At 66.4% G+C, this 56,091-nt stretch carries 52 protein-coding genes, 5 tRNA genes and 1 pseudogene (1 of these 58 cut by a window edge); 14 read left to right on the forward strand and 44 right to left on the reverse strand.

Going from position 1 to position 56,091, the window contains the following annotated elements:
* Positions 1-28: 28 nt before the first annotated feature.
* Positions 29-1,519 (reverse strand): M81 family metallopeptidase, encoded by a 1,491-nt coding sequence (locus tag ACZYRS_RS29695; protein WP_463422084.1) that lies wholly within the window; start codon positions 1,517-1,519, stop codon positions 29-31.
* Positions 1,520-1,521: 2 nt separating this feature from the next.
* A pseudogene (locus ACZYRS_RS29700) lies at positions 1,522-2,556 on the reverse strand (tripartite tricarboxylate transporter substrate binding protein).
* 147 nt (positions 2,557-2,703) lie between these two features.
* Here ACZYRS_RS29700 and ACZYRS_RS29705 point away from each other — a divergent pair.
* From ACZYRS_RS29705 to ACZYRS_RS29715, 3 genes are all read left to right on the forward strand, one after another.
* Positions 2,704-3,651, forward strand: coding sequence for a LysR substrate-binding domain-containing protein (locus tag ACZYRS_RS29705; protein WP_463422085.1), 948 nt, complete (start codon positions 2,704-2,706; stop codon positions 3,649-3,651).
* 147 nt (positions 3,652-3,798) lie between these two features.
* Positions 3,799-5,130, forward strand: a complete 1,332-nt coding sequence (locus ACZYRS_RS29710) for an epoxide hydrolase family protein (RefSeq protein WP_463422086.1) — start codon at positions 3,799-3,801, stop codon at positions 5,128-5,130.
* Between the two features lie 139 nt (positions 5,131-5,269).
* Positions 5,270-6,013, forward strand: coding sequence for a response regulator (locus ACZYRS_RS29715; protein ID WP_013539189.1), 744 nt, complete (start codon positions 5,270-5,272; stop codon positions 6,011-6,013).
* A gap of 19 nt (positions 6,014-6,032) precedes the next feature.
* On the opposite strand, the gene ACZYRS_RS29720 is transcribed toward ACZYRS_RS29715, so the two are convergent.
* Positions 6,033-7,052 (reverse strand): alpha/beta fold hydrolase, encoded by a 1,020-nt coding sequence (locus ACZYRS_RS29720; RefSeq protein ID WP_463422087.1) that lies wholly within the window; start codon positions 7,050-7,052, stop codon positions 6,033-6,035.
* Between the two features lie 150 nt (positions 7,053-7,202).
* A complete protein-coding gene (locus ACZYRS_RS29725; protein ID WP_463422088.1) occupies positions 7,203-7,787 on the reverse strand; it encodes a thioredoxin family protein in 585 nt (194 codons plus the stop codon).
* Between the two features lie 221 nt (positions 7,788-8,008).
* On the opposite strand from ACZYRS_RS29725, the gene ACZYRS_RS29730 reads away from it, so the two are divergent.
* Together ACZYRS_RS29730 and ACZYRS_RS29735 are read left to right on the forward strand one after the other, a co-directional pair.
* A complete protein-coding gene (locus ACZYRS_RS29730) occupies positions 8,009-8,212 on the forward strand; it encodes a hypothetical protein (protein WP_198786422.1) in 204 nt (67 codons plus the stop codon).
* A 199-nt stretch (positions 8,213-8,411) separates the two neighbouring features.
* Positions 8,412-8,843: a hypothetical protein gene (locus tag ACZYRS_RS29735; RefSeq protein WP_463422089.1), complete on the forward strand. Its 432-nt coding sequence runs from the start codon at positions 8,412-8,414 to the stop codon at positions 8,841-8,843.
* On the opposite strand, the gene ACZYRS_RS29740 is transcribed toward ACZYRS_RS29735, so the two are convergent.
* A complete protein-coding gene (locus tag ACZYRS_RS29740) occupies positions 8,824-9,753 on the reverse strand; it encodes a helix-turn-helix transcriptional regulator (protein ID WP_463422090.1) in 930 nt (309 codons plus the stop codon). The genes ACZYRS_RS29735 and ACZYRS_RS29740 overlap by 20 nt on opposite strands.
* 152 nt (positions 9,754-9,905) lie before the next feature.
* Here ACZYRS_RS29740 and ACZYRS_RS29745 point away from each other — a divergent pair, with 152 nt between their 5' ends.
* Positions 9,906-10,703 carry a fumarylacetoacetate hydrolase family protein gene (locus ACZYRS_RS29745; RefSeq protein ID WP_463422091.1) on the forward strand — a complete coding sequence of 266 codons (798 nt, stop codon included), beginning with the start codon at positions 9,906-9,908 and terminating at the stop codon, positions 10,701-10,703.
* Between the two features lie 12 nt (positions 10,704-10,715).
* Here the strand turns inward: ACZYRS_RS29745 and ACZYRS_RS29750 are convergent, their stop codons facing one another.
* Positions 10,716-11,732, reverse strand: a complete 1,017-nt coding sequence (locus ACZYRS_RS29750; protein ID WP_463422092.1) for a TRAP transporter substrate-binding protein — start codon at positions 11,730-11,732, stop codon at positions 10,716-10,718.
* 29 nt (positions 11,733-11,761) lie between these two features.
* Entirely contained in the window at positions 11,762-12,544 is a 783-nt protein-coding gene (locus ACZYRS_RS29755; RefSeq protein WP_198786426.1) for an IclR family transcriptional regulator, read from the reverse strand.
* Between the two features lie 155 nt (positions 12,545-12,699).
* Here ACZYRS_RS29755 and ACZYRS_RS29760 point away from each other — a divergent pair, with 155 nt between their 5' ends.
* The 5 genes from ACZYRS_RS29760 to ACZYRS_RS29780 are packed head-to-tail and all read left to right on the forward strand — an operon-like array spanning position 12,700 to position 17,457.
* Positions 12,700-13,698, forward strand: coding sequence for a TRAP transporter substrate-binding protein (locus tag ACZYRS_RS29760; protein ID WP_463422093.1), 999 nt, complete (start codon positions 12,700-12,702; stop codon positions 13,696-13,698).
* Positions 13,699-13,726: 28 nt separating this feature from the next.
* Positions 13,727-14,182, forward strand: a complete 456-nt coding sequence (locus ACZYRS_RS29765; RefSeq protein ID WP_307602025.1) for a type II 3-dehydroquinate dehydratase — start codon at positions 13,727-13,729, stop codon at positions 14,180-14,182.
* Complete coding sequence (locus ACZYRS_RS29770) at positions 14,179-14,745, forward strand: TRAP transporter small permease (protein WP_463422094.1); 567 nt, start codon at positions 14,179-14,181, stop codon at positions 14,743-14,745. Before ACZYRS_RS29765 ends, ACZYRS_RS29770 begins: the two co-directional genes overlap by 4 nt.
* The gene (locus tag ACZYRS_RS29775; protein WP_198789777.1) at positions 14,742-16,022 is read left to right on the forward strand and encodes a TRAP transporter large permease; all 1,281 of its coding nucleotides are present in this window, start codon (positions 14,742-14,744) and stop codon (positions 16,020-16,022) included. The genes ACZYRS_RS29770 and ACZYRS_RS29775 overlap by 4 nt, the downstream gene beginning before the upstream one ends.
* 1 nt (position 16,023) lies before the next feature.
* Positions 16,024-17,457, forward strand: a complete 1,434-nt coding sequence (locus ACZYRS_RS29780) for an ELWxxDGT repeat protein (RefSeq protein ID WP_463422095.1) — start codon at positions 16,024-16,026, stop codon at positions 17,455-17,457.
* On the opposite strand, the gene ACZYRS_RS29785 is transcribed toward ACZYRS_RS29780, so the two are convergent.
* The 9 genes from ACZYRS_RS29785 to ACZYRS_RS29825 form a co-directional block, all read right to left on the reverse strand.
* Positions 17,438-18,370 carry an alpha/beta fold hydrolase gene (locus ACZYRS_RS29785; RefSeq protein WP_463422096.1) on the reverse strand — a complete coding sequence of 311 codons (933 nt, stop codon included), beginning with the start codon at positions 18,368-18,370 and terminating at the stop codon, positions 17,438-17,440. The genes ACZYRS_RS29780 and ACZYRS_RS29785 overlap by 20 nt on opposite strands.
* A 12-nt stretch (positions 18,371-18,382) precedes the next feature.
* Complete coding sequence (gene pqqE, locus ACZYRS_RS29790) at positions 18,383-19,555, reverse strand: pyrroloquinoline quinone biosynthesis protein PqqE (protein WP_463422097.1); 1,173 nt, start codon at positions 19,553-19,555, stop codon at positions 18,383-18,385.
* A complete protein-coding gene (pqqD, locus tag ACZYRS_RS29795) occupies positions 19,533-19,802 on the reverse strand; it encodes a pyrroloquinoline quinone biosynthesis peptide chaperone PqqD (RefSeq protein ID WP_463422098.1) in 270 nt (89 codons plus the stop codon). The genes pqqE and pqqD overlap by 23 nt, the downstream gene beginning before the upstream one ends.
* The gene (gene pqqC, locus ACZYRS_RS29800) at positions 19,799-20,539 is read right to left on the reverse strand and encodes a pyrroloquinoline-quinone synthase PqqC (RefSeq protein ID WP_463422099.1); all 741 of its coding nucleotides are present in this window, start codon (positions 20,537-20,539) and stop codon (positions 19,799-19,801) included. Before pqqC ends, pqqD begins: the two co-directional genes overlap by 4 nt.
* Before the next feature lie 4 nt (positions 20,540-20,543).
* The gene (pqqB, locus tag ACZYRS_RS29805; RefSeq protein WP_463422100.1) at positions 20,544-21,464 is read right to left on the reverse strand and encodes a pyrroloquinoline quinone biosynthesis protein PqqB; all 921 of its coding nucleotides are present in this window, start codon (positions 21,462-21,464) and stop codon (positions 20,544-20,546) included.
* A 53-nt stretch (positions 21,465-21,517) separates the two neighbouring features.
* Positions 21,518-21,592, reverse strand: a complete 75-nt coding sequence (gene pqqA, locus ACZYRS_RS29810; RefSeq protein ID WP_080898329.1) for a pyrroloquinoline quinone precursor peptide PqqA — start codon at positions 21,590-21,592, stop codon at positions 21,518-21,520.
* 40 nt (positions 21,593-21,632) lie between these two features.
* Positions 21,633-23,855 (reverse strand): outer membrane protein assembly factor BamB family protein, encoded by a 2,223-nt coding sequence (locus ACZYRS_RS29815; RefSeq protein ID WP_463422101.1) that lies wholly within the window; start codon positions 23,853-23,855, stop codon positions 21,633-21,635.
* 55 nt (positions 23,856-23,910) lie between these two features.
* On the reverse strand, positions 23,911-24,972 hold the full coding sequence (locus ACZYRS_RS29820; protein WP_463422102.1) for a ThuA domain-containing protein: 1,062 nt from the start codon (positions 24,970-24,972) through the stop codon (positions 23,911-23,913).
* 171 nt (positions 24,973-25,143) lie between these two features.
* On the reverse strand, positions 25,144-26,154 hold the full coding sequence (locus tag ACZYRS_RS29825; protein ID WP_463422103.1) for a TRAP transporter substrate-binding protein: 1,011 nt from the start codon (positions 26,152-26,154) through the stop codon (positions 25,144-25,146).
* Positions 26,155-26,296: 142 nt separating this feature from the next.
* Here ACZYRS_RS29825 and ACZYRS_RS29830 point away from each other — a divergent pair, with 142 nt between their 5' ends.
* Together ACZYRS_RS29830 and ACZYRS_RS29835 are read left to right on the forward strand one after the other, a co-directional pair.
* Positions 26,297-27,079, forward strand: a complete 783-nt coding sequence (locus ACZYRS_RS29830; protein ID WP_463422104.1) for an IclR family transcriptional regulator — start codon at positions 26,297-26,299, stop codon at positions 27,077-27,079.
* A 144-nt stretch (positions 27,080-27,223) separates the two neighbouring features.
* Complete coding sequence (locus tag ACZYRS_RS29835; RefSeq protein ID WP_463422105.1) at positions 27,224-28,099, forward strand: alpha/beta fold hydrolase; 876 nt, start codon at positions 27,224-27,226, stop codon at positions 28,097-28,099.
* A 122-nt stretch (positions 28,100-28,221) separates the two neighbouring features.
* Here the strand turns inward: ACZYRS_RS29835 and ACZYRS_RS29840 are convergent.
* The 27 genes from ACZYRS_RS29840 to trpE form a co-directional block, all read right to left on the reverse strand.
* Positions 28,222-28,297 (reverse strand) — tRNA-Phe (locus ACZYRS_RS29840).
* An 18-nt stretch (positions 28,298-28,315) separates the two neighbouring features.
* Positions 28,316-29,017: a response regulator gene (locus ACZYRS_RS29845; protein WP_093441973.1), complete on the reverse strand. Its 702-nt coding sequence runs from the start codon at positions 29,015-29,017 to the stop codon at positions 28,316-28,318.
* A 79-nt stretch (positions 29,018-29,096) separates the two neighbouring features.
* Positions 29,097-31,427: a sensor histidine kinase gene (locus tag ACZYRS_RS29850; RefSeq protein ID WP_463422106.1), complete on the reverse strand. Its 2,331-nt coding sequence runs from the start codon at positions 31,425-31,427 to the stop codon at positions 29,097-29,099.
* Positions 31,424-32,023, reverse strand: coding sequence for a DUF4390 domain-containing protein (locus ACZYRS_RS29855; RefSeq protein WP_463422107.1), 600 nt, complete (start codon positions 32,021-32,023; stop codon positions 31,424-31,426). The genes ACZYRS_RS29850 and ACZYRS_RS29855 overlap by 4 nt, the downstream gene beginning before the upstream one ends.
* A 28-nt stretch (positions 32,024-32,051) precedes the next feature.
* Positions 32,052-33,377: a 16S rRNA (cytosine(967)-C(5))-methyltransferase RsmB gene (gene rsmB, locus ACZYRS_RS29860; protein ID WP_463422558.1), complete on the reverse strand. Its 1,326-nt coding sequence runs from the start codon at positions 33,375-33,377 to the stop codon at positions 32,052-32,054.
* Between the two features lie 124 nt (positions 33,378-33,501).
* Entirely contained in the window at positions 33,502-34,104 is a 603-nt protein-coding gene (locus ACZYRS_RS29865) for a LemA family protein (protein ID WP_463422108.1), read from the reverse strand.
* 98 nt (positions 34,105-34,202) lie between these two features.
* Positions 34,203-38,432, reverse strand: coding sequence for a DNA-directed RNA polymerase subunit beta' (rpoC, locus tag ACZYRS_RS29870; RefSeq protein WP_198789616.1), 4,230 nt, complete (start codon positions 38,430-38,432; stop codon positions 34,203-34,205).
* A 21-nt stretch (positions 38,433-38,453) separates the two neighbouring features.
* Entirely contained in the window at positions 38,454-42,578 is a 4,125-nt protein-coding gene (gene rpoB / locus ACZYRS_RS29875; RefSeq protein ID WP_463422109.1) for a DNA-directed RNA polymerase subunit beta, read from the reverse strand.
* A gap of 256 nt (positions 42,579-42,834) precedes the next feature.
* Positions 42,835-43,206 (reverse strand): 50S ribosomal protein L7/L12, encoded by a 372-nt coding sequence (rplL, locus tag ACZYRS_RS29880; protein WP_198789614.1) that lies wholly within the window; start codon positions 43,204-43,206, stop codon positions 42,835-42,837.
* Positions 43,207-43,252: 46 nt separating this feature from the next.
* Positions 43,253-43,795: a 50S ribosomal protein L10 gene (rplJ, locus tag ACZYRS_RS29885; RefSeq protein WP_198789613.1), complete on the reverse strand. Its 543-nt coding sequence runs from the start codon at positions 43,793-43,795 to the stop codon at positions 43,253-43,255.
* Between the two features lie 251 nt (positions 43,796-44,046).
* A complete protein-coding gene (gene rplA / locus ACZYRS_RS29890) occupies positions 44,047-44,745 on the reverse strand; it encodes a 50S ribosomal protein L1 (protein ID WP_198789612.1) in 699 nt (232 codons plus the stop codon).
* Entirely contained in the window at positions 44,746-45,177 is a 432-nt protein-coding gene (gene rplK / locus ACZYRS_RS29895) for a 50S ribosomal protein L11 (RefSeq protein ID WP_013539105.1), read from the reverse strand.
* 135 nt (positions 45,178-45,312) lie between these two features.
* The gene (gene nusG / locus ACZYRS_RS29900) at positions 45,313-45,915 is read right to left on the reverse strand and encodes a transcription termination/antitermination protein NusG (protein WP_042579443.1); all 603 of its coding nucleotides are present in this window, start codon (positions 45,913-45,915) and stop codon (positions 45,313-45,315) included.
* Between the two features lie 3 nt (positions 45,916-45,918).
* Positions 45,919-46,302, reverse strand: a complete 384-nt coding sequence (gene secE / locus ACZYRS_RS29905) for a preprotein translocase subunit SecE (protein ID WP_007831049.1) — start codon at positions 46,300-46,302, stop codon at positions 45,919-45,921.
* A gap of 104 nt (positions 46,303-46,406) precedes the next feature.
* Positions 46,407-46,482 (reverse strand) — tRNA-Trp (locus ACZYRS_RS29910).
* A 21-nt stretch (positions 46,483-46,503) separates the two neighbouring features.
* Positions 46,504-47,697, reverse strand: a complete 1,194-nt coding sequence (tuf, locus tag ACZYRS_RS29915) for an elongation factor Tu (protein WP_012745744.1) — start codon at positions 47,695-47,697, stop codon at positions 46,504-46,506.
* 73 nt (positions 47,698-47,770) lie between these two features.
* Positions 47,771-47,845, reverse strand: a tRNA-Thr gene (locus tag ACZYRS_RS29920).
* Between the two features lie 42 nt (positions 47,846-47,887).
* A tRNA-Gly gene (locus ACZYRS_RS29925) sits at positions 47,888-47,961 on the reverse strand.
* Between the two features lie 65 nt (positions 47,962-48,026).
* Positions 48,027-48,112 (reverse strand) — tRNA-Tyr (locus ACZYRS_RS29930).
* Between the two features lie 107 nt (positions 48,113-48,219).
* Entirely contained in the window at positions 48,220-48,927 is a 708-nt protein-coding gene (locus ACZYRS_RS29935; RefSeq protein WP_463422110.1) for a uracil-DNA glycosylase, read from the reverse strand.
* A complete protein-coding gene (gene trpC, locus ACZYRS_RS29940) occupies positions 48,924-49,724 on the reverse strand; it encodes an indole-3-glycerol phosphate synthase TrpC (protein WP_463422111.1) in 801 nt (266 codons plus the stop codon). The genes ACZYRS_RS29935 and trpC overlap by 4 nt, the downstream gene beginning before the upstream one ends.
* A gap of 33 nt (positions 49,725-49,757) precedes the next feature.
* Entirely contained in the window at positions 49,758-50,780 is a 1,023-nt protein-coding gene (gene trpD, locus ACZYRS_RS29945; protein ID WP_463422112.1) for an anthranilate phosphoribosyltransferase, read from the reverse strand.
* Between the two features lie 28 nt (positions 50,781-50,808).
* Positions 50,809-51,471, reverse strand: a complete 663-nt coding sequence (locus ACZYRS_RS29950; protein WP_463422113.1) for a LysE family translocator — start codon at positions 51,469-51,471, stop codon at positions 50,809-50,811.
* A gap of 16 nt (positions 51,472-51,487) precedes the next feature.
* Entirely contained in the window at positions 51,488-52,546 is a 1,059-nt protein-coding gene (ltaE, locus tag ACZYRS_RS29955; RefSeq protein ID WP_463422114.1) for a low-specificity L-threonine aldolase, read from the reverse strand.
* A gap of 6 nt (positions 52,547-52,552) precedes the next feature.
* Entirely contained in the window at positions 52,553-53,137 is a 585-nt protein-coding gene (locus ACZYRS_RS29960; RefSeq protein WP_463422115.1) for an anthranilate synthase component II, read from the reverse strand.
* Entirely contained in the window at positions 53,134-53,526 is a 393-nt protein-coding gene (locus ACZYRS_RS29965; RefSeq protein ID WP_463422116.1) for a GxxExxY protein, read from the reverse strand. Before ACZYRS_RS29965 ends, ACZYRS_RS29960 begins: the two co-directional genes overlap by 4 nt.
* Complete coding sequence (trpE, locus tag ACZYRS_RS29970; RefSeq protein ID WP_463422117.1) at positions 53,523-55,025, reverse strand: anthranilate synthase component I; 1,503 nt, start codon at positions 55,023-55,025, stop codon at positions 53,523-53,525. Before trpE ends, ACZYRS_RS29965 begins: the two co-directional genes overlap by 4 nt.
* A gap of 333 nt (positions 55,026-55,358) precedes the next feature.
* On the opposite strand from trpE, the gene ACZYRS_RS29975 reads away from it, so the two are divergent.
* Positions 55,359-55,961, forward strand: a complete 603-nt coding sequence (locus tag ACZYRS_RS29975; RefSeq protein WP_093443934.1) for a chalcone isomerase family protein — start codon at positions 55,359-55,361, stop codon at positions 55,959-55,961.
* A 15-nt stretch (positions 55,962-55,976) separates the two neighbouring features.
* On the opposite strand, the gene ACZYRS_RS29980 is transcribed toward ACZYRS_RS29975, so the two are convergent.
* A protein-coding gene (locus tag ACZYRS_RS29980) for an HAD family hydrolase (protein ID WP_463422559.1) crosses the window boundary here: on the reverse strand, positions 55,977-56,091 show its end. Its footprint extends 524 nt past the window's final position; the window shows 115 of its 639 coding nt (coding positions 525-639); its start codon lies off the right edge, out of view; it ends in the stop codon at positions 55,977-55,979.

Consider the following 56,091-nt stretch of genomic DNA (forward strand, 5'->3'; position numbering starts at 1 on the left):
CACAGTACGTTTCACGGCCGGGTGGATTTCAGGCGGCGTCGCGCGGCCGCGTGCGCATTTCGCTGGCCAGGTTTTTCCACGGCAGCTGCGACGGATCGGCGATGAAGGGGCCAGGCGAGCGCACCACGAGGATCTCTTCGGCAATGGCCGCGAAGTCGGCGCGAAAGTGCACCGAGCTCTTGTTCACCAGGATTTTCATCTGCTCGGGCGCGATGCCGACGGTGCGGTACATGTTGCGATCGAGCAGCTGCGCCTTGGCCGAGCTCACCGCGATGCGCACGCCGCCGATGCGAAGGCACGCCATCGGCCCGAGGTCGGAGGCCTTGCCGTTCATCATCGGACCGCCGTAGACGAACTTGCCGTCGGAAAGCGCCTCGACCTGGAACGCCCCGCGCAGCGGCGCATCGCCCTCCACCTGCGGGCAGCCACCGAGGCCGATGTCAATCCACGCGCCCACGCCCGCTTCGTGCGCGGCCGCCGCGGCGGCAGGGTCGCAGATGAGGCCGAGCGCCGCGTCCTGCGCGCCGTGCCTGAGCAGCGCGCGCAAGAGGCCCGTGGTGTTGGAGTCGCCGCCGACGCCGGGGTTGTCCTGCGTGTCGGCGAGGATCACTGGGCGCGTGGCCGTCTCTGCGACCTGCATCGCGCGCAGCACCGCGGCATCGGGCTCCTCGAAGTGCACCGCCCATTGGTGCTCGGGATGGCAGATGCGCGAGAACAGCGCATCGACGGCGCGCTCGATGCGCGCCGCGTCGAAGCCGTAGCCCCACACCACCGGGCCGCACTCGGCGAAGTCGGAGGCCGGAAAGCCCGGCGCGAACGACAGCGAGAGCACGCCCTCCCGCTCCGGCTCCTCCAGTTCTTCGAGCAGGTCGTACATGCCGCGCGCGGGCTGCATCATGGTGGACATGCTGTTCACCGGAATGAGGAACGGCACGCGCCGTGCCACGCGGTGCGCCGGCCTGTCGCTGCCGCTGAGCGCGAGCAGCAGCTCGCCGGCGCGACGGCCCGTGTCGGCCATGTCGATGTGCGGATAGGTGCGGTAGGCCACGAGGCCATCTGCGAGCGAGAGCATCTGCGTGGTGACGTTGGCATGCGAGTCGAGCGAGACCACGATCTTCATCCGCGGCCCCACCACCGCGCGGATGCGCGCGAGCAGTTCGCCTTCGCCATCGTCCAGGTGCTGCGCGACCATCGCGCCGTGCAGGTCGAGGTAGATCGCATCGAACGACGCCGTCTTCACAGCCTCCACGATCTCGCCCGCGATGCGCTCGTAGGCATCGGTGGTCACATGCGCCGAAGCGCCCGCGCCGGCCCAGATGACGGGCGTGACGGCGTGCCCCTTCCCGCGCACGAAGTTGATGAAGCCGCTCGCGGGCAGGTTCACGTTGAGCAGGTCGAAGAACCCTTCTCCGCGCACGAGCCCCGGGAAATCTTCGCCGCGCACGAAGCTGTCGTACGACGCCACGGTGGGCGCGAAGGTGTTGGTCTCATGCTGGAAACCGGCGACGAGGATGTTCATCATCATTGGGCAGTCAGTTGAATGGAACGGGCCATCTTCTTGAACTTCTCCGTCTCCTGGACGTAGAACTTCGCCGAGTCGGCAAGGGGTTGCGGCTTCATCGGCACGGTGCCCGAGAGCGCCAGCGCCTTGACCATCTCGGGCGACTGGATGGCCTGCTGCGAGGCCTCCAGCAGCACGCGAAGCCGGTCGTCCGGAATGCCGGCTTTCGACATCACGGCCAGCCAGATGGAATGCACGAACTCGCTCTTCCTGGCGATGCCGCTCTCGGAGATGGCGGGCACGTCGGGCAGCGTGCGCATGCGCTGCGTGTCCAGCACGTCGATGGCCTAGATCTTGTGGCTCTCGAGCAGTTGGATCGACGCGCCCAGGTTCGGCAGGATCGTGATGTCGATCTGCTGGCCGACCAGGTCCTGCATCATCGGCGTGGCGCCCTTGTAGGGCACGTGCAGCAGCTTGGCGCCCGTGGTCTGCGCGAGGTACTCGGAGACGATGTGGTACATCGAGCCGTGCCCCGGGCTGCCGAAGGTCAGGCTCTGGCTGCCGGGCTTCTTCGCGGCGGCGATGAGCTGCTCCAGCGACGCATACGGCAGGTCGTTGCGCGCCATCACCACCAGCGGGTGCGTGGAGATCGGCGCGATCAGCGCGAGCTCTTCGGGCTTGTACTTCGCCGATGCGTTGGACAGCGGCGCAAGGATCGCCTCGTTGGGCGAACCCATGATGAGCGTGTAGCCGTCGGCCGGCTTGGCGAGGAGGCGCTGCACGGCGAGCGCGCCGCCCGCGCCCGGCAGGTTCTCGATGATGAGCGGCTGGCCAAGCGCCTTCGCCATCGACGGCTGCATGGCGCGCGCGAGCACGTCGGCCGGGCCGCCGGGCGGGAACGCGACGAGCATGGTCACCGGCTTGGACGGGAACGTCTCCGCGGCGAGCGCCGGGCCGGCGGCCGTCGCGTTGACGAGCAGCGCGGCGGCAACGGCGGCGAAGGCGGCGAGGCCCGCGAACGCGCGGGCGATGGGGGTCTTCGGAATGTCTCTCATGGGGTCCTCTTCTTTCCAGACGGCGTGGGGGCGATGGACGCGGGGAATCGCGTTGGACAAATTGTTCGGCGTAGCATCTGTTCGAGCAACAGCAACTTTTTGACCACTTCGTTGCCCATCGGGCAACGCTTGCGAGGAGCGAACGCCATGCGCGACATCAACCAGAAGCGGCTGAAGTACTTCCACGAAGTGCTCGTGCACGGCTCCATTCGCGGCGCGGCCGATGCGCTGAACACCGCGCCTTCGGTCATCACGCGGCAGGTGGCGTTGCTGGAAGAAGAGTTGGGCCTGCTGCTCTTCGAGCGGCAGGCGCGCGGCGTCGCGCCGACCGACGCGGCCTTTCACCTGCTCGAGTACTGGCGCGGCTGCCAGGCGCACCAGGAGCAACTGACCGAGCGGCTGCGCGCGATCGAGTCGATGGATGCGGGCACGGTGCGCATCGTTGCGAGCGAGGGTTTCGTCGACGGGTTGCTGGCGCAGGTGGTGGCGCCGTTCTGCGCGGCGCACCCGAAGCTCTCGGTGGTGCTCGATGCGCTGCCCGCGAGCGAGCTGATCGCCGAGGTGGTGAGCGACGCGGCGCACATCGGCCTGGCCTACAACCCGCAGTCCGATGCGCAACTGCAATTCGTCGCGAGCGCCGCCGCGCCTGCGAAGCTGCTGGTCCGCGCAGGGCATCCGCTCACGAAGATCGCGGGCCCGCTGCAGATACGACAGATCGCCGGCTACCCGCTGGGCCTGATGCCGCCGGGCTACGGCGTGGGGCGGCTCGTCGAATTGCTCGAATACGCGGAGCACGTGAAGCTGCACCCCAGCCTGCGCAGCAACTCGGTGGTCGGGCTCAAGCGCTTCGTGCGGTCCACCGACGGCGTGACCTTCATCGGCGCGGGCCTCGCGGCGGCGCCGGAGATCGAGGCGGGGCACCTCGTCGCGCTCGATCTCGCGCATCCGCTGTGCAAGTCGGCGCAGGTGCGGCTGATGGTGCGCCAGGGGCGGCCGTTGCCGGTGGCCGCCGAGCGGCTGCTCGCGGAGATACGGCAGGGCTTCTCGGTGTTCGCAAGCGCGCGCACGCCGAAGAGGAAAACACGCCGCCGTTGAAACGTAGTGTGTGGATTTCTCGCGTCGATACACAGGCATACAGCCTTCGGATCGCCGAGGGGAAGCGCGGCCAAAGATGCGCCCGTCCGTTCATTCGGGCGGCCCGCAAGGCCTCTTCGCTTCATCCTCACTCGACGAAAGATCACCATGTCTTCTGTGTCTCCAGCGCCCACGCGGCGCCACTTCTTCGCCACCACCGCCGTGGCGGGTGCCGCCGGTTTCGGCCTGCTTTCCACGCCGGCGTTCGCGCAGGGCTCGGGCGCCGCGGCCACCGGCGTTCCCGCCACGACGAAGCCCCGCGCGCCGACCGGCGACACGTCGATCCGCCCCTTCCGCATCCACGTGCCCGAGGCCGTGCTCGTCGACCTGCGCCGCCGCATCCAGGCCACGCGCTGGCCCGACCGCGAGACGGTCAATGACCAGACGCAGGGCGTGCGGCTGGAGAAGCTGCAGCCGCTGGTGCGCTACTGGGGCACGGGCTACGACTGGCGCAAGGTGGAGAAGCGCCTCAATGCCCTGCCCCAGTTCATCACCGAGATCGACGGCCTCGACATCCAGTTCGTGCACGTGCGCTCGCGCCATGCGAACGCGATGCCGCTGGTCATCACGCACGGCTGGCCGGGCTCGGTGATGGAGCTCCTGAAGGTCATCGGACCGCTCACCGATCCGACGGCGCACGGCGGCCGCGCGGAAGACGCGTTCCACCTCGTGCTGCCCTCGATGCCCGGCTACGGCTTCTCGGGCAAGCCGCAAAGCACGGGCTGGGGCGCGGACCGCATCGCGACCGCCTGGGACCTGCTGATGAAGCGCCTGGGCTACACGCGCTACGTGTCGCAGGGCGGCGACTGGGGTTCGGTGGTGGCCGACAAGATGGCGCGCCAGGCGCCGCAGGGGCTCCTGGGCATCCACGTGAACATGCCCGCGACCGTGCCGCCGGACGTGGCCAAGGCGCTCAACAACGGCGAGCCCGCGCCGGTCGGCCTCTCGGAGAAGGAGAAGGCCGCGTTCGCATCGCTCAAGTACCTCTACACCAAGGGCGGCGGCTACGCGGCCATGATGGTGACGCGCCCGCAGACCCTGGGCTATGCGCTGGAAGATTCGCCCGCCGGGCTGGCCGCCTTCTTCTACGACAAGTTCAACGAGTGGACCTACAGCGGCGGCGATGCCGACAAGGCCTTCACCCGCGACGAGATGCTGGACGACATCACGCTCTACTGGGTGACGAAGACCGCCACCTCGGGCGCGCAGCTCTACTGGGAGAACAACGCCAACAACTTCAACGCGGTCGATATCTCGATCCCCGCGGCGGTGACGGTGTTCCCCGGCGAGATCTACCGCGCACCCAAGAGCTGGACCGAGCGGGCGTACCGCAACCTGATCTATTTCAACGAGGTGGACAAGGGCGGGCACTTCGCGGCGTGGGAGCAGCCGGAGCTGTTCGCGGTGGAGATCCGGGCCGCGTTCCGGTCGCTGCGCTAGCGGCATGACGGGGCGGGGGCGCGCGAAACATAGTGTCGCGCCCTCCGCCTGCGGATACTTGCGCATACAAACCCCCGGCCCGTTCGCGGCAGGCGGGATACATTGCGGCTGCGGCGCACTTCACACCTCACCCACTGCCATGACCCCAAAGACCTCCGACCACATCCTCATCGTCGACGACGACCGTGAGATCCGCGAACTGCTCACGACCTACCTGGTCAAGAACGGCCTGCGCGTGGTGGCGGTGCCCACCGGGCGGCACATGCGCGCGGCACTGGAGGAGTCGGGGCCGTTCGACCTGATCATCCTGGACCTCATGCTGCCGGGCGAAGACGGGCTCACGCTGTGCCGGGACCTTCGCACCGGCAAGTACAAGGCCACGCCGATCCTGATGCTCACCGCGCGCAGCGAGGAGGCCGACCGCATCCTGGGCCTGGAGATGGGCGCCGACGACTACCTGGCCAAGCCTTTCTCGGCGCGCGAACTGCTCGCGCGCATCCGCTCGGTGATGCGGCGCACGCGCATGCTGCCGCCGAACATGGGTGCGGTCGAGCCCTCGCAGAAGCTCGCGTTCGGCGACTGGCACGTGGACACGGTGGCGCGTCACCTGCTGGACGACAGCGGCACGATGGTCGCGCTCAGCGGTGCCGAGTACCGCCTGCTGCGCGTGTTCCTGGACCATCCGCAGAAGGTGCTCAGCCGCGACCAGCTGCTCAGCCTCACGCAGGGCCGCGAGGCCGAACTCTTCGAGCGCTCGATCGACCTCCTGGTGAGCCGCCTGCGCCAGCGGTTGCGCGACGATGCGCGCGAGCCGCGCTACATCAAGACGGTGCGCAGCGAAGGCTATGTCTTCGCCTCGGCCGTCGAAGCGCGGGACGACTGAGCGCCGCCCCGCTGCCGCTTCATCCGGCGCGCCGCGCCGAGAGCAGTTCCCACGTTGCTTCGGCGAATTCCTTCGGTGCTTCTTCGGGCAGGTTGTGCCCGGCGTTCTCGACCACGCGGTGCGAGCGCGGGCCGGTGAACTTCGCCGCGGTCGATGTGCCATCGGTGGCCGGCACCACGCCATCGGCCTTGCCGTCGAGCGTGATGGTGGGCACCGAGATGGCGGGCAGCGCCGCGAGCCGGCGCTCGACCTCCGCATACACCGCATGGCCGTCCGCCGCGCCAAGACGGTGGCGGTACGAATGGATCACCACGTCGACGTAGTCCGGGTTGTCGAACGCGGCGGCGTGCCGGGCGAGCGTGGCGTCGTCGAAATGCCAGTTCGGCGAGTTGCGCAGCCAGATGGTCCGCGCGATCTCGCGGCGGTTGGCCACGAGCCCGGCGCGGCCGCGCCCGCTCAGGAAGTAGTGCTGGTACCAGATGCCCGATTCGACCGACGGCGCGACCGGCAGGCTCGCCTTCGCGATGTCCTGGACCAGGTAGCTGTTGACCGACACGAGGCCTGCCACGCGCTCGGGCCACAGCGCCGCCGCGACGCAGGCCGCGCGGCCGCCCCAGTCGTAGCCGGCGAGCACCGCGCGGTCGAGCTTGAGCGCATCCATCAGCGCGACGACATCGACCCCGATGGCCGCCTGCTGCCCGGAGCGCGGCGTCGCGCTGTCGATGAAGCGCGTGGGCCCATGGCCGCGCAGGTATGGAACGATCACGCGCGCGCCGCGTGCGGCGAGCATCGGCGCGACCTCCACGAAGCTGTCGACCGAGTAGGGAAAGCCGTGCAGCAGCAGCACCGGCGGCCCGTCGGTGGGCCCGGCTTCGAAGTAGCCGACATCGAGCACGCCGGCCTTGATCTGGCGCACCGGCCCGAGCTGGAAGGCCGCGCCCGCGTGGGCCGTGCGCATCGACGCGAACTGCGCGGCGACGACGCCCGCGGCGGCCGTGGCCAGGAAGCCGCGGCGGTTATTCTGGATCTCTTTGAACATGGAGGTGCTTTCTTCCCGCGTCATGCGCGGGCGCGTTTTCGGGGACCCGCGAACTCGCGGGCCGTGATGCATTGGCAGCTCACCGGGTTGCGGACTTCGTGCGCGAAGCCACCGGCGAAGAACAGGAGCGCGAACCAGAGCTTCTTCACATCACTCTCCGGCGGCAGCAGCCGAAGTGACCGGAGATGGCGACGGCTCGGCCAGCAGCGCCTGGATCTTTTTCTCGGTCGTGCCGTAGCTGCCTTCGCCGAAGTGCGAATAGACGATCTTTCCCTGCTTGTCGATCAGGTAGATCGCGGGCCAGTACTGGTTGTTGAAGGCCTTCCAGGTGCCGTAGCTGTTGTCCTGCGCCACGGCGTGCTGGATCTGCAGGCGCTTGATCGCGTCCTGCACGTTCTTGGTGGACTTCTCGTAGGCGAACTCCGGCGTGTGCACGCCCACGACGACCAGGCCCTTGTCCTTGTACTTCGCGTTCCAGTCCTTGACGTAGGGCAGGTGGTTCAGGCAGTTGATGCAGGTGTAGGTCCAGAAGTCCACGAGCACGACCTTGCCGCGCAGGTCCTGCAGCTTCAGCGGCTCGGAGTTGAGCCACTTGTCGATGTTCTGGAATTCGGGCGCCTGCTGCGCGGCGCTCGCGGGCACGTCGCCGCCGGGCGGCGGCGCGGCGAATGTGAGAACGGCCACGGAGGCCGCGATCGCCGCAACGGCGAGAACTGCATTGGATCGGATGCTCATGGCGATTTCCTTGAAGGAGAAGAGTCGGGTGCGAAAAGAACGAGCGGATTGTTCGGCGCGCACGCCCCTTCGGGCCCGCATCGCGTATGCCTGTGTGTATGCGGGGCCGGCCGAACACACTACGTTTCACAGCGGGACGGCGCCCTGCCTCTTTCGGGTGGGACCGGAACTCTCGAACTTGGCCTACAGACACCCGCCGGGCGAGCGCGGAAGGTCGGGCCATGACACATCCGATCGAACTCATCATCGATGAGCCGGTGCCCGGTTCGTTTGTCTGGCGGCTGCTTGAGACCGATGCGAACGGCGCGAACCCGACCGTGCTTCGCAGCGCTTTCGACCCCGCCGACAGCTACGAGGCCGCACTGGCTTCGGGGCAACGCGCCCTGCACAGCGAAATACGCAACATTGCCGCCGGCGCGCACTGAAGCGCGGCGGCTTCGCCAGCTCCGCTGTCCCTTCTGCCGGGGCGGCGCACACATGCGCATGCGCTCGGCAAGAGCGCGTCAGCATGTGCTTACGGATGGTTCCCGAGGCGTCCTACCGCCCGCGCATCGCCGTTTCCTAGGATGTTTTCCAGGCGCCGGACCCGATGTCACAACCAACACCGGCGTCAAGGAGATGACCATGCAAAAGTTCCTGTGGATCTGCGCGACCGCCTCGTGTCTCATGGCGCTTCCGGCGCATGCGCAAACGACCCCGCCGCCCGCGGCGACGATGGACCCCGCCGTGGCGGAACTCAAGGCCGGCCGCGACAAGATCGCCGCCGACTACAAGGCCGACAAGGCCGCCTGCGATGCGATGAAGGACAACGCCAAGGATGTCTGCAACGAGGAAGCCAAGGGCAAGGAAAAGATCGCCAAGGCCGAGCTCGACCAGAAGGTGCGCCCGAGCGACAGCAACGCGCGCAAGGCGGCCGAGGCCAAGGTCGAAGCGGCCTACGACATCGCCAAGGAAAAGTGCGACGACCAGAAGGGCGACGCCAAGTCCGCTTGCGTGAAGCAGGCCAAGGCCGAAGAGAGCAAGGGCAAGGCCGACATCAAGGCGATGAAGAAGTAAGCGTTGCGGCAGCGCTCGCGCCATGGCGGAATTGCCGGGGCGTGACGCCGATCTGCTGACGGAAGCGCCGGCTGAAATAGTCGGCATCGCTGAAGCCGCATTGCAGCGCGATGTCGCCGATGCGAAGGCTCGAGGTCAGCAGCAGTTCCTTCGCGCGCTCCAGCCGCCGCTCGGTGACCAGTTCGGTGAAAGTGCGGTCGGTCTGCTTCTTGAGCAGGTGCGCGAGGTAGTTAGGCGAGAGCATCGCCGCAGCCGCCGCGTCGTTGAGCGAGATCTCTTCGCCGAGGTGCTCGCGCACGTAGCGCATCACGCGCTGCAGCGCGTCGCGCCGTGAGCTGCGTCCGCTGTGACGCGCGGCCTGTTCGCGCAACGGTGCTTCGTGCCGCTGGCAGGCCAGCGAGATGAGCTGCAGCAGGATGCCGCGGATCGCGCCGACCGCTGCGAAACCGCGCTCGCGATTGAGCGCCGAGAGTTCGTCGAGCCAGCGCAGGATGCGTGCGAAATCCGCCTCGTCGAATGCAAAGTCGACGTACTCCTGGAACAGGAACGGCGCGAGTTCGGGATGCCGTGCGACAGGCACCTCCTCGAGGTCCAGCGGCTCGACGGCCAGTTCGGGCCAGAGAAAACCTTGGTCGAAATTCACGATGGCATAGCGCGCACCCACGGGATGCGGCACCACATGCACGCGGTACGGCAGCACGAAGCTCAGGTGCCCCGCGCGGAACGTGCGCACCGCGCCGCCGACGAGCTGCTGCCCGCCGCCCTCGATGCTCACCTGGATCTGGAAGTACTCGTGCCGGTGCGGGCGCGCGAGCACATCGCGCGCGCCTTCGAAGCGGATGTCGAAGTCCAGATGGTTCGCACGCTCCTGCATGCCGTAGAGGCGGGAGCTGGAAGGGGGCGCCGTCATGGCGCGATGGTACCGAGCGCGGCGGTGGCCTCGAACATGTTGCCTGTGTCCTGTTTTTGCGTAGATGCGTGCGGCGCGGCGGCCGTGTGCCACACCAGAATCTTCCAGGATCGATCGATCGCTTTCAGACTCAACCAGAAGGAGACAGACCCATGTCCAGCCCATCCTCGCGCCGCGGCCTCCTGGCCGGTTCGGCCGCCATGGCCACCGGCGCCCTCGCCGGCTGCGCGCTGCCCGCGGGCGCCGCGCGCACGGCGCCCACGCCGTTCGACGTGTCCGCATCGACGGTGCCCATCGTCGGCAGCGAACAGGTCTTTCCGGTGCGCCGCATCTATTGCATCGGCCGCAACTACGCCGCGCATGCGCGCGAGATGGGCTCGGACCCGACGCGGGAACCGCCCTTCTTCTTCCAGAAACCGGCCGACGCGATCCAGGTCGTGACGCCCGGCAAGGTGGCCGACCACCCCTACCCCACGCTCACCAAGAACTACCACTACGAGGTGGAGCTGGTCGTCGCTCTCGCCAAGGGCGGCCGGAACATTCCGGCGGCGAGCGCGCTCGACCATGTGTACGGCTATTCGCTCGGCCTGGACATGACGCGCCGCGACCTGCAGCGCGAGATGGGCGACCAGAAGAAGCCGTGGGAAATCGGCAAGAGCTTCGACCACTCGGCGCCCATCGGGCCGATCCATCCGGTGGCGAAGGTCGGCCATTTCGCGGACGGCGCGATCTGGCTCAAGGTGAACGGCGAAACCAAGCAGAACGCCACGCTCAAGTACATGATCTGGTCGGTCGCCGAGCAGATCAGCCGCCTGTCGCAGGCCTTCGAACTGATGCCCGGTGACATCATCTATTCGGGCACACCCGAGAACGTGGGGCCGGTGGTGCGCGGCGACCTGATCGAGATCCACATCGACGGGCTGCCGAACCTGTCGGTGCGGATCGTCTGAGCCCGAACGCGCCTACTTGCGCGCCTTCTCGATCTCGGCCATCAGTTCCTTGACGGTGGCTTCGCCCACCGAGGCCGAGTACTTGTCGATGACGGGCTTGACCTTCGCGCGGAGCTTGGCCATTTCTTCGGGCGGCAGTTCGGAGACGGTCATGCCCGCTTTTTTGAGCGCATCGAGCGCGCTGTCGGCCGCGCCGCGCGAAGCCTGGCGCTGGAACGCGGTCGACTCGGCGGCGGCGTCGGTGATGATCTTCTTCTCTTCTGCGCTCATGCCGTCCCACGTCTTCCTGCTGATGAGAAGTGCCTGCGGGTTGTAGATGTGGCGCGTCTGGGTGATGTACTTCTGCACCTCGGCGAACTTGGACGAGAGGATCGTGGTGTTCGGGTTCTCCTGCCCGTCGACCGCCTTCTGGTCCAGGGCCGGATAGAGCTCGGGGAACGGCAGCGGCGTGGCGTTGGCGCCCAGCGCGCTGAAGAGATCGATGTAGATCGGCGACTGGATGACGCGGATCTTCAGCCCCGCGATGTCGTCGGCCTTCACGATCGGCCGCTTGCTGTTGGTGAGGTTGCGAAAGCCCAGGTCCCAGTAGCCCAGGCCGTGCAGGCCCCTGTCCTCGAGCTTGGCCATCAGCTTCTGGCCGAAGGGGCCGTCGGTGACGGCATCGGCTTCCTTGCCGCTGTTGAAGAGAAACGGAAAGTCGTAGGCCGCGAACTCCTTGACCTGCGCGGAGAGGATGCCGGCGTTGAGCACGGTGATCTCGACCGTGCCGCCCTGCAGCGCGGACACGGTCTGCAGATCGCCGCCGAGCGAGCCGCCCGCGAACAGCTTCACCGTGATCTTGCCGCCGGATTTCGCGGCGACGATGTCCGCGAATTTCTGCGCGCCCTGCGCCTGCGGATGGCCGGTCTGGTTCTGGAACGCGAACTTGAGCGTGCGCTCCTTGACCTGCGCGAACGCGCCGCCGGTGGCGAACAGGGCCGCGGCCGCAACGGTGGCCAACAGCAGTTTCCGCATCGAACGTCTCTTCATGGCTTGTGTCTCCTTTTATGTGAGCCGACCTAGGCTCTTTTCTTGAATAGCGCCGATGCGCCGCTGGCACGCGCGACGTCTTCGGCGGTCTGAAGAAGCGCCGGTCCGAGCGCCTCCATCCGTTGCGGCGTCAGGCGGCTGAGCGGCCCCGCGATGGTGACGACGCCGATGGCCGTGCCGTCGGCGCCGAGCACCGGCGCGGCCATGGCCGTCATGCCCGGCGCGAACACTTCGTTGATCATGCTGAAGCCGCGCTCGCGCGCGGCCTTCACGTAGGCCATCACGGCCTTCAGGGATGTGGGCGCCTTGGGGCCGTAGTCCTGCGGCGTGCCCAGTCCTTTTTTCGCGACGAGCACGGTGGCGGCGTCCTCGCTCATCGTCGAGAGCCATGCGTGGCCGGCCGCGCTGCACGAGAGATTGACCGACAGGCCCATGTCCGGGTCGTAGCGCAGGCCCCGCGTGGCGCCCTGCGCCTTGGCCACGAAGGTCAGGTCGTCGCCATCGACCACGCCCAGCCGCACCAGCTCGCCCGCGGCCGAGGCGAGCTCGTCGAGCAGGGGCTGCGCGATGTCGACGATGCCCGAGCGGCTGAGGAACGCGAGGCTGATCGAGACGAGCTTGATGGTCAGCACATAGTGCCCATCGCGCGGGTCCTGCCGCACGTAGCCGCAGCGGATGAGTTCCGTGAGCAGGCGGTGCGACGCGCTCAGCGGAATCTCCAATTCGCTTGCCAATGTGGAGAGCGCACAGCCCTCCGGATGTTCGGCCAGGTGTTCCAGCACCTTGAAGCTGCGCTCCAGTATCCCGCTCATATCGCTCTCTCCGAATTCGTTTCACAGACACCGGCGATCTTGCCCGGCGCAAGCCTAACAGATGGAAGGAAGGGATTTCCATAGTGGAAACGCTTTCCAAGCAAATCTATGATCGCGCCCAGTCCGGTTTTTCCATCTTTGCTGAGGACCCCCTCGTGAAACTTCTTCGTACGCTTGCCATCGCCAGCTTCTGCGTCGGCCTCGCCGCCCCGTCGTGGGCGCAGCAGGATCGCGTGATCCGCTTCGGCCACCTCAATAACGCCGACCATCCCGTGAGCTTCGGCGTCAAGCGATTCGCAGAACTGCTCGCGGCCAAGAGCGGCGGCAAGATGAAGGTCCAGGAGTTCCCCGCCTCCCAACTGGGCAACGAGATGCAGCAGCAGTCGGCCCTGCAGGGCGGCGTGCAGCAGATGTCGGCGCCGGCCACGACATCGCTCGCGGGCATCGTCAAGGAGTTTGGTCTTGTTGACTTTCCGTTCTCGGTGAATTCGTTCGCGCAGGCTGATGCGTTGCTCGACGGGCCGCTCGGGCAAGCGCTGATCGCCAAGCTCCCCGAGAAGGGCCTCGTCGCTCTCGGTTACTGGGACCTGGGCTTTCGCAACGTCACGAACAGCAAGCGCCCGATCACCAAGCCCGAAGACCTCGAAGGCTTGAAGATCCGCGTGATTCCGAACCCGGTGTTTCTGGAGACCTTCAAGGCCTTCAAGGCCAACCCGGTGCCGATGCCTTTTGCGGAGCTCTATGGCGCGCTCGAATCGAAGGCGGTCGATGGCCAAGAAAACCCGTACGCCGTGATCCTCTCGAACAAGTTCTACGAAGTGCAGAAGTTCGTGAGCGCCACGAACCACGTCTACGCGGCCAACATCGTGCTGGTGAGCAAGAAGTTCTGGGACTCGCTCACGCCCGCCGAGCAGAAGATGATGAACGACGCGGCCAATGAGGCGCGCGGTTATCAACGCCAGGTCAGCCGCGCAGCAGCGCAGAAGGCCGTCGGCGACCTGCAGGCCAAGGGCGCGCAGTTCAACGAGCTCAGTCCCGCCGAGCAGGCCCGCATGCGCACCATCGCCCAGCCCGTCATCGACAAGTTCGCCGCGCAGTACGACCCCGCCACCGTCAAGCTCTACAACGCCGAACTCGCACGCATCCGCAAGTAAACAAGCCAGCCCCTCACCGAAGCTCCCCATGAAGATCCTCGTCCTCCACGGCCCCAACCTCAACCTGTTCGGCCGCCGCGAACCCCACATCTACGGCAAGACCACGCTCGCCGAAATCAACGCGCAGCTGCAGGCGCTCGCGGGCGAACTCGGCGTGACGCTGGAGACGATCCAGTCGAACCACGAAGGCGACCTGATCGACTTCCTGCACACGCACATCGACGATGCGCAGGGCGCGCTGGTCAACCCGGCGGGCCTCACGCAGCACGGCGTGCCGCTGCACGACGCGATCAAGGCGATGCCCTTCCCCACCATCGAGGTGCACATGTCCAACATCGCCGCGCGCGAGGCGTGGCGCGCGCACTCGATCATCTCGCCGGCGGTCAAGGGCACGGTGCAGGGGCTCGGCCCGCTGTCGTACCTGGCCGCGCTGCGCGCGCTGGTGGAGATGCAAAGAACAGCCTTGGCCGCGGCCGCGCCATGAACCGCTGGATCGATCGCTGCTGCACCGGCATCGAGGCGCTGATCGCGGCCGCGCTCGCGGTCATGGTGGTGCTCGTGTTCGGCAACGTGGTGCTGCGCTACGGCTTCAACTCGGGCATCACGATGTCCGAAGAAGTCTCGCGCTGGCTCTTCATCTGGATGACCTTCCTGGGCGCAGTGGTCGCGCTCAAGGAGCACGGCCACCTGGGCGTGGACATGGTGGTGCAGAAGCTGCCGCCCATCGGCAAGAAGATCTGCCTGGCCGTGGGCCACGTGGTGATGCTCTACATCGTGTGGCTGCTGTTCCAGGGCAGCGTCGCGCAGGCGCGCATCAACTGGGACGTGACGGCACCGGTCACCGGCGCGTCGATGGCCATCGTGTACGCCTCGGGCGTGGTGTTCTCGGTGCTGGCCGGCTTCATCCTCGCGCTGGACCTCTTGCGCCTGCTCATGGGGCGCATCGCCGAGAGCGATCTCGTGATGGTGCAGGAGTCCGAGGAAGCGGTGCAGCTGCAGCAGATCCTGGGTTCGCAGCAGGACGGGACCCCGGGAGCGCGCAAATGACCATCCTCGTCTTTGTCGGCTCCCTCCTTCTTGCCATGGCGATGGGCATCCCCATCGCGTTCGCGCTGCTCGCAAGCGGCGTGGCGCTCATGTGGCACCTGGACCTCTTCGACGCGCAGATCCTCGCGCAGAACGTGATCGGCGGGGCCGACAGTTTTCCGCTGCTGGCGGTGCCCTTCTTCATGCTGGCCGGCGAGATCATGAACGTGGGCGGCCTTTCGAAACGCATCGTCGACTTCGCGCTCGCGGTGGTCGGCCATGTGAAGGGCGGCCTGGGCTACGTGACCATCATGGCCGGCTGCCTGCTCTCGGCGCTCTCGGGTTCGGCCGTGGCCGACGCCGCGGCGCTCACCGCGCTGCTGCTGCCGATGATGGTGAAGGCCGGCCACGACAAGCCGCGCGCGGCGGGCCTCATCGCGGCCACGGGCGTGATCGGGCCGGTGATTCCGCCGAGCATCGGCCTCGTGATCTTCGGGGTGGCGGCCAACGTGTCGATCTCCAAGCTGTTCCTCGCGGCCATCGTGCCGGGCCTCTTGATCGGCGCGGCGCTGTGGTTCACCTGGGCGTGGCTCGTGCGGCGCGAGAAGATCGTGCCGCCGCCGCGCAAATCGTCGGCCGAGATCTTCGCCACGTTCCGCAAGGCGACCTGGGCGCTGATGCTGCCGGTGATCATCCTCGTGGGCCTGCGCATGGGCGTCTTCACGCCGACCGAGGCCGCGGTGGTGGCCGCGGTGTATGCGCTCTTCGTCTCGACGGTGATCTACCGCGAGATCACCTGGCGCGATCTCTACGGCATCTTCGTGAGCGCGGCCAAGACCAGCGCGATCGTGATGTTCCTGATCGCCGCGGCGATGGTGAGCGCCTGGCTCATCACGGTGGCCGACCTGCCCTCCAAGATCGTGGGCCTGCTGGAGCCCTTCATGGGCAACCAGATCCTGCTGATGGTGGCGATCATGGTGATCGTGATGGTCGTGGGCACCGCGATGGACATGACGCCCACCATCCTGATCCTCACGCCGGTGCTGATGCCGGTGGTGAAGGCCGCGGGGATCGATCCGGTGTATTTCGGCGTGCTGTTCATCATCAACAACTCGATCGGGCTGGTGACGCCGCCGGTGGGCACGGTGCTCAACGTGGTGGCCGGCGTCGGGAAGATATCGATGGACGACGTCACGCGCGGCGTGGTGCCGTTCATGATCGCGGAGTTCGCGATCCTGTTCGTGATGGTGGCGTTTCCGCAGCTGGTGATCGCGCCGGCGCGGTGGTTCGGAGGCTGAGATGCGGCGCGTCCCTCTGTGCGCCATGCGGCCCGCGTGGCTGGCCGCCCTCGCGCTGCTGGTGGGGGTGCAGTTGCCCGCCGTCGCGCAAGACCCAGAGCGCGAAGTGCTGCCCGAGCAGCGCCAGGCGCTGGCCTTCGTCTCGCCCACCGGCCTCGTGCCGCTCAACGGGAAGATGCTCTTCAGCGCCTTCCACATCGCCTCGGGCCAGGAGCTGTGGATCACGGATGGCAGCAGCGCCGGCACGCGCATGCTGAAGGACATCCGCCCCGGCTTCCGCGGTTCTTTCCCTGCAGGGCAGACGCTGTTCAAGGGCCACGTCTACACGACGGCCACCGACGGCGCGAGCGGCCTCGAACTCTGGCGCACCGACGGCACGGCCGCGGGCACCACGCGGGTGATCGACCTGCGGCCCGGCGAGGAAGGCGCGATGCCGAGCGAACTCACGGTGTTCCGCGACGCGCTGTACTTCGTCGCGGACGACGGCAAGACCGGGTTCCAGTTGTGGAAGACCTCGGGCACGGCGGAAACGACCACGCGCGTTTCGTCGATCGACGCGGGGCCGCGCGCGGTGGCGCGGCAGCTCACGGTTGCGGGCAAGCGCCTCTTCTTCACCGCGACCACACGCGAGCACGGCCACGAGCTTTGGGTCACCGAAGGAACGCCGGAGACCACGCGTGTGGTGAAGGACGTTCGTGCGGGCCCCGAGGACGCGGGCATCCAGTCGCTGACCGCAGTGGGCGACGACCTCTACTTCACCGCGCACGATGGCGAGCACGGCATCGAGCTGTGGAAGAGCGACGGCACCGAACGCGGCACGCGCATGGTGAAGGACATCCGGCAAGGCGCATCCCCTTCGCGCCCTTCGCACCTGGTCGCGGTCGGCCGCACCCTGTACTTCGCGGCGGACGACGGCGTGCATGGCACCGAGCTCTGGAAGAGCGACGGCACCGAAGGCGGCACGACGCTGGTGAAGGACATCCGCGCGGGCTCGGGCGGTTCCATCTCGAGCCCGTTCGCAACGATGGGCGGCCGCGTCTACTTCGCTGCGACCGATGGTGCGTCCGGCGCGGAACTGTGGCGCAGCGACGGCACCGCCAAGGGCACCGTGCGGGTGAAAGACATCGCACCGGGGCCAGAGAGCGGATCGCCCGCGCGCTTCGCGGCGATCGGCTCGGCACTGTGGTTCTCCGCGAGCGGCGGCGGCGCGACGGGCGTCGAGCCGTGGACCAGCGACGGCACCACGGCCGGCACGCGCGCGGTCGCCGACGTGGCGGCCGGTGCGCGCAACGCGCTGCCGCTGGGCTTTCGCGCGCTCGGCGATGCGGTGCTCTTCGCCGCCGACGACGGCCACGGCAACGAGCGGCTGTGGACGCGCCGCAAGGACGGCCGCGTGGCGCTGATCGGCGATCCGCTCAAGGAGCGCTTGCGCTGAAGGCCTGCGTGTTCGCGTAGTCGCGTAACGCCTGCTGCATCGCGGCGGCGAGCGCGGGATGCGTGGGGTCGTGCCCCGCGCCCTGTGCCCATTGCAGGGTGGCCCGGCCGTGCAGGATGTCCGCGAGCGCCTGCGCGCCTTGCGGTGGACACAGGGCGTCGCGCGTCCCGTGCACGATGAGCGTGGGGACGGCAGGCAGCGCGGCGCATCGCTCGAGCAGCGTGGGCGCGTCGAGCCAGCATCCGTGGCTCAGGTAGTGACTCTGCACACGGTAGCGCGACACGAGCCGTTGCAACGCAGCGTCATCGCCCGGCGGTGCGGCACTCCCGCCTGACATGCGCTGCTCCCAGTCGAACCAGCAGCGCGCGACATCCCGCTGCCGCTCCCACGTTCCGTGCGCGAAGATGTCCGCGAGCACCGTCGTGATCGGGCATTGCCGGCGTTCTGCTTCGTTCCACAGCGCTTGCCATTCGCCGCCGCCATGCCGCGCGGTCTCTGCGAAGAAATCGTGGATGTCCGAACCGCGTGCGAGGAACACGTTGCGCAGCAAGAGCCCCGCAACGGCGAATGGTTGGTCCAGCGCATGCAGCAGCGCCAGCGTGGCGCCCCACGATCCGCCGACCACCAGCCACCGATCGACCTGCAGATGATCGCGAATGCGCCGCAAGTCATCGAGCAGGTCGGCGAGCGTGTTGTGTGCGATCGATCCCGCGGGTGTGCTGCGGCCCGCGCCGCGCTGGTCGGGACAGATGATGCGGTAGCGCGTGGGATCGAAGTGACTGCGCAACAGCGGCGAGCTCCCCGAGCCGGGCCCGCCGTGCAGCACCAGCGCGGGCAGCCCGCGCGGATTGCCGTGCTCCTCGACGTGCATGACATGGCCACCGCTCAACGGCAACCGATGGACGATCGTCATGTGCGGGCCGGCTCAGCCGCGCGCATTGGCATCGGTGCGAAAGACGAGTTCGCCCGCACGCCGCGCGCCCGGCACGAAGCGGATCGGCGTGCCGGCATCGCGCGGGTCGGCCGCCGCGGCGACCATCGCCTCGACCTCTGCATGCCGCGGGCTTTTCGGGCACACCGGGTCCGTGGCGGCCGCATCGCCAGTGAGCAGGAACGCCTGGCAGCGGCAGCCGCCGTGGTCCTTCTCCTTGTCTTCGCAGCTCTGGCAGGTGCTGCTCATCCAGCCGGTGCCGCGGTAGGCGCCGAACGCGGGGCTCTCCTGCCAGATCTCGCGGATGGAGTGATCGCGCACGCTCGGAAAGTCGAGCCCCGGCAGCATGCGCGCGCTGTGGCACGGCAGGGCCACGCCATCGGGCGCGACCACGAGGAACACGCTGGCCCAGCCGGCCATGCAGGGCTTGGGCTTGCCCTCGGCGTAGTCGGGCACGACCCAGAGGATCTTCATGCGGCCGTCCAGCCGCGGCCGGTGTTCGTCGACCACGGCTTCGGCGGTGGCCAGCGCCGCGCGCGTGGGCATCAGCATCTCGCGGTTGCGCCAGGCCCAGCCGTAGTACTGCACGTTGGCCAGTTCGAGGAAATCGGCCTCCATCGACTCGGCCATCTCGATGATGCGGCCCACGTGCGGCAGGTTGTAGCGGTGCATCACGCAGTTCAGCACCATGGGGTAGCCCAGGTCCTTGATCGTGCGGGCCACGCGCTGCTTGAGGTCGAAGGTCCTGGTCGAGCTGAGGAAGTCGTTGAGTTCGCGGCTCGAATCCTGGAACGAGAGCTGGATGTGGTCGAGCCCCGCCTTCTTGAGCGCCTCGGCGCGCTGCGGCGTGAGGCCCACGCCCGAGGTGATGAGGTTGGTGTAGAAGCCCAGGTCGTGCGCCGCCGCGACGAGCTCCGTGAGGTCGTCGCGCACCAGCGGCTCGCCGCCCGAGAAGCCCAGTTGCACCGCGCCCATCGCGCGTGCTTCGCGGAACACGCGAATCCATTCGTCCGTGCCGAGCTCGTTGCCGTACTGCGTGTAGTCGACGGGGTTGGAGCAGAACGCGCAATGCAGCGGACAGCGGTAGGTCAGCTCCGCGAGCAGCCACAGCGGCGGCTTCGCGGCCACCGCGCGCTGCTGGAGGTCACCGGACCCAGTGGCGTCCATGGGCCTGCTCCAGGAACTCGATCACGTCGGCGCGCAGGCCGGCTTCGCCGAAGGTGGTCTCCAGGTCGGTGACGAGCGCGGCCACGGAGGTCTTGCCGTCGCAGCGCTTCAGGATCTCCGCGGCCGGTCCGTTCAGCTTGATCATGCCTTCGGGAAACAGCAGCACATGGCATTGCTGCGCGTCCTCCCATTGCAGCCGATACATCGTGGCGAGCGACGGTTGCGCGCTGTCGGTCCATTGCGTCATGGCTGCTGCTCTTTCGCAAGATCGTCGGGATAGGCGCGCTCGATGGCATCGAGCATGGCCCAGAGGATGTCCAGCTTGAAGCCCAGGATCTGCAGCGCGCGCTCTTGCCGCTCGCGCGTGGTGCACCACTGCATCGCGACCTCCAGGCCGTGCTCCACGTCGCGGTCGGCCAGCGGAATGCGGCTGCGGAAGTAGTCCAGGCCCGAGGTGTCGATCCACGGATAGTGCGTGGGCCAGCCCGCGAGCCGGTCCTTGTGGATGCGCGGCGCGAACATCTCGGTGAGCGAGGAGATCACCGCCTCTTGCCACGGCGCGGTGCGCGCGAAGTTGACATACGCATCGACTGCGAAGCGCACGCCGGGCAGCACCAACGCATGCGATTCGAGCGTCTCGCGCGCGAGGCCGGTGGCGATGCCCAGGCGCGTCCAGATCTCGATGCCGCCCGCGTTGGCGCCTTCATGGCCGTCATGCCCGTCGTGGTCGAGCATGCGCACGACCCAGCGCCGGCGCGTCGCGCGATCGTCGCAGTTGGAGAGGACGGCCGCGTCCTTCACCGGAATGCGGCATTGGTAATAGAAGCGGTTGGCCACCCAGCCGCGCACCTGGAACGGTTGCAGTTCGCCCGCGTTGAGGCGGCGATTGAACGGGTGATGGCTGTGGTAGCGCGACTCCATCGCGCGCAGGTTCGCTTCGAAGACCTGCGGAGACCACGCGTCCTGGTGCTGTAGCTGCGTCACGTGTTCAGATCTCCAGTTCCATGCCGTCGAAGGCGACCTCGATGCCGCGGCGCGTGAGCTCCGCGCGCTCCGCGCCGTCTTCGTCGAGGATGGGATTGCTGTTGTTGATGTGGATGAGCACCTTGCGTTTTGCGGCGCAGGCGTCGAGCGCTTTCAGCATGCCGGGGCCGTGCGGCCCGTCGCATTGCGGCAGGTGGCCCATGTCGGCCGCGCGCTTGGTCCCGAGGCCCGCGATGAGCATTTCGTCTTCGGTCCAGAAGGTGCCGTCGACCAGCACGCAGTCGCAGGCATCGAGGCTCTTTCGCTCGGCATCGCCGACCTGCGCAAGGCCCGGCGCGTAGAGCACGCGCTTGCCGGTGGACGGGTCTTCGATGAGCACGGCGGCGTTGTCGCTGCGTGCCTCGGTCTGGCGGCGTGGTGAATACGGCGGCGCCTTGCCGGGGACCGGCACCGCCTGCAGTCGCAGGCCGGCGATTTCGTGCCATGCGCCGCCACCGGCCTCGAGCGGCATCGGATGCCAGGTCACGCCGCAATATTTGTCGAGCGCGTTCAGCAGGGGCAGGCTGCCGGTGAGGTCTTCGTAAGCCTGCGGCGTGCAGTAGAGCTGCAGCCGAGGTCCTTCGCGCAGGCTCAGAAGGCCTGCGACATGATCGATCTGCGAGTCCATCAGCACCACCGCCTGGATCGGCGAATGGCGCACGCCGTGACGCGGCTGCAGTGCCTTCGATGCGCGCAACTGCGCGCCGATGTCGGGCGATGCATTGAGGAGCACCCAGTCGTCGCCGTTGGCGGACACCGCGATGGAGCTTTGGGTGCGAGGGCTCGCCCGCACCTGGCCGGTTCGCTGGCCCGCGCACAGGCGGCAGTTGCAATTCCATTGCGGGAAGCCGCCGCCCGCCCCCGAACCTAGAACCAATAGCTTCATACGACCCAAAGAAAAACGGCACCGGTGGAGGCCGGTGCCGTTGTGGTCCGCTCTCAGCGAGCGGAGATGTACATCGTGATCTCGAAGCCGAAACGCAGCTCTTCGAACTCAGGCTTGCACCATTTCATCGCATTGCTCCTTCAGTGGTTGGGGGACAGAGGGACGGTATCAATATACGACGATCTTGCCCGTAGGACGCGGGCTATGACAGTCGTTGTAGAAGTACTCGCCGGGTGTGTCGAAGGTGTGGGTCGCCGATTGGCCCGGGGCCAACCTGAAATCGAACCTGCCCTCGAAGAACTGCGTCGCGCAGTGCGTGTTGGCGTTGGCGGCCGGATTGGTGAAGGTCACCGTGGTGTTCGCCGGCACGCGCATGAAGGTCGGCGTCATCGCGTTCACCGCCGTCGACTCGGCCGTGCCGGGCGCGTTCGCCGGCGTCTGCACGCGCGCGAGGAACACGGTGTTGAGTGTCGGCAGCGCCGCACCCTCCACCGCCGAGCCGGACACCGGCCGTCGCACGACGGGCGGCGTCGGCGTTGCGGGCGGCATCACCGTGCCGCCGACCTTGAAGGCCCACAACCGGTCGCCGCGCGGTGCCGAATCGCCGTACGGAATGCTCGTGCCGCCTGCGAACACGGCCACGTACTGCTCGCCGTCGATCTCGTAGGTGATCGGGCTCGCGCTGATCGCAGCGCCGGTCTGGAAGCGCCATAGTTCGCTGCCGTCGTTGGCATCCATCGCGAGCAGGTTGCCGTCGGGCTGGCCGATGAAGAGCAGGTCCGATGCAGTGGTGAGGATGCCGTTGCCGTGCGCGAGCGAGTACGGCATCTGCTTCTTCCACTTCACGAGGTTGGTGCTCGGATCGACCGCCACCACCGCGCCCGTCATGTAGGTGCCCGGCGGGCGCAGGCCGTTGCTCGACTCGGTGAGCGAGTGCGCGGCCGACACGTAGCCCATGCCGGTGTACACGAGGCCCGTGTGCTGGCTGAACGCCTGGTGGTTCCAGTTCGCGCCACCGCCGTGTCCGGGGATCGAGAGGATCGGCACGTCCCAGTGCGCGTCGTACAGGCACCCCTTCACGTAGTTGGGCACGGCGCGGTTCGGGTCGCCCGGAATGGCGGTGCCCAGCGGCTGGTCGACGATGCAGGTCTCGGTCCATGCGCCCTGGCGCGGCAGCGGCTGCGTGGGCCAGCTGGCCTGGCGGGCGTCCTGCTTCACGGGCACCTCGTCGATGCCCAACGGCGCGCTGCCGTCCTTGCGGTCGAGGATGTAGTACATGCCCGTCTTGCTGCCGTAGATGACGACCTTGCGGTCCTTGCCGTCGATCTTCACGTCGGCGAGCACGGGCGACATCACGTTGTCCATGTCCCAGATGTCGTGGTGCACCGACTGGAAGTGCCACTTGTATTCGCCGGTCTTCAGGTCGAGCGCGACGAGCGAGTTGGCGAACAGGTTCAGGCCCGGCCGCGTGGAGCCGTTCTGCGACGAGCCGCCGCGCACGTTGCCGAAGGTCCAGTAGATGAGGCCCAGCTCCGGGTCCACCGCGGGGTGGATCCACGGCGTAGCGCCCGCGCGGTCCGACTCGGCCGCGCCGCCCCAAGTGTCGTAGCCGATCTCGCCGGCGCGCGGCACGCCCCAGAACGACGTGAGCACCTTGCCCGTGAGCGCATCGGCCGAGAACGCGGCGCCGCGGTTGCCGTCGTTGGTGCCGAGGAAGAGGCGCTTGTCGTGATAGACCAGCGCCACCTTCTGCAGCGCGCCCTGGTAGTCGGGGTCGGTGGCGCTGCTGGGGTACTGCTTGATCCACGCGATGGCGCCGGTGTCGGTGCGCAGCGCCACCAAGCGGTTGCCGGTGGCGACGGTGAAGACCAGGCCCAGGTCTTTCGCGACCGCCACGCCGCGGCGCGTGATCGCGCCGTAGGGCGTGGTCCACTTCCACTTCGTGAGGCCGGTCTTGCCATCGACCGCGATCACGTTGCCCACCGCGGACTCGATGTAGATCGTGCCGTCGACCACCACCGTCGTGCTCTGGTTGTTGCCGGTGGCCATGCCGCCTTCGATCTGGTTGACCCAGGCGCCGCCGAGCCTGGCGACCTGGGCCTTGTCGATCTTCGCGAGGCTGGAGTAGTTCTGGTTGCCCAGGTTGCCGCCGACTTTCGGGAAGTCCTTGTCGCCTGCCGTGCAGCAGTCCGACAGGTTGGCCGAGGGCGTGGCGGGTGCGGGCGGCGGGGGTGGCGGCGTGCCGCCACCGGATGGTGGTGGCGGCGGCGCTGGCACCACGGGGAACGCGGGCGTGCCGCCGCCCGACGATCCGCCGCACGCGGTGATCAGCAACGGCGATGCGAGCACGCCGCAGGAAATAAGCAGCGTGACCAATGATTTTTTCTTCATGGATGTCTCTACTCGTTGAAGGTGGAACGGATGGGTTCGAGCGTGGCGGTCGCCGTCACTCGGTGCAGAAGGGCGTGAGGCCCATCGCGGACTTCACGCCCTGCACGACCAGCTTCTGGAACTCGATGGCGCCGACGCCCGAGAGGTCCGCGGTGAACGAGTGCGCGTTGTGGCCGAGGGTCGTGAGCCAGGCGCGGCCGCCGTCGTAGTACTGGCACCAGGCGACCGGATGGAAGTCCGCGTGGCCGGGGTGCGGCGCGGAGGTCAAGGGCTTCAGCGTGGACGTGTCGACCTTGGCGAGGAACTTCACCTTCGTGGGGAAGGGCGTGAGGTTGTACCACTCGTCCTGGAAGGAGAAGCGCTTGGGCACGTCCTTCGTGGAGGGGTCGTCCGAGACGATCTCGACATCGCCCGCGCGGTTCGGCCCGTGGTTGTAGAAGTTCGCGTTGCCCAGGAGGCCTTCGTAGTAGGGCCAGTTGTACTCGGCGCCGAACGCGTTGTGCAGGCCGACGAAACCGCCGCCGCGGCGCATGTAGTTGCGAAGCGCGGTGCGCGCGGCGTCCTGGCTCGTGGTGACCGCGCCGTTCCACAAGGTGTCGCGGTTCGAGCTCGCGAAGATGACGGCCTTGTAGTTGTTGATGCGGCTGCCGAGCACCGCGACGTCTTCGGTCCAGTCGACCGTGATGCCTTCGGCCGTGAGCATGCGCACGAGGCCGGCCTGCATGATGTTGTCGGGGTTCATCACCGGGTTGAGGCCGGCGCCCATCGGCGTGCCGAGCACGGCGTGACGCGGGCCCGCGGTGCGCGAGTAGACCAGCACGCGATCGGGTGTGGTGTCGAACGCGCCCCAGTTGTTGTAGCACTTGGGGTTGGTGCCGCGGCACACGTTGTAGTAGGTGTCGAAGCTGTCGTCCGCCTCGGCCACGGGGTCGGTGGGCTGCGCCGGCACTTCGTCGGTCGGCGCGGTGGGCGAGGTGGGCGCGGCCGGCGCGACGGGCTGGATCGGAAAGCCCGCGAACGACGAGCCGCCGCCGCTGCCACCGCCGCACGCGGTCACCGCCAGCGCGAGCGCCGCGGTCGATGCAAGTCCGAAGAGAAATGATCTGGAAGATTTCAAGGGTGTCTCCTTTTTTTGGTCGAAGCGGGACCCGCGGGGACACGTCCCCGAGAGCGGATGGGCTGCTCGGCGGCGGCCGGCAGGAGCAGCGTTTGGGCGAGGGTTGCCGGCCTGGGAGCGGCGGCGTTCAGCCCGTGGCGTTGTTCGCGGCGAGCGCGAATGGCCGGGCGGTCATGGCTTGCGGATGCGTGCGAGTTCGTCGTTGTAGAGCTTGACGATGGCGGGGTCGTACTGGGCGGCGAACTTGTCGATGACGGGCTGGGCGATGGTGCGCATGCGGGCTTGTTCGGCGGGGGTGAGCTCGTTGAACTGCGCGCCCTTGGCTTGGAGATCACCCACCGCTTTCTGCGCTGCGGCGCGGCTCACTTGCCGTTGATAACCGCGCGCCTCGTTGGCCGCGTCGTTCATCATCTTCTGCTCGGCGGGCGTGAGCGAGTCCCAGAACTTCTTGCTCACCAGCACGATGTTGGCCGCGTACACGTGGTTCGTGGCGCTCACGAACTTCTGCACCTCGTAGAACTTGTTCGAGAGGATCACGGCATACGGGTTCTCTTGACCATCCACCGCCTTCGATTCGAGCGCGCCATAGAGCTCTGCAAACGGCATCGGCACCGGGTTGGCCTTGAAGGCTTTGAAGGTCTCCAGGAACACGGGGTTCGGAATCACGCGGATCTTCAAGCCTTCGAGGTCTTCGGGCTTGGTGATCGGGCGCTTGCTGTTGGTCACGTTGCGAAAGCCCAGGTCCCAGTAGCCGAGGGCAACGAGCCCCTTCTCGGGGAGCTTGGCAATCAGCGCCTGGCCGAGCGGCCCATCGAGCAATGCATCGGCCTGCGCGAACGAATTCACCGAGAACGGAAAGTCGACAAGACCGAACTCCTTCACGATGCCCGCGAGCGAAGTGGTGGCCGGTGCCGACATCTGCTGCACGCCGCCCTGAAGCGCCGACTGCTGCTGCATCTCGTTGCCCAGTTGGGAGGCGGGGAACTCCTGCACCTTCATCTTGCCGCCGCTCTTGGCTGCGAGCAGTTCCGCGAATCGCTTGACGCCGAAGCTCACGGGGTGGTCGGCGTTGTTCAGGTGGCCGAAGCGGATCACGCGATCCTGCTGCGCCTGTGCCAAGGCGGGAACGACCAGTGCGAGGGCGAGGCCGGCGGTGGCCAGCGAGCGGTAAAGCGTTCTCAAGATTGGATCTCCAGCTTCGATGTGAGGGGTGCATGTCGAGGCCATTCACTGGCGCCCCGACCTCTGGCGGCGCGATCTTAATCGGCTAGTGGAAAATCTTTCTACTAGTGAAAACGCTTGGCAAAATGCTAAAGTTGCCCGCATGACCGCCATACTCGAACGCAGCTTCAAGGTGCTTGAACACCTGGCCGGCCACCCTGAAGGCCGCGCGCTGTCGGCGCTTTCCGCCGAGCTGCAGATGCCCTTGAGCGCCACCCATCGCCTGCTAAGTGAACTGGTGCGCTGCGGCTATGTGCGGCAGGACCAGAGCCATGGCGACTACATGCTCACGATCAAGCTGGTGTCGCTCGGCCTGAGCTTTTTGAGCAACAGCGGCATCGTGGACATCGCCCAGCCACTGCTCGACAGGCTCGCGGCGAACTCGGGCGAACTGGTGCGGCTTGCCGTGGTCGACGGCGACGAATTGACCTTCGTTGCCAAGGCGCAGGGCGCCACGCGCGGCCTGCGCTACGACCCGGACATGGGCCTGTCGGTCAATCTCTCGAGCAGTTCCGCGGGGCACGCGTGGCTCTCGACGATGACGGACGAACAGGCACTCCAACTGGTCGCCCGGCAAGGCTTCGGACAGCCCGAGGACTTCGGCCCGAAGGCGCCCACCACCGTCAAGGCGCTGCTGGCTTTCTTGCGCGCGGCGCGCAAGCGCGGCTTCTCGATGATCAGCGAAGTGTTCGCCCCCGCGATGACGGCCATGGCCGCGCCGGTGCGCAGCCACAACGGCGCGGTGATCGGCGTCATCACGATCGCGGGACCGCTGGTGCGCCTGACCGAGGAACGCATGCTGGCGCTGGAGCCGGTGCTGCTCGAATCGGCGGAAGCGCTGGCGCGCGCGAGCGGCGCTTCGATGCATTTCAAGAAGCGGGCCTGAGGCGCAGCACGCCTGCGGCTTCTCAGTCTCGGCCTACGAAATCCGTCGGTGCACGCCGACCGTCGACACGCGCCAAAGAATTTTTAACCTCCTGCCATGCCGCGGCGGACATGGGTCCGGCCGGCCAACGAACAGGAGAAGCGCATGGACACGCACATGCGACACCGCCGCATCCGGGTTGGCGATGTCGAAACCTTTTATCGCGAGGCGGGCGCGGCCGATGCACCCGTCGTCCTGCTGCCGCATGGCTATCCGTGCTCGTCATACGAGTTTCGCAACCTGATGCCGCGCCTGGCCGACCGCTGGCGGCTGGTCGCGCCGGACTATCCCGGCGCCGGCTACAGCGCAACGCCGAAGGACTTCGACTACAGCTTCGATGGCTATGCGGAATTTCTCGATCGCTTCGTGAAGGCGCTCGGCATCGATCGCTTCGCTCTCTATCTGCACGACTTCGGATCGCCGATCGGCGCGCGCCTGGCCATCCAGGCGCCCGAGCGCGTGGTGGCCCTGATCATCCAGAACGGCGATATCCCCTATGAAGACGCGCTGGGACCGAAGTACGCCGAGATCGAGAGCACCTGGAAGCTGCCGGTCGCAGAAATGCGCGCGAAGCTGGCAGAGGCGATCACCGAAGAAGTGTTCAAGGAGGAGTTCCTCAACGCGGTGAGGCCCGAGCTTGCCGAGCGCATTCCTCCGGATCTGTGGAAGCTGCACTGGTCGCTGGTCACGCCGGAGCGCAAGGAGATCGCGATCAGCCTGATAGCCGGGCTGAAGGAGAACCGCGCCTGGTTCCCGCAGCACCGCCGGTACCTCGCCGCGCACCGCCCGCCGACGCTGATCATGTGGGGGCCGCAGGATCACTACATGCCGGAAAAATCGGGGCGCGCCTATCTTCGGGACCTGCCGGATGCCGAGTTCCATCTGCTGGACGGCGGGCACTGGCTGCTGGAGACGCACCTCGATGAAATGGTGGCGCTGATGCGCGATTTTCTGGGGCGGGTGCATGGGCAGCGCGGATGACGGGAGATGCTTCTCCGCCAAAATTTTCGGCCGGCCAGAAATGCAAAAAGCCCTAAGCAGTTGATTTGCTTAGGGCTTTTTGGCTTCGCAGGGCTCTCTGGAAGAGCCTGCGCAGCGATGGGTGGTGGCCTGGGGCGGAATCGAACCACCGACACGCGGATTTTCAATCCGCTGCTCTACCAACTGAGCTACCGGGCCATTGTGTGCAGCCCTAGATTATACAGCGCTTCTGCGCCCTCTTGAAAGATCGACGCCAAGTTGTTTGAGCTTGCGATAAAGATGGGTGCGTTCCAGCCCGGTTTTCTCGGCGACGCGGGTCATCGAGCCGTTCTCCATCGCCAGGTGGAATTCGAAGTACGCCTTCTCGAAGCCGTCGCGTGCGTCGCGCAGCGGGCGGTCGAGGTCGAAGCTCTGCGTCGATTGCGGACCGGCATCGGGCACCGGCACCGAAGCGAGCGATGCCATCAGCAAGCTGTCGCCCGTCGTTGTGATCGCCGCTGCCTGGTGGCCGCCGGCCGGCGCGGGCACCACGCCCGCCGCGGCGCGCCGTGCGCTCTCGCGCGCCAGGCCCTGCTCCACGGCCTTGAGCAGCTTCTGCAGCGTGATCGGTTTTTCGAGGAAGGCGAAGGCGCCGATGCGCGTCGCGTCGACCGCGGTGTCGATGGTGGCGTGGCCGCTCATCATGATGACGGGCATGCTCAGAAGGCCGGCGGTGGACCACTCCTTGAGCAGCGTGACGCCGTCGGTGTCGGGCATCCAGATGTCGAGCAATACGAGATCGGGCCGCGCGCGTTGCCGCGCGGCGCGTGCCTCGGCGGCGTTTTCCGCGAGCTCCACGTTGTGGCCTTCGTCATTGAGAATTTCGAAGAGCAGGTCCCGGATGCCCAGCTCGTCATCGACCACGAGAATGTTTGCCATGAGTGCTGCTTGTTGTATGCGCTGGTAGGTGTTGGTCCGCTGGCCCGTCCAGCGCCCTCGCGCTGGATTTTGTTGGCGCTCAGGCGGTGGAAGACTTCGAGTCTTCGGTGTGAGCGGCCGCTGCCCGCGGCTCGCCTGCCAGCGCGAATGATAGCGAGACTTGCGCCCCTGCCACAGCCCCGTCGACAACGCGGTTGGAAAGCTCGATGCGGGCGCCGTGCTCATCGGCGATCTTCTTGACCACCGCGAGCCCCAAACCGGTACCTTTTGTTTTCGTCGTGACGTAGGGCTCGAACGCGCGCTTCAGGATATTTTCTGCAAAGCCCGGCCCGCTGTCCTGCACCGTGAGGCGCACGCGCTGGCCCGAATCGCCCAGCCGGGTGCGGATGACGACCTCGCCCGCCCGACCCGTGCTGCTGGCGGCGGCCTCGGCGGCGTCCTGCGCGTTCTGCAGCAGGTTGTGAATGACCTGGCGGATCTGCTGCTCGTCGCCGCGGATGGGCGGGCAGCGCACGTCGAGCTCCGAGCGCAGCACGATCGGCAGGTTCTCCGCGTGATAGAGCTGCAGCACGTCGGCCAGCAGCGCGTTCAGGTCGACGGGCTTCAGGTCGGCCGCGGGCAGCCGCGCGTAGTCGCGGAATTCGTTCACCAGCCGCTTCATCGCATCGACCTGGTCGACGATGGTCTTGACCGACTTCACCAGGATCGCCTGCTCGGGCGCCGCCACCTTGCCCGAGAGCTTCATCTCCAGCCGCTCGGCCGAAAGCTGGATCGGCGTGAGCGGATTCTTGATCTCGTGCGCCAGGCGCCGCGCCACCTCGCCCCAGGCCTGCGCGCGCTGGGCCGAGACGATCTCCGAAATGTCGTCGAACACCAGGAGGCGCGCCGCGCCGGGCAGCTCCGCGCCGCGCGCGACGATGTTGATCGCGCCGTCCTGCTGCGGCAGGTCCATGCCGGTGGCGTGCAGCTCGAAGGCGTGCTGCCAGTGGTCCAGGCCGTGCTGCATGCGCTCGACCTGGAACTCGTCGAACTGCTGCTGCACCTTGGCGCCGAAGTCGGCCAGGCCCGGCACGTCGATGAGCGCCTGGCCTTCGTAGGCGGCCAGCGGCGCGCGCAGCACGCGGGTGGCGCCCGGGTTGGTCGAGAGCACGGTGCCCTTGGCGTCGAGCACGATCACGCCCGAGGTCAGGTTGTCCAGGATGGTCTGCAGGTTGGCGCGGGCCGCGTCGAGCTGGCCCATGGTCTTTTCGACCGCGCCGCGCGCGTCGGCCAGCTGCTGCGTCATGACGGCGAACGAGCGCGTGAGGCCGCCCAGCTCGTCCTTGCCCTGCAGCACGGCGGTGGGCCGCAGGTCGCCGGCGGCCACCTGGCGCACGCCGTCAGCCAGCACGAGCAGCGGCCGCGCGAGCTGGTTGCCGAACAGCACGGCCAGCAACACCGCTCCGAACACCGCGAGGAACAGGCTCAGCGTGAGCGTGCCGATGTACATGCGGCGAAGGCCGCCGCGCGCAAGGGCCCGCTCCTGGTACTCGCGATTGGCTTCCTGCACGTCCAGCGCGTTCTTGACCACGGCCGGCGGCAGCGGCCGCGTGACCTGCAGGTAGCGCGGCGCGGTGTCGAAGTCGAAGCCCGGCCGCTGCACCATGGCCAGCGCGCGCACGCTCGCCACGGGCGGCGTCGCGCCGGGCGCGGCGGTTTCGTCCAGGCCCTCGACGTGCGCGAGCGGCCGGTCGGGGCGCACCTGGCGAAACTGCTGCGCGGTCGGCCGATCGGGGTTGAGCTGGAAGCGCGAGGTGCCCGCGCCGGCGATGAGCTGGCCGCTGCCCGTCCACAGCACCACGTCGCTTGCCTCGAGCTGGTCGCGGATGCGCTCCAGCGCGAGACCGGCGCTCGCATCGGACACCGAGGACAGCTGTGCGCTGGCGACGCGGGTCTTGGCCGCGAGGTCGTCGGACAGCGAATCGAGCGTGGCACGCCCCAGGTTCAGGCCGGCATCGAGCGCGCCCTCGACCTTGACGTCGAACCAGCTCTCGATGGAGCGCTCGACGAACTGATAGGACACCACGTACACCAGCGCGCCCGGCACCACGCCCACCAACGCGAAGATGGCCGCCAGCTTGATCAACAACCGGCTGCCGAACTTGCCCTGGCGCAACCGCCGCAGCAGCCGGAAGGCGACCCAGCCGATCACCAGCACCAGCAGCACCGCCACCACCACGTTGATGCCGAACAGGCGCACGTAATAGCGCTCGTACAGCTCCCGGTTGTTGGTGGCCTGGGCCAGCAGGAACATCAGCACCAGGCCGATGGCCGTGACCATCGCCGCACCGACGCCCACGGCCCAGCGCATCGCGCGCGAGCGGCGTGCGGCGGGTGTGGCCGCTGCGCCGCTGCGCGGTTTGCTGCTCACCGCTGCTTCTCCAGCGCGAGCTTGGCGGTGCGCTCGGCCGAGATGTTCCAGTCGGCCTGCCCGACCACGCCGATCTGGAACGGCCGCGGCAGCTGCGAGGTGTCCAGGCGGAAGCGGAACGTCACCTGGTGCAGCGGGTCGTCGCCGATCTCGGCGGCGTCGCCCATGCGCAGGCGGCCGATGCGCTTGATGGCTTCGAGCGCGTCACCCAGGCTGTCGAAATTCTGGTTCAGGGAAATGCCGAAGCCCGCCGCGCCGGTGATCGGCACCGGCGACACGTTCAGCCGCCAGCGGCGGGTGAGCGGCTGGTAGGCCAGCCGCATGTGGCGGGTGACCTGGGCGACCTTGCGGTCGGTCCAGTACCAGCGCTCCTGGTACATCTCGGCGTCGGCCACGAAGTAGATGGCGATGCCCTTGTCGAGCACCTCCTCGACCAGCGAGGGCAGCTCGAACTGCACGCCGGCGCTGAGATACACGCCGTCGTCGGCCTGCTCCAGTCGCATCTGGGTGATCGCCGCGCCCGGCCGGTTCTGCGCAGCCGCCGGGGCCGGAAGCCACGCCAGCAGCATCGCCCAGACCAGCAGGAATACGGCCATCAGGACCGTTCGGCGCGGCCGAGCGGACTCAGCGTTTTTCAAGCAGGGCGTAGAAGAAGCCGTCGTGGTCACCTGAGGGATTGTCCGGGACGCCACGGACATTCCCCCCGCTTTGGGGCAGCAAATGGCCCGGGGACGGTTGCAATCGTGCGTCAGTGTTGTGTGCAAGGAACGCATCAATTTGTTGCGAGCCCTCTTCCCGGAAGACGGAACAGGTGCAGTAAAGGAGCCGGCCGCCGGGCCGCACGAGCGGCCAGAGCGCGGCCAGGAGCGCGGCCTGCTGGGCCGCCAACTGGGCGGTGTCGCTCTCGCGGCGCAGCCAGCGAACGTCCGGATGGCGGCGCACGATCCCCGAAGCGGTGCACGGCGCATCGAGCAGGATGGCGTCGAACGGCGTGCCGTCCCACCAGTCGGCGGGGCGCGCCGCATCGGCCACCACCACCTTGGCCTGCAGGCCGAGACGGCTCAGGGTTTCGTCGATCCGGCGGCTGCGCAAGGCGTCGACCTCCAGCGCGATCACCTCGGCGGCGCCGGGGCCGGCCAGTTCGAGCAGGTGCGCGGTCTTGCCGCCGGGGGCGGCGCAGGCGTCGAGCACGCGCAAGGGCGCTGCGCCGGGATTCACCGGGAGCAGGCCTTCGAGCAGCAGGGGCGCCGCCATCTGCGCGGCCGCGTCCTGCACCGAAGAGGCGCCCTCCGCGAAACCGGGCAACTGCTGCACCGGCCGCGCGCGCCCCAGCTGGAGGCCGCTGGCGCCGACGCGCGTGGCCGGGAGCCCTGCGGCTTCCAGCGCCAGCAGATAAGCAGCGGCCGTGGATTTCTGGGTGTTGACGCGCAAAGTCATCGGCGCCTGCGCGTTGTCCGCATGCAAGATCCGCTGCCAGTCGCGGGGGTGGTCGCGCTTGAGCTTCTCGATCCACCAGCGCGGATGGTTCCATTGCGCGACCGGCTCTTGGTCGGTGATGGCGACGAGTTCATCGCGCTCGCGCAGGAACCGCCGCAGGCACGCGTTGATGAAGCTGGCCTGCGCCCGCGTCGCCGGATTGCGCTTGGCCGCCTCGACGGCCTGGTCGACCAGCGTGAAGGGTTCGTAGGGCGCGCGTTCGGCGTCCCAGGCGAGACCCAGCGCGGTGCAGAGCAAGGCGTCGGGCAGCGGCGGCGGCGTGCGCTTGGCCAAGTGGCGGCGCAGCGCCTCGGCGCGGCCGAGCCAGCGCAGCACCTGGAAGCCGAGCGCCTGCACGCCGGGCCGCAGCGCGGGCTCGACGGCCTCGAATGCGACGGAGCCCGAGGTGCCGGCGCGGATCGACGCGAGCGCGCCCGCCGTCAGTTGCAGTTGGCGCCAGAGCGGCGGCTGCAGCGAGGGCGCTGCGTTGCCGGGGGGATCGGAAGGTAGTTCTGACAAGTTGGGGCGGATGGTAACGGGCGGGCCAAAGGCACTACGCCGTGCAATGTAAAGAAGGAAAAGGCGTCCAGGCGTCCTGTCAGCGCAGCGGCGCGGCCGGACGCAGACGCACGGCCCATGCCACCAGCAGCGCCGGAAACTGGACGATCGCGTCGTTGTAGTGCCCCACCGCCAAGTTGAACTGGCTGCGCGCGATTTCCGCGGCCGCCGAGGGTTCGGGCCAGGCAATCGGCTCGGCCGCGTTCGGCGCGGCAACGGCACCGGGCTGCGCCGGCATCGGGCGCGACAGCGTTCCGTCGGCATCGAAGACCGTCACCGCATCCGGATGCTGGCGCTGCCAGGCCGAGACCAGCACCTGCAGCGCAGTGCCCAGCGCGGCCATGCCGCCGGCATCGAGCGGGTGCAGCCGCGTGGCGCCCAAGAGGGTCGCCAACTGGTTGGTGGCCGCCTGCAGCGGCGCGATCGACGACAGGAGCTCCTGCGACGGTGGATTGGCCTGCGGCGCCGCGGTGATGCTGGCCTGCACGAAATCGAGCTGCCGGCCCAGCGCCGCGTCCAGCGTCGCATAGGCCTGCAGCACCGCCGCGCGCAGGCGCACCAGCCGGTTGTAGGCGCCGACAAACCAGAACAGCAGCACCGCAATGACGATCCAGCTGGCCAGCGATTCGGGCAACACGCTCATCGGAAACGACACCTCATCCAAGCACAAAGAAAAACGCCCCCCAACCGGGGGCGGTCGGGGGGCGTGGGGTACCGGTCATGGCCGGTGATGCTAGCCGCTTATTCGGTCGCTGCGCCTTCGCTGGCGTCGGCCGTGCTCGTCGCATCGCTCGAGGAACCCGCCAGTTCGGCGGCTTCGGATTCGGCGATGGCGCGGCGCTCGGCGTCGTCCATCGCGTCCTTGGCCCTGCGTGCCTGGTGGTACGCCATGCCGGTGCCTGCGGGAATCAGGCGGCCGACGATGACGTTTTCCTTCAGACCGCGCAGCTCGTCGCGCTTGCCCATGATCGCGGCTTCGGTCAGCACGCGCGTCGTTTCCTGGAACGAAGCAGCCGAGATGAACGAGTCGGTCGACAGCGACGCCTTCGTGATACCCAGCAGCAGGTTCGTGAACGTCGCGGGGATCTTGCCTTCGGCGCGCAGGGCGTCGTTGGTGTTGAGCATTTCGCTGCGTTCGACCTGTTCGCCGGAGATGTAGCTGGTCTCGCCGATGTTGTCGACCACGACGCGGCGCAGCATCTGGCGAACGATCACCTCGATGTGCTTGTCGTTGATCTTCACACCCTGCAAGCGGTACACGTCCTGCACTTCGTCCACGATGTAGCGCGCCAGTTCTTCCGAACCCAGGAGGCGCAGGATGTCCTGCGGGTCCGCCGGACCGTCGACCACGGACTCGCCCTTGTTCACCACCTGGCCTTCGTGCACCAGGATGTTCTTTTCCTTCGGCACGAGGTCTTCGTAGACGCCGCCTTCGGGATCGGTGATCTGCAGGCGGATCTTGCCCTTGGTCTCCTTGCCGAACGACACGGTACCGGTCATTTCGGCCAGCATGCCCTTGTCCTTCGGCGAACGGGCTTCGAACAGCTCGGCAACGCGCGGCAGACCGCCGGTGATGTCGCGGGTCTTCTGGCCTTCGACCGGAATACGCGCCAGCACTTCGCCGGGGCCCACGTCCTGGCCGTCGCGGATCTGCACCAGCGAGCCGATCGGGAAGCCGATCGTCACCGAGTGGTCGGTGCCCGGGATCTTCACTTCGGCGCCCGAGGCGTCGATGAGCTTGACCTGCGGGCGCACGACCTTGGCAGCGCCGCGGCGCTTCGGGTCGATCACGACCAGGGTCGACAGACCGGTCACTTCGTCCACCTGCTTGGCAACCGTGAGGCCTTCCTCGACGTTCTCGAACTGCGTCTTGCCGGCGAACTCGGTGATGATCGGGCGCGTCAGCGGATCCCAGTTGGCGAGCACGTGGCCGGCCTTGATCTGCTGGTCGGCCTTGACCGCCAGGATCGCGCCGTACGGCACCTTGTGGCGTTCGCGCTCGCGGCCGTGTTCGTCATGGATGACGATCTCGCCCGAACGTGCAATCACCACCAGCTCGTTCTTGCTGTTGGTCACATAGCGCATCGTGGCGTTGAAGCCGATCACGCCGTTGGACTTGGCTTCGACGCTCGAGGCCACCGCTGCACGCGATGCCGCGCCACCGATGTGGAACGTACGCATCGTCAGCTGCGTGCCGGGTTCGCCGATCGACTGCGCCGCGATCACACCGACGGCTTCGCCGATGTTGATCAGGCCGCCGCGGCCGAGGTCCCGGCCGTAGCAGGTCGCGCAGATGCCGAAGCGGGTTTCGCAGGTCAGCGCGGTGCGGACCTTGACTTCGTCGACGCCCTGGGCTTCCAGGACTTCGATGTTGTCTTCGTCGAACATCTCGCCGGCCTTCAGCAGCACCGAACGGTTTTCCGGATGCAGCACGTCGTCCGCAGCCGAGCGGCCCAGGATTCGGTCGCGCAGCGACTCGATCACTTCACCGCCTTCGACGATGGCGCGCATCAGGTAGCCGCCGTGCGTGCCGCAGTCCTGCTCGGTCACGACCAAGTCTTGCGTCACGTCGACCAGACGACGGGTGAGGTAACCCGAGTTCGCCGTCTTCAGCGCCGTGTCGGCCAGACCCTTGCGGGCACCGTGGGTGGAGATGAAGTACTCCAGCACGTTCAGGCCTTCGCGGAAGTTCGCGGTAATGGGCGTCTCGATGATCGAGCCGTCCGGCTTGGCCATCAGGCCCCGCATACCGGCCACCTGGCGAATCTGCGCTGCGGAACCGCGGGCGCCGGAGTCGGCCATCATGTAGATGGAGTTGAACGACTCCTGCTCGACTTCCTTGCCGTGACGGTCGATGACCTTCTGCTTGGACAGCTTGGCCATCATGACCTTGGACACTTCGTCGCCGGCCTTGCCCCAGATGTCCACCACCTTGTTGTAGCGCTCGCCAGAGGTCACGAGACCGGAGACGTACTGCTGTTCGATCTCCTTCACTTCCTTGGCCGAGCGCTCGATGATGCCGTGCTTCTCGGCGGGCACCAGCATGTCGTCGATCGCGATCGAGATACCGGCCTTGGTCGCCAGGCGGAAGCCGTTTTGCAGCAGCTTGTCGGCGAACACGACGGTCTCTTTCAGGCCGCACTTGCGGAACGAGACGTTGATGAGCTTGGAGATTTCCTTCTTCTTCAGCGCCTTGTTGATGTTCGAGAACGGCAGGCCCTTGGGCAGGATCTCGGACAGCAGCGCGCGGCCCACGGTGGTGTCCACGAGCGAGGTCGACGGCGTGAAGACGCCGGTTTCCTTGTCCTTGGTGTATTCCGTGATGCGCACTGCCACCTTGGCGGTGAGTTCGACTTCGTTGGCGTCCAGCGCGCGCTGCACTTCACCGATGTCGGAGAAGATCAGGCCCTCGCCCTTGCCGTTGATGCGGTCGCGGGTCGTGTAGTACAGACCCAGCACCACGTCCTGCGAAGGAACGATCGACGGTTCGCCCGAAGCCGGGAACAGCACGTTGTTGGAGGCCAGCATCAGCGTGCGGGCTTCCATCTGCGCTTCCACCGACAGCGGCACGTGAACGGCCATCTGGTCGCCGTCGAAGTCGGCGTTGAAGGCCGCGCAAACCAGCGGGTGCAGCTGGATCGCCTTGCCTTCGATCAGGATCGGCTCGAACGCCTGGATGCCCAAACGGTGCAGCGTAGGCGCACGGTTCAGCATGACCGGGTGTTCCTTGATCACTTCTTCCAGGATGTCCCAGACCACCGGCGTGCCCGATTCGACTTCCTTCTTGGCAGCCTTGATCGTCGTCGCGATGCCCATGGCTTCCAGGCGCGAGAAGATGAAAGGCTTGAACAGCTCGAGCGCCATCAGCTTGGGCAGGCCGCACTGGTGCAGCTTGAGCGTCGGGCCCACCACGATGACCGAACGGCCCGAGTAGTCCACGCGCTTGCCCAGCAAGTTCTGGCGGAAACGACCGCTCTTGCCCTTGATCATGTCGGCCAGCGACTTGAGCGCACGCTTGTTGGCGCCCGTCATGGCCTTGCCGCGACGGCCGTTGTCCAGCAGCGAGTCGACCGCTTCCTGCAGCATCCGCTTTTCGTTGCGCGCGATGATTTCCGGAGCCTTCAGCTCCAGCAGGCGGCGCAGGCGCGAATTGCGGTTGATGACGCGGCGGTACAGGTCGTTCAGGTCGGAGGTCGCGAAGCGGCCGCCGTCCAGCGGCACCAGCGGACGCAGGTCCGGCGGCAGCACGGGCAGCACCTCGAGCACCATCCACTGGGGCTTGATGCCCGACTTGCGGAAGGCTTCCAGCACCTTCAGGCGCTTGGAATTCTTCTTGACCTTGACTTCGGAGCCGGTCAGGTCGCCACGCAGGCGCTCGATCTCGCTGTCGAGCTCGATGCCTTCCAGCAAGTCCTTGATGCCTTCGGCGCCCATCTTGGCAACGAACTCGTCGCCGAATTCCTTGCGCTTGGCGTCGTAGTCGTCCTCGGACATGATGCCGAACTTCTTCAGCGGGGTCATGCCGGGGTCGGTGATCACGTAGGCTTCGAAGTACAGCACGCGTTCGATGTCGCGCAGCGTCATGTCGAGCACGAGGCCCAGGCGCGACGGCAGCGATTTCAGGAACCAGATGTGGGCGCAGGGCGCGGCCAGGTCGATGTGACCCATGCGCTCGCGACGCACCTTGGTCTGCGTGACTTCAACGCCGCACTTCTCGCAGATCACGCCGCGGTGCTTCAGGCGCTTGTACTTGCCGCACAGGCACTCGTAGTCCTTGATGGGGCCGAAGATCTTGGCGCAGAAGAGACCGTCGCGCTCGGGCTTGAACGTGCGGTAGTTGATCGTCTCGGGCTTCTTCACTTCACCGAAAGACCACGAGCGGATCTTCTCGGGCGAAGCCATGCCGATCTTGATGGCATCGAAATGCTCATCGGGCGTGAATTGCTTGAACAGGTCGAGTAGCGATTTCATAAGACTCTTTCCCTTTTCAAATTAAGAACGCTCGAGCTCGATGTCGAGCCCCAGCGAACGAATTTCCTTGACCAGCACGTTGAACGATTCCGGCATGCCGGCTTCGATCGAGTGTTCGCCCTTGACGATGCTTTCGTACACCTTGGTACGGCCTTGCACGTCGTCGGACTTCACGGTCAGCATTTCCTGCAGGACGTAGGCGGCGCCGTAAGCTTCCAGCGCCCACACTTCCATTTCCCCGAAACGCTGGCCGCCGAACTGCGCCTTGCCGCCCAGCGGTTGCTGCGTGACGAGCGAGTACGGGCCGGTCGAACGGGCGTGCATCTTGTCGTCGACCAAGTGGTGCAGCTTCAAGAAGTGCATGTAGCCGATGGTGACGGGACGCTCGAACTGGTCGCCGCTGCGGCCGTCGTACAGGTACGCCTGCGTGCGCGTATCGGTCAGGCCCTTGAGCTTGGCGATGTCGTCCGGGTAGGCGAGCTTCAACATGCCACGGATTTCTTCTTCCGAGGCGCCGTCGAACACCGGCGTGGCGAAGGTCGCGCCGCTTTGCAGGTTGGCCGCCATGGCGAGCACGTCGCTGTCGCTCAGCTGGGCGAGGTCTTCCGGACGGCCCGAGCCGTTGTACAGCTGCTCCATGAACTTGCGCACTTCGGCCACCTTGGCCTCTTGCTGCAGCAGGTCGCCGATGCGCTGGCCGATGCCCTTGCCGGCCCAGCCCAGATGCACTTCGAGCACCTGGCCCACGTTCATCCGCGAAGGCACGCCCAGCGGGTTCAGGCAGATGTCGCACGGCGTGCCGTCGGCCATGTGGGGCATGTCTTCGACCGGAACGATCTTGGACACCACACCCTTGTTGCCGTGGCGGCCGGCCATCTTGTCGCCCGGTTGCAGGCGGCGCTTGACGGCCAGGTAGACCTTGACCATCTTGAGCACGCCCGCGGGCAGCTCGTCGCCCTGCGTGAGCTTCTTGCGCTTTTCTTCGAACGCGAGGTCGAAGCTGTGGCGCGTCTGCTCCAGCGAGTTCTTGATCGACTCGAGCTGCGTGGCCACTTCGTCGTCCGCCGGGCGGATGTCGAACCAGTGGAACTTCTCGACCGACGCGAGATAAGCCTTGTCCAGCTTGGTGCCCTTGGCCAGCTTGTTGGGGCCGCCGTTGGCGACCTTGCCGGTCAGGAGCTTCTCGATACGGTCGAACGCGTCGGCTTCGACGATGCGAAGCTGGTCGTTCAAATCGAGGCGGAAGCGCTTGAGCTCATCGTCGATGATCTGCTGCGCGCGCTTGTCGCGCGTGATGCCTTCGCGGGTGAACACCTGCACGTCGATCACGGTGCCTTGCGAGCCCTGGTCCACGCGCAGCGACGTGTCCTTCACGTCGGAAGCCTTCTCGCCGAAGATGGCGCGAAGCAGCTTCTCTTCAGGCGTGAGGGTGGTCTCGCCCTTCGGCGTGACCTTGCCCACCAGCGTGTCGCCCGGCTGCACTTCGGCGCCGACATAAATGATGCCGGATTCGTCCAGGCGGTTGAGCTGCTGCTCGGCCAGGTTCGGGATGTCGCGCGTGATTTCCTCGGCGCCCAGCTTCGTGTCGCGAGCCATCACCACCAGCTCCTCGATGTGGATCGAGGTGTAGCGGTCTTCGGCAACGACGCGTTCGGAGATCAGGATCGAGTCTTCGAAGTTGTAGCCGTTCCAGGGCATGAACGCGATCAGCATGTTCTGGCCGAGGGCCAGTTCGCCCAGGTCGGTCGATGCGCCGTCGGCGATCACGTCGCCCTTGGCGATCTTGTCGCCGCGCTTGACGATCGGACGCTGGTGGATGTTGGTGTTCTGGTTCGAACGCTGATACTTGATCAGGTTGTAGATGTCCACACCAACTTCACCGGCAGCCGCTTCGGCGTCGTTCACGCGCACCACGACGCGCGTTGCATCGACGTAGTCGACGATGCCGCCGCGGGTGGCCGTGACCACGGTGCCCGAGTCGACCGCGGAGACGCGCTCGATACCGGTACCGACCATCGGCTTTTCGGGGCGCAGCACGGGCACGGCCTGACGCTGCATGTTGGCGCCCATCAGCGCGCGGTTCGCATCGTCGTGCTCCAGGAACGGCACGAGCGAGGCAGCCACCGACACGATCTGCGCGGGCGACACGTCCATGTACTGGATGCGTTCGGCACCCACCAGGATCGATTCGCCGGCTTCACGCGCCGAGACCAGGTCGCCGGTCAGCACGCCGTCCTTGTCCAGGGCCGCATTGGCCTGGGCGATGACGTACTTGCCTTCCTCGATGGCCGAGAGGTAGTCGATCTCGTTGGTGACCTTGCTGTCGGCCACGCGACGGTACGGCGTCTCGATGAAGCCGTATTCGTTCAGGCGGGCGTACAGGGCCAGCGAGTTGATCAGGCCGATGTTCGGGCCTTCAGGCGTTTCGATCGGGCACACGCGGCCGTAATGGGTCACGTGCACGTCGCGCACTTCGAAGCCTGCACGTTCACGCGTCAGACCACCCGGGCCAAGGGCCGACACGCGGCGCTTGTGGGTGATTTCGGACAGCGGGTTCGTCTGGTCCATGAACTGCGACAGCTGCGAGGCGCCGAAGAATTCCTTCAGCGCGGCCGAGATCGGCTTGCTGTTGATCAGGTCGTGCGGCATCAGCGGCTCTTGCTCGGCCTGACCCAGACGTTCCTTCACGGCCTTCTCGATACGTGCCAGACCCGTGCGGTACTGGTTCTCGGCCAGTTCGCCCACGCAACGCACGCGGCGGTTGCCCAGGTGATCGATGTCGTCGACTTCGCCGTTGCCGTTGCGCAGGTCCACGAGGATCTTGACGACAGCCAGGATGTCTTCGTTGGTCAGCACCATCGGGCCGGTGGATTCGTCGCGGCCGACCTTGGCGTTGAACTTCATGCGGCCCACGCGCGACAGGTCGTACGTGTCCGGGTTGTAGAACAGGCGCTGGAAGAGGGCCTGCACCGCGTCTTCCGTCGGCGGCTCGCCGGGGCGCATCATGCGGTAGATGGCCACGCGGGCTGCGAACTCGTCGACGGTTTCGTCGATGCGCAGCGTTTGCGAGATGTACGCGCCCTGGTCCAGTTCGTTCGTGTAGATGACCTGGATGTCCTGCACGCCGGCCGTGCGCAGCTTCTTGAGCAGCGCTTCGGTCAGCTCGTCGTTGGCCTTGGACAGAATTTCGCCGGAGTCGGCGTCCACGATGTTGCGGGCGATCACGCGGCCGACCAGGAAGTCTTCCGGCACGCTGATGTGCGTGGTGTTCGACTGCTCCAGTTCACGCGTGTGGCGCGCGGTGACGCGCTTGTCCTTGGCGACCACGACCTTGCCCGACTTGTCGGTGATGTCGAAGCGCGCGACTTCGCCGCGCAGGCGCTCGGAGACGAACTCCATCTGCGCGCCGCTGTCCATCAGGCGGAAGTTGTCGTTCACGAAGAAGTTCGCGAGGATCGATTCCGGGTTCAGGCCGATGGCCTTGAGCAGGATCGTGACCGGCATCTTGCGGCGACGGTCCACGCGGAAGTACAGCATGTCCTTCGGGTCGAACTCGAAGTCCAGCCACGAACCGCGGTAGGGAATCACGCGGGCCGAGAACAGGAGCTTGCCCGAGCTGTGCGTCTTGCCCTTGTCGTGTTCGAAGAACACGCCGGGCGAGCGGTGCAGCTGGGACACGATCACGCGTTCGGTGCCGTTGATGATGAACGAACCCTTCTCGGTCATGAGCGGCACTTCGCCCATGTAGACCTCTTGTTCCTTCACTTCCTTGACCACCTTGGACTGCGACGTCGACGACTCGCGGTCATAGATGATGAGCTGCACCTTGGCGCGCACGGCCGAGGCGAAGGTCAGACCGCGGGTCTGGCACTCGCGCACGTCGAACGCCGGCTTCGCCAGGTTGTACTCGAGGAACTTCATCTCGACGAAACCGTTGTGCGAGACGATCGGGAAGGCGGCGTCGAACGCGGCCTGCAGGCCTTCGACGGTGCGTTGTTTGGGGGCGATGCCGGCTTGCAGGAACGCGGTGTACGCGTCTTTCTGCATCTGCAGCAGGTAGGGGATTTCGACGACGCTGTCGCGATTACCGAAACTTTTTCGGATGCGCTTGCGTTCGGTGTAACTGTACGCGGACGATTGGGCCATGAGAGCTCCGGAGCTTGAGATCTTCAGCGACTTGTCAGCAATGCCGGACGAACGGCACCACTGCTTGGCGGCTGGCCACTACCAGCCGTTGGCGGACAGCGATGCGTTGCACATCGCCCGAACCAAGGGGTCTTCTGCAGTCGGGGTCAGAAGACACTCGAAAAACGCATGGGCATGGCGTCTTTCGGGTGCGCTCTGAAAGCGGCAAAGGCTGGAGGGCCTTTTCAGGCGCCTCCAGCCCTCTAGGGGGTCTGAATTACTTCAGTTCCACCTTGGCGCCGGCTTCTTCCAGCTTCTTCTTGGCGGCTTCAGCGTCAGCCTTGGACAGGGCTTCCTTGACAGCCTTGGGAGCGGCTTCCACCAGGTCCTTGGCTTCCTTGAGGCCCAGGCCGGTGATTTCGCGCACGGCCTTGATGACCGACACCTTGTTCGCGCCGACATCGGCCAACACGACGTTGAATTCGGTTTGTTCTTCGGCCACTGCTGCGGCGGGGCCGGCAGCTGCGGGACCTGCCATGGCGGCAGCGCTCACGCCAAACTTCTCTTCGATGGCTTTCACCAGTTCGTTGAGTTCCAGGACCGTCATGCTGTCGAGCGCGGTCAGAAATGCGTCTTTATCGAATGCCATTTTTGTTTCCTAACAATTGGGTTGAATATTTCAAACGCAAGCCGGCTTATGCGGGTTGCGCCTCGGCTTCTGCCGGTGCATCGGCTGCGGGTGCTGCTTCGCCTTCGCCACGCTTCGCGGCCAGCGCCGCGAGAACGCGTGCCGTACGGGAAATCGGGGATTGCATCAAGCCCAGCAATTGCGCCAGCAGCACTTCCTTCGAAGGGATGCTTGCGAGTTGCTTCACGCCGTTCACGTCCAGGACCTTGCCGCCAAACGCACCGCCGCGAATCACCAACTTGTCGTTGGTCTTCGCGAAGTCGGCCACCACCTTGGCGGCGGCCACTGCGTCTTCGGAAAAGCCGTAGATCAGCGGGCCGGTCATCTGGTCGCCAATGACTTCGAATGCGCTACCAACCACAGCACGGCGTGCCAGCGTGTTCTTGAACACGCTGAGAGTCACACCCTTGCTGCGTGCTTCAGTACGCAGTTTGGTCATATCGGCAACCGTGATGCCACGGTATTCCGCCAGCACGAGCGTTTGAGCTTTTGCGGCGAGGCTGGTCACATCACTGATGACCGCTTCTTTCTCACTGCGATTCAGACTCAAGGTCTACTCCTTTTAATGCGACCGTCGGCCGGGGCCTCGGATCGCGCTTTCATGCAGCGACCAACTGTTTCGGAACAAAAACAAATTCCTTGCAGCGGGGTCGCCATCTGCGCTGATGGCCGGACAAAAGGTCCGGCAATTAAGTGCAGGCACCCTGCACACCAGCGGTCTTGGATGGCTCACGGCAACCGAAGCTGCCGCGACCCACCACATTCGCCCCGCGCCTTTCGGCGCCGGGCCAATCTCTTCTCTTAGCTTGCCGAGATGGTTTGCGTGTCCACGCGGACACCCAGACCCATCGTCGACGAAACTGCCACCTTGCGCAGGAACACGCCCTTGCTGGTGGCCGGCTTGGCCTTGACCAGCGCGTCGATCAGCGCGACCAGATTGCCTTGCAGCTTGTCGGTGTCGAACGAACGACGGCCGATCGTGCCGTGGATGATGCCGGCCTTGTCGACGCGGAACTGGACCTGGCCAGCCTTGGCGTTCTTCACGGCCGTGGCGACGTCCGGGGTCACGGTGCCAACCTTGGGGTTAGGCATCAGGCCGCGCGGGCCGAGGATCTGACCGAGCGTACCGACGACGCGCATGGCATCAGGGGCAGCGATCACGACGTCGAAAGGCATGTCGCCAGCCTTGACCATCGCGGCGAGGTCGTCCATGCCGACGATGTCGGCGCCGGCGGCCTTGGCTTCTTCAGCCTTGGCGCCTTGGGCGAACACAGCCACGCGCTTGGTCTTGCCCGTGCCGTTGGGCAGCACGACGGCGCCACGCACGACCTGGTCCGACTTCTTCGCGTCGATGCCCAGCTGCACGGCCACGTCGATCGATTCGTCGAACTTGGCGGTGGCGGCTTCCTTGACGAGGCCGATGGCTTCAGCCAGGGCGTACAGCTTGTTGCTGTCGACCTTGCCTTCGAGCGCTTTTTGCTTCTTGGTGATCTTGGACATTTACACGCCCTCCACATTCACGCCCATCGAGCGGGCAGTACCGGCGATGGTGCGAACCGCGGCGTCCATGTCGGCGGCCGTCAGGTCCTTCATCTTGGTCTTGGCGATTTCTTCGAGCTGAGCGCGCGTGATCTTGCCGACCTTGTCCAGGTGCGGACGGGCCGAACCCTTGTCCAGCTTGATCGCCTTCTTGATCAGCACGCCGGCGGGCGGCGACTTGATGATGAAGGTGAAGCTCTTGTCGGCGAACGCGGTGATGACCACCGGCAGCGCCAGACCCGGCTCGTAGCTCTGCGTCTGCGCATTGAACGCCTTGCAGAACTCCATGATGTTCAAACCACGTTGGCCCAGTGCGGGACCGATCGGTGGGGATGGGTTGGCCTTACCAGCTGGTACTTGCAGCTTGACGAAGCCGACGATTTTTTTCGCCATTTTTTGCTCCTTGCGGGTGATATCGCCTTGGCTTTCGCCGCAGCTCCCCGGGGTTAGACGACTCTTCTGCTCAAGGCCGCGCACCGAGTCGGATAGCGCGCAGCCGGAAATGGTTCAGGCCTTTCGGCCTGGGGCTCAGGTCTTCTCGACCTGGCTGAATTCGAGTTCGACGGGCGTGGAGCGGCCGAAAATCATGACCGACACGCTGACCTTGCTCTTCTCGTAGTTGACGTCTTCCACCGTGCCATTGAAGTCGGTGAACGGGCCTTCCTTGACGCGCACGAATTCGCCGACGGTGAACTCGACCTTGTGGCGCGGCTTCTCGGTGCCCTGCTGCATCTGGCTGACGATGTCCTCGACCTCTTTCTGCGAGATCGGGGCCGGACGGTTCTTGGCGCCGCCCACGAAACCCGTCACCTTGTTGGTGTGCTTCACCAGGTGCCAGCTCTCGTCGTCCATGATCATTTCGACCAGCACGTAACCGGGGAAGAAGCGGCGCTCGGTGGTGCGCTTCTGGCCATTCTTGATCTCGACCACTTCTTCGGTCGGGACCAGGATGCGGCCGAACTTGTCCTGCATGCCGGCGCGGTTGATGCGCTCGGTGATGTTGCGCTCGACGGCCTTCTCCATGCCCGAATAGGCATGCACCACGTACCAACGCAGATCGGGGTTGGCGGCGGGAGCCAGGATCGGAGTGTTCTCCTCTTCCGGCGTGGTTTCAACTACGTCGTCGGTCATTGCTTATTTTCTCCAGCCCAGAATGAGGTCGAAAAACACCCATTCGAGCGTCTTGTCGGTGAGCCAGAGGAAGACGGACATGATCGCCACGAAAGCGAACACATAAGCCGTCATCTGCATCGCTTCCTTGCGGGTCGGCCAGACGACCTTCTTGACCTCGCGCCACGAGTCGCGGCCGAAGGCCCACAACTGACGGCCATTCTCCGAGCTGCCGAAGGCGCCCACGGCCGCGGCCAGGCCGACCAGCAGCGCAGCCCATTGCACCAGCGAGCCCTGGCGCGACAGCAGGTAGAACGCCACGATGGCGCCCACTGCCAGCACCACGGCCGCGGCCAATTTGGCCTTGTCGGCGCCCGTGCTCACGGTTTCGATTTGAGAAGTGGCCATGTTTGGCTGATTTCCTGTGGTCTTTCGACCTTCAATTCAATGCGTCTCTTGAGACGCCGAAGCCCGTCGGGACACGACGGGCTTTTTTCGGAGTGCCACCTAGGTGGCAGGGGCAGTAGGAATCGAACCTACAACCTTCGGTTTTGGAGACCGACGCTCTGCCAATTGAGCTATACCCCTCCGGTACTCTTTTCGCTCGGCTTAGATGTCGAGGATCTTTGCCACGACGCCCGAACCCACGGTACGGCCGCCTTCACGAATGGCGAAGCGCAGGCCTTCTTCCATCGCGATCGGGTTGATCAGCTTGACGGTGATGCTGACGTTGTCGCCAGGCATGACCATTTCCTTGTCCTTGGGCAGCTCGATCGCGCCGGTCACGTCCGTCGTGCGGAAGTAGAACTGCGGACGGTAGTTGTTGAAGAACGGCGTGTGACGGCCACCTTCGTCCTTGGACAGCACATACACCTCGGCGGTGAAGTGCGTGTGCGGCTTGATCGAGCCGGGCTTGCACAGCACTTGGCCGCGCTCGACTTCTTCGCGCTTGGTGCCGCGCAGCAGCACGCCGACGTTGTCGCCAGCTTGACCCTGGTCCAGGAGCTTGCGGAACATTTCCACGCCGGTGCAGGTGGTCTTGACGGTCGGGCGGATGCCGACGATCTCGATTTCCTCGCCGACCTTGATCACGCCACGCTCGACGGCGCCGGTCACCACGGTGCCGCGACCCGAGATCGAGAACACGTCTTCCACGGGCATCAGGAACGTGCCGTCCACGGCGCGCTCAGGCGTCGGGATGTACGTGTCCAGCGCTTCGGCCAGCTTCATGATGGCTTCTTCGCCCAGCTTGCCCTTGTCGCCTTCCAGGGCGAGCTTGGCCGAGCCGTGAATGATCGGGGTGTCGTCGCCAGGGAATTCGTACTTGTCCAGGAGCTCGCGCACTTCCATTTCGACCAGCTCGAGCAGCTCGGCGTCGTCGACCATGTCGCACTTGTTCAGGAAAACGATGATGTAGCCCACACCCACCTGGCGAGCCAGCAGGATGTGTTCACGGGTCTGGGGCATCGGGCCGTCGGCAGCCGAGCACACCAGGATGGCGCCGTCCATCTGAGCGGCGCCCGTGATCATGTTCTTCACATAGTCGGCGTGGCCGGGGCAGTCCACGTGAGCGTAGTGGCGGTTGGCCGTTTCGTACTCGACGTGCGCGGTGTTGATCGTGATGCCGCGGGCCTTTTCTTCGGGCGCTGCGTCGATCTGGTCGTAAGCCTTGGCTTCGCCGCCGAACTTGGCCGACAGAACCGTGGCGATCGCCGCCGTCAGCGTCGTCTTGCCGTGGTCAACGTGACCGATCGTGCCCACGTTCACGTGCGGCTTGGTGCGGGTGAATTTACCTTTTGCCATTTTTCGACTCCGAAAAAAACGATTTCAACGTATGCATATGGGCTGCAAACCTGCCGTTGCAACCCCCAAAAACTGGTGCCCTTTGCGGGAATCGGACCCGCGACCTCCCCCTTACCAAGGGGGTGCTCTACCACTGAGCCAAAAGGGCTTTTTGTCTAACCAATCGCATTCCGGCGTCGAACCGGGTCTCTGGAGCGGGAGACGGGAATCGAACCCGCGTCATCAGCTTGGAAGGCTGGGGTTCTACCATTGAACTACTCCCGCATCGGGGGCACTTCAAGGCACCCAAAGCGCTAGATCCAATCGCTCTTAGAAACCAAATTCATCGCTGGTGGAGAGGGCTGGATTCGAACCAGCGTACTCGTAAGAGGGCAGATTTACAGTCTGCTGCCATTAACCACTCGGCCACCTCTCCGGCGAACCTCGAAATATAGCACGGTTTTGTGACTACACAGAACCCCCAGCACCAAGAAGAAGCCAGAGAACTGCACGAGGCGGGAACCGCCGGGATTATCCGCGAATTCAGCCGCCTCCCTGGTTCGCCTCCCGCCAGGCGCGTGCTTCGCCAAAATGTCCGCATCCGATGAACGGCACGGGCGGGCGCAGGGCCGAAAGCGGCGACGGATGATTCGACATCAGCACCTTGTGGCGCCCAACGTCGATCAACGCACGCTTACTTTGCGCGTGCGAGCCCCAGAGCATAAAAACAACAGGTTTGGCGCCGCCCGATACATGTCGGATGACTGCATCGGTTAGCACCTCCCAGCCATGGCCCGAATGGCTCGCCGGCTGGGCTTCCTCCACGGTGAGGCAGGTGTTGAGCAGCAGCACGCCATGCGTCGCCCACTTCACCAGGCTGCCACCCGGATTCGGGAACTGCGGCGGCAGCGTGCCCAGGTCGCGCTGAAGCTCCTTGAAGATGTTGCGCAGCGACGGCGGCAGCGCGACGCCGGGCGCCACCGAGAACGCGAGCCCTTCGGCCTGCCCGCGCCCGTGGTACGGGTCTTGGCCCAGGATGACCACGCGCACGTCTTCGGGCGGCGTCAGCTCCAGCGCACGCAGCGGCTGCGGCGGAAATATCACCGCACCCGCATCGAGACGCTCCCGCAGAAAGCCCCGCAGCTTCGTCCCCACGCCCCCCGCGAAGAATTCATCGATCAGCGGCTGCCAACCCGGCGCCACCGCCCAGTCGGCAGGATCGCTGCTCGACAGCTGATCCTGCCGGCTCATTGGAACAACGCAGCGAGAGCCTCGCCGGGTTCCTTGGCGCGCATGAACGCCTCGCCGACCAGGAATGCATTGACGCCCGCCGCGCGCAGCGTGGCGACGTCTTCGCGCGTGGTGATGCCCGATTCGGTCACCGCCAGGCGATCGGCCGGGAGCTTCGGCAACAAATCGATCGTGGCCTGGATCGACACCTCGAAGTTGCGCAGGTTGCGGTTGTTGACGCCGATGAGGGGCGTCTTGAGTTTGAGCGCGCGATCCAGTTCGGCCGCATCGTGCACCTCCACCAGCACCGCCATGCCGAGCCCGCGCGCGATGGCTTCGTAGTCCTTCATCTGCGCATCGTCCAGGCACGCGGCGATCAGCAAGATTGCATCGGCGCCCATCGCGCGCGACTCGTACACCTGGTACGCGTCGATGATGAAGTCCTTGCGCAGCACCGGCAGGTCGCACGAGGCGCGGGCCTGCTTCAGATAGTCCACGCCGCCCTGGAAGAACTGCTTGTCCGTCAGCACCGAGAGGCACGCCGCGCTGACAACGCCATCGCCCTCGGCGTAGCTCTGCGCGATATCGGCGGGAATGAAGTCTTCGCGCAGCACGCCCTTGCTCGGGCTGGCCTTCTTGACTTCGGCGATCACGGCGGCTTGGCCCGCCGCGATCTTGGCGCGCAGCGCGGCTTCGAAATCGCGCGTGAGCACGCGGCTCTCGGCGTCGAAGCGGACGGCTTCGAGCGGCGCGCGCTTCAGCGCAGCCGCCACTTCCTGGCGCTTGACGGCAACGATCTTGTCGAGGATGTCGGACATGGCTTGTGATGCTTTCGGTTGTCTCTGCAGGGCTCAAACGGTCGCGGAGGCCTTGACCAGCTCGGCGAGCTTGGTCTTCGCCGCACCCGACGCAATCGCTTCGCGCGAGCGCTCGACGCCCGCCGCCACCGAGTCGACCACGTTGGCCGCGTACAGCGCGGCGCCGGCGTTCAGCAGCACGATGTCGAGCGCGGGGCCCGCCTGATTGTCGAGCACCCCCAGCAGCATCGCCTTCGACTGCTCGGGCGTTTCCACGCGCAGCGCGCGGTTGCTCGACATCGCGAAGCCGAAGTCCTCGGGGTGCAGTTCGTACTCGCGGATCTCGCCGTTCTTCAATTCGCCCACCAGCGTGGCGGCGCCCAGCGAGATCTCGTCCATGCCGTCGCGCCCGTAGACCACCAATGCGTGCTCGGTGCCCAGACGCTGCAGCGCGCGCACCTGGATGCCCACGAGGTCGGCGTGGAACACGCCCATCAGGATGTTCGGCGCGCCCGCGGGGTTGGTCAGCGGGCCGAGGATGTTGAAGATGGTCTTGATGCCCAGTTCCTTCCTCACCGGGGCGACGTTCTTCATCGCCGGATGGTGGTTCGGCGCGAACATGAAGCCGATGCCGCACTGCTCGATGGAGCGCGCGATCTGCTCGGGCTTCAGGTTGATGTTGATGCCCAGCGACTCCAGCACGTCGGCACTGCCCGACTTGCTCGACACGCTGCGCCCGCCGTGCTTGCTCACCTTCGCGCCACCCGCGGCCGCGACGAACATCGAGCAGGTCGAGATGTTGAAGGTGTGCGAGCCGTCGCCGCCGGTGCCCACGATGTCCACGAGGTTGGTGGTGTCGGCGACCGGCACCTTGGTCGAGACCTCTCGCATCACCTGCGCGGCGGCGGTGATCTCGCCGATGGTTTCCTTCTTCACGCGCAGGCCCGTGATCAGCGCGGCCATCATCACGGGCGAGCACTCGCCGCTCATGATGAGCCGCACGATGTGCAGCATCTCGTCGTGGAAGACCTCGCGGTGCTCGATGGTGCGCTGCAGCGCTTCCTGGGGAGTGATCATGAGAAGTCTCCTGAGTGTTTGTCTGTCGTCAGTGGCCGGCGCGAAGGGCCGGTGCGTCGGTGAACGCGAGCTTGAGGCCGAAGCCGATGAAGAGAACGCCGGCGGCGCGGTCGAGCCAGTGCATGCCCTTTTGCACCGCGCCGCGGCGCGCCATCCAGCCCGCCACCACGGCCCACCCCACGTTCACGGGGATGGCGTTGAGGTTGAAGAGCACGCCCAGCAGCACGAAGTACAGCGCCTTGTCGTCGGCACCGGGCGCGATGAACTGCGGCACGAAGGCCAGGAAGAACAACGCCACCTTCGGGTTGAGCACGTTCGTCCAGAAGCCGCCGAGGAAGATCGCCTTGAGGCTGCGTTCCCCGCCCGCTGCGGCAGCGGCCGCGTCGAGATCGGTGGGCGGCGGCGCGCGCGACAGCACCATGCGAACGCCCAGGTACAGCAGATAGGCCGCACCGATGTACTTGAGCACCGTGAAGGCCGCCGCGGACGTGGCCATCAGCGTGCCGACGCCGACCGCCGCCGCGAAGATATGGACGAAGCAGCCGGCGGTAATGCCAAGCCCGGCGACGATGCCCGCGCGCACGCCGGCGCGCAGCGAATTCGTCACGACGTAGAGCACGTCGGGCCCCGGCGTGAGGTTCAGCAGCCAGCCGGCGGCGATGAAGGCGAGCAGATGGGGAAGATCAGGCATCGCGTCCTCGCGGCATTCAGGACTTGAAGAACGCGCGGATCGCGGCCACGGCCCGGTCCACACCGGCCGCGTCGACATCCAGGTGCGTCACGAAGCGCAGGCGGTAGAGGCCCGTCGCGAGGATGCCCTGGCCGTTGAGGCTCGCGATCAGTTCCGCCGAACGCGCCTGCGCTGCGCCCGTGAGGTCGACGAACACGATGTTCGTGTCCGGCGCCTCGACCCCGAGGCCCTCGATGCCTTCGAGCCCCTGCGCGAGGCGCTGGGCCAGTGCATGGTCGTCAGCGAGGCGATCGACGTGGTGATCGAGCGCATGCGACGCAGCCGCAGCCAGCAGGCCCGCCTGACGCATGCCGCCGCCGGCCATCTTGCGAATGCGGTGGGCACGCGCAATGAACTCGCGCGAACCGACCAGCGCCGAGCCGATCGGCGCGCCCAGGCCCTTGCTGAAGCACACCGACACGCTGTCGAAGCACTGCGCGATGCGGCGGGCTTCCGCACGGACGTCGCTGCGCTTGTTCCGCGCGGCCTGCGCCGTCGCAGCATTGAAGAGGCGAGCCCCATCCAGATGCCGCTGCAGCCCCTTGCGCTTCGCCAGATCCGTCGCAGCCTGCACATACTCGAACGGCAGCAGCTTGCCGCCCAGCGTGTTCTCCAGCGCGAGCAGCCTGGTGCGCGCGAAGTGCGCATCGTCGGGTTTGATCGCCGCCTCGATCTGCGCGAGCGGCAGCGTGCCGTCGGGCGCGTGGTCCAGCGGCTGCGGCTGCACGCTGCCGAACACCGCGGCGCCGCCGCCTTCCCAGCGGTAGCAGTGCGCCTGCTGGCCGACGATGTACTCGTCGCCGCGGCCGCAGTGCGAGAGGATCGCGCAGAGGTTGCTCTGCGTGCCGGTCGGCACGAACATCGCCGCCTCGAAACCCAGCAGCGCGGCGATCTTTTCCTGCAGCGCGTTCACGCTCGGGTCGGTGCCGAAGACGTCGTCGCCGAGCGGCGCGGCCATCATGGCTTCGCGCATCGCCGTCGTGGGTCGGGTGACGGTGTCGCTGCGCAGATCGACGACGGAAGAGCGTTCGGTCATGGTGAGTCAGTCCAGGAAGTTCTTGAGCATGGCGTGGCCGTGCTCGGTGAGGATCGATTCAGGGTGGAACTGCACGCCTTCGATGCGCACGTCGTGCGCGTATCCGGTGTGCCGCACGCCCATGATCTCGCCGTCGTCGGTCCACGCGGTGACAGCCAGGGCCGAAGGGCAGCTCTCGCGCTCGATCGAGAGCGAGTGGTAGCGGTTGACGATGAACTTCTCGGGCAGCCCCGCAAACACGCCCTCTTGCGTGGTCGTGATCTCGCTGGTCTTGCCATGCATGAGCTGCTGCGCGCGCACGATCTTGCCGCCGAAGGCCGCGCCGATGGCCTGGTGGCCGAGACACACGCCCAGGATGGGCAGCTTGCCCGCGAAGGCCTCGATGGCCGCCACCGACACGCCCGCCTCCGCCGGCGAGCACGGCCCAGGCGACACCACGAGTCGCGTCACGCCCGAGGCGATCAGTTCGCCGATCTGCGCGACGGTGATCTCGTCGTTGCGGTGCACCTGCACATCCGCACCCAGCTCGCCGAAGTATTGGACGATGTTGTAGGTGAAGGAATCGTAGTTGTCGATCATCAGCAGTTTCATGGCTTGCTCACAATCCGGTGCACGCCCTTCACGACGGGGAACACGTTGAAGTTGATCAAAAGGCCCAGCTTGAGCCCCGAGAGCCGCAGCGCCGCGAGCACCTGTGCGCGGTGCAGGTCGGTCAGCACGTCGACCGCCTTAAGCTCGACGATGACCGACTGCTCGATCACGAAGCCCGCGCGGTACACCTCGCCCAGCGAGCGGCCCTTGTAGGTGGCCGCGAGCGCCACATCGCGCGTGAAGCCGATCTCGCGCTCGGCAAGCTCGATGGCCAGTGCGGCCGCGTAAGCGCCTTCGTCCAGCCCCGTGCCGAGCACGCGCTGCACTTCGACGGCGGCGCCGATGATCTCGTGCGAAAAATCGTTTTGGATATCCGGTGCGGTGCTCATTCCAGGCCTTCCTCGACCAGTTCGGCCGCACGCAGGAGTGCGCGCGCCTTGGCCTCTGTTTCTTTCCATTCCAGCTCGGGCACCGAGTCGGCGACCACGCCGGCCGCGGCCTGCACGTGCAGCATCTGGTCCTTCACGATGCCGGTGCGGATCGCGATCGCCACGTCCATGTCGCCGGCATAGCTGATGTAGCCGCAGGCGCCGCCGTAGAGGCCGCGCTTGGTGGGCTCCAACTGGTCGATGAGCTCCATCGCATGCACCTTGGGCGCGCCGGTCAGCGTGCCGGCCGGGAAGGTGGCCTTGAGCACGTCGATGGCGGTCATGCCATCCTTGAGCGTGCCTTCGACGTTGCTCACGATGTGCATCACGTGGCTGTAGCGCTCCACCGCGAAGGCCTCGGTCACCTTCACGGTGCCGGTCTTGGCGATGCGGCCGATGTCGTTGCGCGCCAGGTCGATCAGCATCACGTGCTCGGCGCGCTCCTTCGGGTCGTTGATGAGTTCTTCCTCGGCCGCCTTGTCCAGCTCGGGCGAGGCGCCGCGAGGGCGCGTGCCGGCCAGCGGGCGGATGGTGATCTTCTGCTCGCCCTCGCCCGTGTTCTCCTGGCGCACCAGGATCTCGGGCGACGCGCCCACCACGTGGAAATCGCCCAGGTGGTAGTAGTACATGTAGGGCGAGGGGTTGAGCGAGCGCAGCGCGCGGTACAGCGACAGCGGCGACTCGGTGTAGCGCTTGCTGATGCGCTGGCCCACCTGCACCTGCATGAAGTCGCCGGCGGCGATCATCTCCTTGGCGCGATCCACGGCCGCGAGGTAGTCGGCCTTGGCGAAGCTGCGCTCGGGCGGATGCGCCTGCGTGGGCTTCACGATCGGCGCGCTCACCGAGTACTTGAGCTTTTCCTTCAGCTCGCGCAGGCGCCGCTTGGCGTTGGCGTAGGCCTCGGGCTGCTTCGGGTCGGCGTAGACGATGAGATAGAGCTTGCCCGAGAGGTTGTCGATGACCGCGAGCTCCTCGCACTGCAGGAGCAGGATGTCGGGGCAGCCGAGCGTGTCGGGGGGGCAGCTCTTCTCGAGCTTGCGCTCGATGTGGCGCACGGTGTCGTAGCCGAAATAGCCCGCAAGGCCACCGCAGAAGCGCGGAAGACCAGGCCGCAGCGCCACCTTGAAGCGCTTCTGGTATTCGGCGATGAAGTCGAGCGGATTGCCGGGGGCGGTTTCGACGACCTGCCCGTCGGTCACCACCTCGGTCACCGCGTCGGCGCCGAAACCGCTCGCGCGCAGCAACGTGCGCGCCGGCAGGCCGATGAAGCTGTAGCGCCCGAAGCGCTCGCCGCCCACGACCGATTCGAGCAGGAAGCTGTGCTTGCCGCCGCCCTGCGAATGGGCAAGCTTCAGGTACAGGGAAAGGGGCGTCTCGAGGTCGGCAAAGGCCTCGGCCATCAGCGGGATGCGGTTGTAGCCCTGGGCGCTGAGGCTCTTGAATTCAAGTTCGGTGATCACGGATTCGTTCTCCAATTGCCGCCCGACGCTCCTTCGGTCGGTGGCAAGGTCATTCACTGGTGGCCCGGAGTCGAGAGGATCGATCCGGCGCCGCGGGCGCACGGCGTGCGCCGTGCAATCAAACAGTCAGCGAAGTATGGCTACGCCAGGGCCAGGCTCCCCGGCTGCCTTGACCTGTTTGAATGATGTGATGAACGAACATGGAAGCGCGAGTTTAGCCCACGAAAAACGCACTTCTGCACGGCAACGCAGGTTTCAGGGTTCCCCCGAAGGTCGAAACGTAAAACAAAAAGATACATTCGCACGACCGTTCGCAAATTCGAGGAGACCCCCTTGCCCGCACTTTCCATCCCGACCGCGCTCTCGCGTCTCGCCCTGCTGGCCTGCCTGACGACGACGGCGCTCGGCGCCTCCGCCGCGCAGGTCGATGTCGCGGGCGTCAAGCTGGAAGACCACCTCGACCTGCGCGGCACGCCGTTGCAGCTGAACGGCGCAGGCGTGCGCTTCAAGGCGATCTTCAAGGTCTACACGGCGGGCCTGTACGTCGGCAAGAAGGTCTCCACCCCCGAAGAGGCGCTGGCCGCCCCCGGTCCCAAGCGCGTGGCCATCACGATGCTGCGCGACATCGACGCCAACGAGCTGGGCAAGCTCTTCACCAAGGGCGTGGAAGAGAACTCGCCCAAGAGCGAAATGGTCAACCTCATCCCGGGCCTCTTGCGCATGGGCCAGATGTTCGCGGACCAGAAGCAGCTCAAGACCGGCGACACCTTCACCATCGACTGGCTGCCCGGCACCGGCACGGTGATCACCGTGCGCGGGGTGCCGCAGCCCGATCCGGTGAAGGAGCCGGCCTTCTTCAATGCGCTGCTGCGCATCTGGCTCGGCCCGAGCCCGGCCGACTGGAAGCTGAAGGACGCGCTGCTCGGCAAGTCCTAGCCGCCTGGCCGGCGTCTACAGGTCGGCCAGCGAATCCACGAACCCGTCCGCATCCACGCCGCGCACCGGCTCGCCGTGGTTGTAGCCGTAGGTCACGAGCACGACCGGGCAGCCGGCCGCCCGCGCCGCG

The sequence above is a fragment of the Variovorax sp. AC194 genome (assembly GCF_979257995.1).

Excerpts from the sequence above, each read along its gene's own strand:
- rpoB (WP_463422109.1), bottom strand. The coding sequence starts at position 42,578 with ATGGCCCAATCGTCCGCGTACAGTTACACCGAACGCAAGCGCATCCGA.
- ACZYRS_RS29765 (WP_307602025.1), top strand. The coding sequence starts at position 13,727 with ATGAAGATCCTCGTCCTCCACGGCCCCAACCTCAACCTGTTCGGCCGC.
- ACZYRS_RS29715 (WP_013539189.1), top strand. The coding sequence starts at position 5,270 with ATGACCCCAAAGACCTCCGACCACATCCTCATCGTCGACGACGACCGT.
- ACZYRS_RS29815 (WP_463422101.1), bottom strand. The coding sequence starts at position 23,855 with ATGAAGAAAAAATCATTGGTCACGCTGCTTATTTCCTGCGGCGTGCTC.
- ACZYRS_RS29950 (WP_463422113.1), bottom strand. The coding sequence starts at position 51,471 with ATGCCTGATCTTCCCCATCTGCTCGCCTTCATCGCCGCCGGCTGGCTG.
- ACZYRS_RS29775 (WP_198789777.1), top strand. The coding sequence starts at position 14,742 with ATGACCATCCTCGTCTTTGTCGGCTCCCTCCTTCTTGCCATGGCGATG.
- ACZYRS_RS29865 (WP_463422108.1), bottom strand. The coding sequence starts at position 34,104 with ATGAGCGTGTTGCCCGAATCGCTGGCCAGCTGGATCGTCATTGCGGTG.
- pqqD (WP_463422098.1), bottom strand. The coding sequence starts at position 19,802 with ATGACGCAATGGACCGACAGCGCGCAACCGTCGCTCGCCACGATGTAT.
- ACZYRS_RS29965 (WP_463422116.1), bottom strand. The coding sequence starts at position 53,526 with ATGAGCACCGCACCGGATATCCAAAACGATTTTTCGCACGAGATCATC.
- ACZYRS_RS29730 (WP_198786422.1), top strand. The coding sequence starts at position 8,009 with ATGACACATCCGATCGAACTCATCATCGATGAGCCGGTGCCCGGTTCG.
- ACZYRS_RS29755 (WP_198786426.1), bottom strand. The coding sequence starts at position 12,544 with ATGAGCGGGATACTGGAGCGCAGCTTCAAGGTGCTGGAACACCTGGCC.
- ACZYRS_RS29695 (WP_463422084.1), bottom strand. The coding sequence starts at position 1,519 with ATGAACATCCTCGTCGCCGGTTTCCAGCATGAGACCAACACCTTCGCG.
- rplL (WP_198789614.1), bottom strand. The coding sequence starts at position 43,206 with ATGGCATTCGATAAAGACGCATTTCTGACCGCGCTCGACAGCATGACG.
- ACZYRS_RS29750 (WP_463422092.1), bottom strand. The coding sequence starts at position 11,732 with ATGAAGAGACGTTCGATGCGGAAACTGCTGTTGGCCACCGTTGCGGCC.
- trpD (WP_463422112.1), bottom strand. The coding sequence starts at position 50,780 with ATGATCACTCCCCAGGAAGCGCTGCAGCGCACCATCGAGCACCGCGAG.
- ACZYRS_RS29705 (WP_463422085.1), top strand. The coding sequence starts at position 2,704 with ATGCGCGACATCAACCAGAAGCGGCTGAAGTACTTCCACGAAGTGCTC.
- ACZYRS_RS29835 (WP_463422105.1), top strand. The coding sequence starts at position 27,224 with ATGGACACGCACATGCGACACCGCCGCATCCGGGTTGGCGATGTCGAA.
- secE (WP_007831049.1), bottom strand. The coding sequence starts at position 46,302 with ATGGCCACTTCTCAAATCGAAACCGTGAGCACGGGCGCCGACAAGGCC.
- ACZYRS_RS29740 (WP_463422090.1), bottom strand. The coding sequence starts at position 9,753 with ATGACGGCGCCCCCTTCCAGCTCCCGCCTCTACGGCATGCAGGAGCGT.
- ACZYRS_RS29960 (WP_463422115.1), bottom strand. The coding sequence starts at position 53,137 with ATGAAACTGCTGATGATCGACAACTACGATTCCTTCACCTACAACATC.
- rplK (WP_013539105.1), bottom strand. The coding sequence starts at position 45,177 with ATGGCGAAAAAAATCGTCGGCTTCGTCAAGCTGCAAGTACCAGCTGGT.
- ACZYRS_RS29725 (WP_463422088.1), bottom strand. The coding sequence starts at position 7,787 with ATGAGCATCCGATCCAATGCAGTTCTCGCCGTTGCGGCGATCGCGGCC.
- tuf (WP_012745744.1), bottom strand. The coding sequence starts at position 47,697 with ATGGCAAAAGGTAAATTCACCCGCACCAAGCCGCACGTGAACGTGGGC.
- ACZYRS_RS29735 (WP_463422089.1), top strand. The coding sequence starts at position 8,412 with ATGCAAAAGTTCCTGTGGATCTGCGCGACCGCCTCGTGTCTCATGGCG.
- pqqB (WP_463422100.1), bottom strand. The coding sequence starts at position 21,464 with ATGAAGCTATTGGTTCTAGGTTCGGGGGCGGGCGGCGGCTTCCCGCAA.
- pqqE (WP_463422097.1), bottom strand. The coding sequence starts at position 19,555 with ATGGACGCCACTGGGTCCGGTGACCTCCAGCAGCGCGCGGTGGCCGCG.
- ACZYRS_RS29770 (WP_463422094.1), top strand. The coding sequence starts at position 14,179 with ATGAACCGCTGGATCGATCGCTGCTGCACCGGCATCGAGGCGCTGATC.
- ACZYRS_RS29855 (WP_463422107.1), bottom strand. The coding sequence starts at position 32,023 with ATGGCCGTATTCCTGCTGGTCTGGGCGATGCTGCTGGCGTGGCTTCCG.
- ACZYRS_RS29745 (WP_463422091.1), top strand. The coding sequence starts at position 9,906 with ATGTCCAGCCCATCCTCGCGCCGCGGCCTCCTGGCCGGTTCGGCCGCC.
- ACZYRS_RS29935 (WP_463422110.1), bottom strand. The coding sequence starts at position 48,927 with ATGAGCCGGCAGGATCAGCTGTCGAGCAGCGATCCTGCCGACTGGGCG.
- ACZYRS_RS29710 (WP_463422086.1), top strand. The coding sequence starts at position 3,799 with ATGTCTTCTGTGTCTCCAGCGCCCACGCGGCGCCACTTCTTCGCCACC.
- ACZYRS_RS29845 (WP_093441973.1), bottom strand. The coding sequence starts at position 29,017 with ATGGCAAACATTCTCGTGGTCGATGACGAGCTGGGCATCCGGGACCTG.
- ACZYRS_RS29830 (WP_463422104.1), top strand. The coding sequence starts at position 26,297 with ATGACCGCCATACTCGAACGCAGCTTCAAGGTGCTTGAACACCTGGCC.
- rpoC (WP_198789616.1), bottom strand. The coding sequence starts at position 38,432 with ATGAAATCGCTACTCGACCTGTTCAAGCAATTCACGCCCGATGAGCAT.
- ACZYRS_RS29780 (WP_463422095.1), top strand. The coding sequence starts at position 16,024 with ATGCGGCGCGTCCCTCTGTGCGCCATGCGGCCCGCGTGGCTGGCCGCC.
- rplA (WP_198789612.1), bottom strand. The coding sequence starts at position 44,745 with ATGTCCAAGATCACCAAGAAGCAAAAAGCGCTCGAAGGCAAGGTCGAC.
- nusG (WP_042579443.1), bottom strand. The coding sequence starts at position 45,915 with ATGACCGACGACGTAGTTGAAACCACGCCGGAAGAGGAGAACACTCCG.
- ACZYRS_RS29720 (WP_463422087.1), bottom strand. The coding sequence starts at position 7,052 with ATGTTCAAAGAGATCCAGAATAACCGCCGCGGCTTCCTGGCCACGGCC.
- ACZYRS_RS29785 (WP_463422096.1), bottom strand. The coding sequence starts at position 18,370 with ATGACGATCGTCCATCGGTTGCCGTTGAGCGGTGGCCATGTCATGCAC.
- trpC (WP_463422111.1), bottom strand. The coding sequence starts at position 49,724 with ATGTCCGACATCCTCGACAAGATCGTTGCCGTCAAGCGCCAGGAAGTG.
- ltaE (WP_463422114.1), bottom strand. The coding sequence starts at position 52,546 with ATGACCGAACGCTCTTCCGTCGTCGATCTGCGCAGCGACACCGTCACC.